General features: G+C 69.7%; 46 protein-coding genes and 1 tRNA gene (1 of these 47 only partly in view). 28 read left to right on the plus strand and 19 right to left on the minus strand.

Going from position 1 to position 57,671, the window contains the following annotated elements; all coding sequences use genetic code 11:
* Positions 1 to 393, minus strand: partial view of a serine hydrolase domain-containing protein gene (locus tag ACFYR0_RS10050; protein ID WP_389324175.1) — the start only. 993 nt of this gene lie to the left of the window's left edge; 393 of the gene's 1,386 nt are visible here — the first part of the coding sequence; it begins with the start codon at positions 391 to 393; its stop codon lies beyond the left edge, outside the window.
* Positions 394 to 735: 342 nt separating this feature from the next.
* Here ACFYR0_RS10050 and ACFYR0_RS10055 point away from each other — a divergent pair, with 342 nt between their 5' ends.
* Positions 736 to 1,302, plus strand: coding sequence for a dihydrofolate reductase family protein (locus ACFYR0_RS10055; protein ID WP_389324177.1), 567 nt, complete (start codon positions 736 to 738; stop codon positions 1,300 to 1,302).
* Between the two features lie 91 nt (positions 1,303 to 1,393).
* Here ACFYR0_RS10055 and dnaB read toward each other — a convergent pair whose 3' ends face one another.
* Positions 1,394 to 2,863: a replicative DNA helicase gene (gene dnaB / locus ACFYR0_RS10060; RefSeq protein WP_389324180.1), complete on the minus strand. Its 1,470-nt coding sequence runs from the start codon at positions 2,861 to 2,863 to the stop codon at positions 1,394 to 1,396.
* A 458-nt stretch (positions 2,864 to 3,321) separates the two neighbouring features.
* Here dnaB and ACFYR0_RS10065 point away from each other — a divergent pair, with 458 nt between their 5' ends.
* Positions 3,322 to 4,659, plus strand: a complete 1,338-nt coding sequence (locus ACFYR0_RS10065) for an MATE family efflux transporter (protein ID WP_389324183.1) — start codon at positions 3,322 to 3,324, stop codon at positions 4,657 to 4,659.
* A gap of 337 nt (positions 4,660 to 4,996) precedes the next feature.
* On the opposite strand, the gene rplI is transcribed toward ACFYR0_RS10065, so the two are convergent.
* The 4 genes from rplI to rpsF all read right to left on the minus strand — a co-directional run bounded on the left by rplI (position 4,997) and on the right by rpsF (position 6,717).
* On the minus strand, positions 4,997 to 5,443 hold the full coding sequence (gene rplI / locus ACFYR0_RS10070) for a 50S ribosomal protein L9 (RefSeq protein ID WP_386377860.1): 447 nt from the start codon (positions 5,441 to 5,443) through the stop codon (positions 4,997 to 4,999).
* A gap of 18 nt (positions 5,444 to 5,461) precedes the next feature.
* Positions 5,462 to 5,698 carry a 30S ribosomal protein S18 gene (gene rpsR / locus ACFYR0_RS10075; RefSeq protein ID WP_003949403.1) on the minus strand — a complete coding sequence of 79 codons (237 nt, stop codon included), beginning with the start codon at positions 5,696 to 5,698 and terminating at the stop codon, positions 5,462 to 5,464.
* Positions 5,699 to 5,755: 57 nt separating this feature from the next.
* Entirely contained in the window at positions 5,756 to 6,349 is a 594-nt protein-coding gene (locus tag ACFYR0_RS10080; RefSeq protein WP_389324187.1) for a single-stranded DNA-binding protein, read from the minus strand.
* Positions 6,350 to 6,426: 77 nt separating this feature from the next.
* Positions 6,427 to 6,717, minus strand: coding sequence for a 30S ribosomal protein S6 (gene rpsF, locus ACFYR0_RS10085; RefSeq protein WP_004985983.1), 291 nt, complete (start codon positions 6,715 to 6,717; stop codon positions 6,427 to 6,429).
* Between the two features lie 278 nt (positions 6,718 to 6,995).
* Between rpsF and ACFYR0_RS10090 the strand changes: the two genes are divergently transcribed.
* From ACFYR0_RS10090 to ACFYR0_RS10100, 3 genes are all read left to right on the plus strand, one after another.
* A complete protein-coding gene (locus ACFYR0_RS10090; RefSeq protein ID WP_389324190.1) occupies positions 6,996 to 7,307 on the plus strand; it encodes a hypothetical protein in 312 nt (103 codons plus the stop codon).
* 314 nt (positions 7,308 to 7,621) lie between these two features.
* Positions 7,622 to 8,743 carry a peptidoglycan bridge formation glycyltransferase FemX gene (gene femX, locus ACFYR0_RS10095; protein WP_386377864.1) on the plus strand — a complete coding sequence of 374 codons (1,122 nt, stop codon included), beginning with the start codon at positions 7,622 to 7,624 and terminating at the stop codon, positions 8,741 to 8,743.
* Between the two features lie 109 nt (positions 8,744 to 8,852).
* Positions 8,853 to 9,884, plus strand: coding sequence for an alanine racemase (locus tag ACFYR0_RS10100; RefSeq protein WP_389324193.1), 1,032 nt, complete (start codon positions 8,853 to 8,855; stop codon positions 9,882 to 9,884).
* Positions 9,885 to 10,129: 245 nt separating this feature from the next.
* Here ACFYR0_RS10100 and ACFYR0_RS10105 read toward each other — a convergent pair whose 3' ends face one another.
* Together ACFYR0_RS10105 and ACFYR0_RS10110 are read right to left on the minus strand one after the other, a co-directional pair.
* Complete coding sequence (locus ACFYR0_RS10105; RefSeq protein ID WP_389324196.1) at positions 10,130 to 11,665, minus strand: glycosyltransferase family 87 protein; 1,536 nt, start codon at positions 11,663 to 11,665, stop codon at positions 10,130 to 10,132.
* Positions 11,666 to 11,793: 128 nt separating this feature from the next.
* Positions 11,794 to 14,493, minus strand: coding sequence for a transglycosylase domain-containing protein (locus ACFYR0_RS10110; protein WP_389324199.1), 2,700 nt, complete (start codon positions 14,491 to 14,493; stop codon positions 11,794 to 11,796).
* Between the two features lie 384 nt (positions 14,494 to 14,877).
* Here ACFYR0_RS10110 and ACFYR0_RS10115 point away from each other — a divergent pair, with 384 nt between their 5' ends.
* From ACFYR0_RS10115 to ACFYR0_RS10130, 4 genes are all read left to right on the plus strand, one after another.
* Positions 14,878 to 15,561, plus strand: a complete 684-nt coding sequence (locus ACFYR0_RS10115; RefSeq protein WP_389324202.1) for a PadR family transcriptional regulator — start codon at positions 14,878 to 14,880, stop codon at positions 15,559 to 15,561.
* Between the two features lie 44 nt (positions 15,562 to 15,605).
* Positions 15,606 to 16,688: an inositol-3-phosphate synthase gene (locus tag ACFYR0_RS10120; protein WP_386377870.1), complete on the plus strand. Its 1,083-nt coding sequence runs from the start codon at positions 15,606 to 15,608 to the stop codon at positions 16,686 to 16,688.
* Positions 16,689 to 16,768: 80 nt separating this feature from the next.
* Positions 16,769 to 18,031: an MFS transporter gene (locus ACFYR0_RS10125; RefSeq protein ID WP_389324205.1), complete on the plus strand. Its 1,263-nt coding sequence runs from the start codon at positions 16,769 to 16,771 to the stop codon at positions 18,029 to 18,031.
* Between the two features lie 119 nt (positions 18,032 to 18,150).
* Positions 18,151 to 18,633: a hypothetical protein gene (locus ACFYR0_RS10130; protein WP_389324208.1), complete on the plus strand. Its 483-nt coding sequence runs from the start codon at positions 18,151 to 18,153 to the stop codon at positions 18,631 to 18,633.
* Between the two features lie 154 nt (positions 18,634 to 18,787).
* On the opposite strand, the gene ACFYR0_RS10135 is transcribed toward ACFYR0_RS10130, so the two are convergent.
* Entirely contained in the window at positions 18,788 to 20,230 is a 1,443-nt protein-coding gene (locus ACFYR0_RS10135; protein ID WP_389324211.1) for a CCA tRNA nucleotidyltransferase, read from the minus strand.
* Positions 20,231 to 20,527: 297 nt separating this feature from the next.
* Between ACFYR0_RS10135 and ACFYR0_RS10140 the strand changes: the two genes are divergently transcribed.
* The 7 genes from ACFYR0_RS10140 (at position 20,528) to trxA (ending at position 30,492) form a co-directional block, all read left to right on the plus strand.
* Complete coding sequence (locus ACFYR0_RS10140) at positions 20,528 to 22,930, plus strand: DUF6049 family protein (protein WP_389324214.1); 2,403 nt, start codon at positions 20,528 to 20,530, stop codon at positions 22,928 to 22,930.
* Positions 22,931 to 22,974: 44 nt separating this feature from the next.
* Entirely contained in the window at positions 22,975 to 25,254 is a 2,280-nt protein-coding gene (gene murJ, locus ACFYR0_RS10145; protein WP_389324217.1) for a murein biosynthesis integral membrane protein MurJ, read from the plus strand.
* 118 nt (positions 25,255 to 25,372) lie between these two features.
* Positions 25,373 to 27,079 (plus strand): protein kinase family protein, encoded by a 1,707-nt coding sequence (locus tag ACFYR0_RS10150; RefSeq protein ID WP_389324220.1) that lies wholly within the window; start codon positions 25,373 to 25,375, stop codon positions 27,077 to 27,079.
* 18 nt (positions 27,080 to 27,097) lie between these two features.
* Positions 27,098 to 27,826 carry an RNA polymerase sigma factor SigM gene (gene sigM, locus ACFYR0_RS10155; protein ID WP_389324223.1) on the plus strand — a complete coding sequence of 243 codons (729 nt, stop codon included), beginning with the start codon at positions 27,098 to 27,100 and terminating at the stop codon, positions 27,824 to 27,826.
* On the plus strand, positions 27,823 to 28,896 hold the full coding sequence (locus ACFYR0_RS10160) for a hypothetical protein (protein WP_389324226.1): 1,074 nt from the start codon (positions 27,823 to 27,825) through the stop codon (positions 28,894 to 28,896). Before sigM ends, ACFYR0_RS10160 begins: the two co-directional genes overlap by 4 nt.
* A gap of 262 nt (positions 28,897 to 29,158) precedes the next feature.
* Positions 29,159 to 30,121 carry a thioredoxin-disulfide reductase gene (gene trxB / locus ACFYR0_RS10165; protein ID WP_389324229.1) on the plus strand — a complete coding sequence of 321 codons (963 nt, stop codon included), beginning with the start codon at positions 29,159 to 29,161 and terminating at the stop codon, positions 30,119 to 30,121.
* Between the two features lie 38 nt (positions 30,122 to 30,159).
* Positions 30,160 to 30,492, plus strand: coding sequence for a thioredoxin (gene trxA, locus ACFYR0_RS10170; protein ID WP_356689252.1), 333 nt, complete (start codon positions 30,160 to 30,162; stop codon positions 30,490 to 30,492).
* Positions 30,493 to 30,582: 90 nt separating this feature from the next.
* On the opposite strand, the gene ACFYR0_RS10175 is transcribed toward trxA, so the two are convergent.
* The 9 genes from ACFYR0_RS10175 to rpmH form a co-directional block, all read right to left on the minus strand.
* A complete protein-coding gene (locus ACFYR0_RS10175; RefSeq protein WP_389324232.1) occupies positions 30,583 to 31,200 on the minus strand; it encodes a GNAT family N-acetyltransferase in 618 nt (205 codons plus the stop codon).
* 310 nt (positions 31,201 to 31,510) lie between these two features.
* Complete coding sequence (locus tag ACFYR0_RS10180; protein ID WP_389324235.1) at positions 31,511 to 32,611, minus strand: ParB/RepB/Spo0J family partition protein; 1,101 nt, start codon at positions 32,609 to 32,611, stop codon at positions 31,511 to 31,513.
* Positions 32,608 to 33,681: an AAA family ATPase gene (locus tag ACFYR0_RS10185; protein WP_389324238.1), complete on the minus strand. Its 1,074-nt coding sequence runs from the start codon at positions 33,679 to 33,681 to the stop codon at positions 32,608 to 32,610. Before ACFYR0_RS10185 ends, ACFYR0_RS10180 begins: the two co-directional genes overlap by 4 nt.
* Before the next feature lie 306 nt (positions 33,682 to 33,987).
* Positions 33,988 to 34,704 carry a 16S rRNA (guanine(527)-N(7))-methyltransferase RsmG gene (gene rsmG / locus ACFYR0_RS10190; protein WP_389324241.1) on the minus strand — a complete coding sequence of 239 codons (717 nt, stop codon included), beginning with the start codon at positions 34,702 to 34,704 and terminating at the stop codon, positions 33,988 to 33,990.
* Between the two features lie 125 nt (positions 34,705 to 34,829).
* Positions 34,830 to 35,342, minus strand: a complete 513-nt coding sequence (locus tag ACFYR0_RS10195) for a protein jag (RefSeq protein ID WP_389324244.1) — start codon at positions 35,340 to 35,342, stop codon at positions 34,830 to 34,832.
* Between the two features lie 15 nt (positions 35,343 to 35,357).
* Positions 35,358 to 36,629: a membrane protein insertase YidC gene (yidC, locus tag ACFYR0_RS10200; RefSeq protein WP_389324247.1), complete on the minus strand. Its 1,272-nt coding sequence runs from the start codon at positions 36,627 to 36,629 to the stop codon at positions 35,358 to 35,360.
* A 3-nt stretch (positions 36,630 to 36,632) separates the two neighbouring features.
* Positions 36,633 to 36,995, minus strand: coding sequence for a membrane protein insertion efficiency factor YidD (yidD, locus tag ACFYR0_RS10205; RefSeq protein ID WP_386377895.1), 363 nt, complete (start codon positions 36,993 to 36,995; stop codon positions 36,633 to 36,635).
* Entirely contained in the window at positions 36,992 to 37,363 is a 372-nt protein-coding gene (gene rnpA / locus ACFYR0_RS10210) for a ribonuclease P protein component (protein ID WP_389324250.1), read from the minus strand. The genes yidD and rnpA overlap by 4 nt, the downstream gene beginning before the upstream one ends.
* 21 nt (positions 37,364 to 37,384) lie before the next feature.
* Positions 37,385 to 37,522, minus strand: coding sequence for a 50S ribosomal protein L34 (gene rpmH / locus ACFYR0_RS10215; RefSeq protein WP_016644655.1), 138 nt, complete (start codon positions 37,520 to 37,522; stop codon positions 37,385 to 37,387).
* A gap of 394 nt (positions 37,523 to 37,916) precedes the next feature.
* Here rpmH and dnaA point away from each other — a divergent pair, with 394 nt between their 5' ends.
* The 12 genes from dnaA (at position 37,917) to ACFYR0_RS10275 (ending at position 56,569) form a co-directional block, all read left to right on the plus strand.
* Entirely contained in the window at positions 37,917 to 39,896 is a 1,980-nt protein-coding gene (gene dnaA, locus ACFYR0_RS10220) for a chromosomal replication initiator protein DnaA (RefSeq protein WP_389324254.1), read from the plus strand.
* Positions 39,897 to 41,138: 1,242 nt separating this feature from the next.
* A complete protein-coding gene (gene dnaN / locus ACFYR0_RS10225; RefSeq protein ID WP_386377898.1) occupies positions 41,139 to 42,269 on the plus strand; it encodes a DNA polymerase III subunit beta in 1,131 nt (376 codons plus the stop codon).
* Positions 42,270 to 42,466: 197 nt separating this feature from the next.
* The gene (gene gnd, locus ACFYR0_RS10230) at positions 42,467 to 43,342 is read left to right on the plus strand and encodes a phosphogluconate dehydrogenase (NAD(+)-dependent, decarboxylating) (RefSeq protein ID WP_389324258.1); all 876 of its coding nucleotides are present in this window, start codon (positions 42,467 to 42,469) and stop codon (positions 43,340 to 43,342) included.
* Positions 43,343 to 43,410: 68 nt separating this feature from the next.
* Positions 43,411 to 44,532 (plus strand): DNA replication/repair protein RecF, encoded by a 1,122-nt coding sequence (recF, locus tag ACFYR0_RS10235; RefSeq protein WP_389324261.1) that lies wholly within the window; start codon positions 43,411 to 43,413, stop codon positions 44,530 to 44,532.
* 34 nt (positions 44,533 to 44,566) lie between these two features.
* Positions 44,567 to 45,094 (plus strand): DUF721 domain-containing protein, encoded by a 528-nt coding sequence (locus ACFYR0_RS10240; RefSeq protein WP_389324264.1) that lies wholly within the window; start codon positions 44,567 to 44,569, stop codon positions 45,092 to 45,094.
* A 611-nt stretch (positions 45,095 to 45,705) separates the two neighbouring features.
* Positions 45,706 to 47,775, plus strand: a complete 2,070-nt coding sequence (gyrB, locus tag ACFYR0_RS10245; protein WP_389324267.1) for a DNA topoisomerase (ATP-hydrolyzing) subunit B — start codon at positions 45,706 to 45,708, stop codon at positions 47,773 to 47,775.
* Between the two features lie 42 nt (positions 47,776 to 47,817).
* On the plus strand, positions 47,818 to 50,409 hold the full coding sequence (gene gyrA / locus ACFYR0_RS10250) for a DNA gyrase subunit A (RefSeq protein WP_389324270.1): 2,592 nt from the start codon (positions 47,818 to 47,820) through the stop codon (positions 50,407 to 50,409).
* A gap of 18 nt (positions 50,410 to 50,427) precedes the next feature.
* On the plus strand, positions 50,428 to 51,162 hold the full coding sequence (locus ACFYR0_RS10255) for a DUF3566 domain-containing protein (protein WP_389324273.1): 735 nt from the start codon (positions 50,428 to 50,430) through the stop codon (positions 51,160 to 51,162).
* Between the two features lie 88 nt (positions 51,163 to 51,250).
* Positions 51,251 to 51,324 (plus strand) — tRNA-Ile (locus ACFYR0_RS10260).
* A gap of 403 nt (positions 51,325 to 51,727) precedes the next feature.
* Positions 51,728 to 55,657, plus strand: a complete 3,930-nt coding sequence (locus ACFYR0_RS10265; RefSeq protein WP_389324276.1) for an AAA family ATPase — start codon at positions 51,728 to 51,730, stop codon at positions 55,655 to 55,657.
* Between the two features lie 188 nt (positions 55,658 to 55,845).
* The gene (locus ACFYR0_RS10270) at positions 55,846 to 56,313 is read left to right on the plus strand and encodes a hypothetical protein (protein WP_389324279.1); all 468 of its coding nucleotides are present in this window, start codon (positions 55,846 to 55,848) and stop codon (positions 56,311 to 56,313) included.
* 67 nt (positions 56,314 to 56,380) lie between these two features.
* Positions 56,381 to 56,569 (plus strand): ferredoxin, encoded by a 189-nt coding sequence (locus ACFYR0_RS10275; protein WP_389324282.1) that lies wholly within the window; start codon positions 56,381 to 56,383, stop codon positions 56,567 to 56,569.
* A 42-nt stretch (positions 56,570 to 56,611) separates the two neighbouring features.
* Here ACFYR0_RS10275 and ACFYR0_RS10280 read toward each other — a convergent pair whose 3' ends face one another.
* Positions 56,612 to 57,373 carry a glycosyltransferase family 2 protein gene (locus tag ACFYR0_RS10280; RefSeq protein ID WP_389324285.1) on the minus strand — a complete coding sequence of 254 codons (762 nt, stop codon included), beginning with the start codon at positions 57,371 to 57,373 and terminating at the stop codon, positions 56,612 to 56,614.
* Positions 57,374 to 57,671 lie beyond the last annotated feature (298 nt).

Consider the following 57,671-nt stretch of genomic DNA (forward strand, 5'->3'; position numbering starts at 1 on the left):
CAGCGAGCCCGGCGTGCGCTCCCACCAAGGCGAGGACGTCTCCGCTGCCAGACCGCCGGTGTGGGCGAGCAGTTCACGGATGGTGGCCGCTCCGGCGCGGGTGCCCGGCAGGTGCTTCTCCAGCGGGTCGCCGAGGTCGAGCACGCCCTCGTCACGCAGCCGCAGGACCAGCACCGCTGTGAAGGTCTTGGTGATCGAGCCGATCCGGTACTGCACGTCCTCGTCCGGGCCGTGCCCGTCGACAGAGGTCCGTGCCCCGTGCCACACGGCCCGGCCGTCCCGTACGACGGCCGCCACGAGGGAGGGGGCACGCCCCTCGGCCTGGGCGACGGCGACGCGGTGCAGCAGTGCCCGGCGCGTGGTGGGAAGCAGATCGTCCTGGGGTGGTGTCATGAGCCCAGTCCACCCGGCCGGAGGCCTCCCGTCGAGGCGGTTTCGCCCGGAGCGTGGCGCGGCCCGCCCCGCATGCACGGTCTCGCCGCTCGTGACATGTCGATCTTGCGCAACCTGGGCGTTCCCGGCTGTCTCACGGCCTTGGTACCCGTGATCAGTCTCAAGCCCGTTGCCCCTCCTCACGAGGGCGAGGCCGAGATCAGGCGGCTTGCCCGAGTCGGCCGAGTACACCACGCTGAGCCCCGAGCACGAGGACTACCGGCGAGCCCGGGTCGCACACCGATGAGTTTCCCGCGCGGCGCTGGTCCGTACGCCGGACACCCACGGACGGAAGGCTGCGCCATGCGGAAACTGGTCTACGGCATGAACCTGACCCTGGACGGCTACATCGCCGCGTCCGGCGACGACATCGGCTGGGGTGGGAAGCCGAGCCCCGAGCTGTTCCAGTGGTGGCTCGACCAGGAGCAGGCGAGTGGCCTGTTCCTGTACGGGCGCAAGCTGTGGGAGACGATGAGCTCCTACTGGCCGACCGGAGACCAGCAGCCCGACGCCACCCCGGCGGAGATCGAGTTCGCGCGGAACTGGCGGGACACGCCGAAGGTCGTGTTCTCCTCGACGCTCGACAAGGTCGACTGGAACACCCGCCTGGTCACCGGGGACGCGATCGCCGAGATCACCCGGCTCAAGGCCGAGGAGGGGGCTCCGATGAACATCGGCGGCGCGACGCTCGCCGGGGCGGCCATGCGCGCCGGACTGATCGACGAATACGTGATCGCCACCCATCCGGTCCTGGTGGGCGGCGGCACGCCGTTCTTCACCGCGTTGGACAGCTGGGTGAACCTGAACCTGGTCGAGACGCGGACGCTTCCCGAAGGCGTGGTCCTGACCAGGTACGAGACGAAGCGCTGAGCAGTTTCACGCCGTCTCACGGTCTACATGCCAACGCCTGGCTGTCATTCGTGAGATTCGGCCGCGAAATCCGAGGCCCTGCGAACTCCGCTCAGGTCTGCGCCATGTCCACGAAGCGCGAGTAGTGGCCCTGGAAGGCGACCGTGATGGTGGCGGTGGGGCCGTTACGGTGCTTGCCGACGATGATGTCCGCCTCGCCCGCGCGCGGCGACTCCTTCTCGTAGGCGTCCTCGCGGTGCAGCAGGATGACCATGTCGGCGTCCTGCTCGATGGAGCCGGACTCACGCAGGTCGGACACCATCGGCTTCTTGTCCGTGCGCTGCTCGGGACCACGGTTCAGCTGCGAGAGGGCGATCACCGGGACCTCCAGCTCCTTGGCCAGCAGCTTGAGGTTACGGGACATGTCCGAGACCTCCTGCTGACGGCTCTCGGAACGCTTGGAGCCGCCGGCCTGCATCAGCTGGAGGTAGTCGATGATCACGAGCTTGATGTCGCTGCGCTGCTTCAGGCGACGGCACTTCGCGCGGATCTCCATCATCGACAGGTTCGGGGAGTCGTCGATGTAGAGCGGCGCCGAGGACACCTCGGGCATCCGGCGGGCCAGACGGGTCCAGTCCTCGTCGGTCATCGTGCCGGAGCGCATGTGGTGCAGGGCGACGCGGGCCTCGGCGGACAGCAGACGCATCGCGATCTCGTTGCGGCCCATTTCCAGGGAGAAGATGACGCTCGGCAGGTTGTGCTTGATCGACGCCGCGCGGGCGAAGTCCAGCGCGAGCGTGGACTTACCCATGGCGGGACGCGCGGCGATGACGATCATCTGGCCGGGGTGAAGGCCGTTGGTGAGCGAGTCGAGGTCGGTGAAGCCCGTCGGAACACCGGTCATCTCACCGCTGCGCGAGCCGATCGCCTCGATCTCGTCGAGCGCGCCCTCCATGATGTCGCCGAGCGGCAGGTAGTCCTCGCTGGTGCGCTGCTCGGTGACGGCGTAGATCTCCGCCTGGGCTCGGTTGACGATCTCGTCGACGTCGTCGTCGGCCGCGTATCCCATCTGCGTGATGCGGGTGCCGGCCTCGACCAGTCGGCGCAGGACCGCCCGCTCGTGCACGATCTCCGCGTAGTACTCGGCGTTGGCGGCGGTCGGGACGGTCTGGACGAGGGTGTGCAGATACGAGGCACCGCCGACCTTGTTGATCTCGCCGCGCTTGGTGAGCTCGGCGGCGATGGTGATCGGGTCGGCCGGCTCGCCCTTGGCGTAGACGTCGAGGATCGCCTGGTAGATCGTCTCGTGGGCGGGCTTGTAGAAGTCGTGGCCCTTGAGGATCTCGACGACGTCGGCGATGGCGTCCTTGGACAGGAGCATGCCGCCGAGGACGGACTGCTCGGCGTTCAGGTCCTGGGGCGGCACCCGCTCGAAGGCAGGACCTCCCGATCCCTCCCATTCACCGCGGTCGTGCTGCTCGTCGCGACCGCGCGGCGCGTCGCCGCGCCTGCGGGAGGCAGGCAGTCGGTCGCCCGGCCCGCTGTCGGCCCACGGGTCGTCCAAGGGCTCGGAAATGCTCACCGAGCCACCTCCTCCCGTCCGCCGAGCGGACCTCGCCATGCCCTCTTTCTACGGCACGGCACCGACAAAACGAGAAGCCCAACTCCGTTTCTGGCGCGTCGGTTTTGTGTCGTTTGCACGGCCGACGAACGGAGTGGGCGCCGGACCACGGTAGGCCCTCGGGCACCGTCAGCCAATCCGGTTATCCACAGGCCATGTGGACGACCGGCCAGATGCTGTGGAGAACTCCGCGAAACCTGTGCACGACTCGGTGGACAGGCCTGTGAACAAGCCCCCATCAACTCCGCCACCACGGCTCTGACCTGCCGATTTCCCGCCCACCGGCTGTGCAGAAGAAAAACTTTCCCGGTCAGCCCAAGATCAGGTCGAGCACTGTGGGAAAGCACACCCACAGTGACGACAGGTAAGGGTCACTACTCAATTGCATCTCTTACCTGTGGACGATTACATTGGCCTTCATGACCCAGGCTCCCGCGCCCCCCAGGGCCACCCGACGACAGCACGACCGCGAGATACTCGCGCTGGCCGTGCCGGCCTTCGGCGCGCTGGTCGCCGAGCCCCTGTTCCTGATGGCCGACAGCGCGATCGTCGGCCACCTGGGTACCGCCCAGCTCGCCGGCCTCGGAGTCGCCTCGGCCCTGCTCGCGACCGCCGTAAGCGTCTTCGTCTTCCTCGCCTACGCCACCACGGCAGCCGTTGCCCGCCGGGTCGGCGCGGGTGACCTCAAGGCCGCCATTCGTCAGGGCATGGACGGCATCTGGCTGGCACTGCTGCTGGGGGGCGCCGTCATCGCCGTCGTCCTCCCCACGGCGTCACCCCTCGTCGATCTCTTCGGCGCCTCCACGACCGCCGCGCCCCACGCGTCCACCTATCTGATGATCTCCGCCCTGGGCATCCCGGCCATGCTGATCGTGCTGGCCGCGACCGGCGTGCTGCGAGGCCTCCAGGACACCAGGACACCCCTCTACGTCGCCGTGGCCGGCTTCGTCGCCAACGCCGTCCTCAACGCGGCCCTGGTCTACGGCGCCGACCTCGGCATCGCGGGCTCCGCCTGGGGCACCGTCCTCGCCCAGTGGGGCATGGCGGCCGCCTACCTCGCCGTGGTGATCCGAGGAGCGAGGCGGCACGGCGCCTCGCTGCGCCCCGACGCGGCGGGCATCAGATCCTCCGCCCATGCCGGTGTGCCGCTGCTCGTGCGCACGCTCTCGCTGCGGGCGATCCTGATGATCGCAACCGCCGTCGCAGCCCGCCTCGGGGACTCCGACATCGCCGCCCACCAGATCATCGTGTCCCTGTGGGTCCTGCTCGCCTTCGCCCTCGACGCCATCGCCATCGCCGGACAGGCCATCATCGGCCGCTGTCTGGGCGCCGGGGACTCCCAGGGCGCCCGCGACGCCTGCCGCCGCATGGTGCAGTGGGGCATCGGGGTCGGCCTCGTGCTCGGCGTCCTGGTCGTCCTGGCCCGGCCCGTCTTCCTGCCGCTGTTCACCAGCGACCCCGCCGTGACGGACACCGCGCTGCCCGCGCTCGTCATCGTGGCGCTCTCCCAGCCGATCTGCGGTGTGGTCTTCACCCTCGACGGTGTGCTGATGGGCGCCGGAGACGGTCCGTATCTCGCCTGGGCGATGCTGCTGACCCTGGCGGTCTTCGCCCCGGTCGCGCTGCTCGTCCCCGTCCTGGGCGGCGGACTCACCGCGCTGTGGGTCGCGATGACGCTGATGATGACCGTGCGCATGCTGACCCTGTGGCTGCGCGCCCGGTCGGGCCGGTGGATCGTAACTGGCGCGACGCGCTGACCTTCCCGTCGCGGCGTGACGCGCGACCCTGCTGTCCCAGGACGACGCGCTGACCTTCCCGTCCCGGGAGGACGCGCTCACCGTCCCATCCCGGCGCGGCGGCCTGCCACTCCCGGTCGGCGTTTCGCCCGTCGGCCGACGTTTCATGTGAAACATCGGGCTCACCCGGAGATGCCCTGCCCGGCCAGGGATGCCACGGCCGGCCGACCAGACGTGCCATGACCAATGGGGCGCCGCCCATGGCCGACTGGACACCGCGAGGATCACCGCATGCGGAAGGGGCCGCACCCCATCGGGTGCGGCCCCTTCCTTCAGCTGTTCAAGCCGATCGCGGCATTCAGCCCGCGACAACCTCGATGTTGACCTTGGCGGCCACCTCGGGGTGCAGACGCACGGACGTCTCGTGGGCGCCCAGGGTCTTGATCGGCGCACCGAGCTCGATGCGACGCTTGTCGACCTCGGGACCACCGGCGGCCTTGATCGCCGAGGCGACGTCGGCCGGGGTGACGGAGCCGAAGAGACGGCCGGCGTCGCCGGAGCGAACGGCCAGACGGACCTTCACGCCCTCGAGCTGGGCCTTGACAGCGTTGGCCTGCTCGATGGTCTGGATCTCGTGGATCTTGCGAGCGCGACGGATCTGCTCGACGTCCTTCTCGCCGCCCTTGGTCCAGCGGATAGCGAACTTCCGCGGGATCAGGTAGTTGCGAGCGTAACCGTCCTTGACGTCGACGACGTCGCCCGCGGCACCGAGGCCGGAGACCTCGTGGGTGAGGATGATCTTCATGTTTCGGTCACCCTTCCCTTAGCGCGCGGTGGAGGTGTAGGGCAGCAGCGCCATCTCACGGCTGTTCTTCACGGCCGTGGCGACGTCACGCTGGTGCTGGGTGCAGTTGCCGGTCACGCGGCGGGCACGGATCTTGCCGCGGTCGGAAATGAACTTCCGCAGCATGTTCGTGTCCTTGTAGTCCACGTACGTGACCTTGTCCTTGCAGAAAGCGCAGACCTTCTTCTTAGGCTTGCGCACAGGCGGCTTCGCCATGGTGTTTCTCCTGTGTGATCAAGAAGTTTGGGTGCGGCCCGCCCTTGACCCGAGGGTCTAGAAGGGGGGCTCGTCCGAGTAGCCGCCGCCGTTGCCGGAGCCGGAGCCGCCGCCCCAGCCACCGCCGCCGCCCTGGTTGCCACCAGCGGGAGCGCTGGTCGCCCAGGGGTCGTCAGCGGGAGCGCCGCCGCCCTGCTGGCCGCCACCGGGGCCGCCGCCCCAGCCGCCGCCCTGCTGGCCGCCGCCACCGCCGCCGAAGCCGCCGCCACCGCCCTGGCCACCGCGGCCGGCGGTCTTGGTGACCTTGGCCGTGGCGTTGCGCAGGCTGGGCCCGACTTCCTCGACGTCCAGCTCGTAGACCGTGCGCTTGACGCCCTCACGGTCCTCGTAGGACCGCTGCTTCAGCCGGCCCTGCACGATCACGCGCATGCCTCGCTGGAGCGATTCGGCGACGTGCTCCGCCGCCTGGCGCCAGACGGAGCAGGTCAGGAACAGGCTCTCGCCGTCCTTCCACTCGTTCGTCTGGCGGTCGAAGGTGCGGGGAGTGGACGCGACACGGAACTTCGCGACCGCCGCACCGGAGGGGGTGAAGCGCAGCTCGGGGTCATCGACAAGGTTGCCGACGACCGTGATGACGGTCTCGCCTGCCATGGGGGAACCTCTCGGCGGGTTTACTGCTGGCTGCTTGCGGTACTACTCGAAACCCGAGATCAGCTGAGCGGGAGAGCTCAGTGGGTCTCGGGGCGGAGGACCTTGGTCCGGAGGACCGACTCGTTCAGGTTCATCTGGCGGTCGAGCTCCTTGACGACCGCAGGCTCGGCCTGCAGGTCGATGACCGAGTAGATGCCCTCGGGCTTCTTCTTGATCTCGTACGAGAGACGACGACGGCCCCAGGTGTCGACCTTCTCGACCTTTCCGCCGCCGTCACGGACGACAGAAAGGAAGTTCTCGATCAGCGGGGAGACAGCACGCTCCTCGAGATCGGGGTCGAGGATGACCATCACCTCGTAGTGACGCATGTGGAACCCACCTCCTCTGGACTCAGCGGCCACGGTCGTTCCGTGGCAGGAGGGTTGTGATGCGTTGAGCAACAGTGCTCCGCCAGTAAAACAGCCACCACTGACAATCGGGGTTCTCGCGGGGAGACCCCGGTCGGCGGGCTGGGCAGACACCGGTGCAGACGGTACAGAGTACCCGCACAGCGCTTCCGGTTGAAATCCGGCCTCCGGGACCGTCAATCTGTACACGTCGGGTGTGTATGGCGCTACGATGCGCCGCCTTCCGCAGGAGGTGCCCCATGGCACAGGTATTGCGACCCAACACCGGAGTCGGTTCCCTCTTCGCCACGGACGGCAAGTCCCATCCAGTCCAGGACGCCCTGCTCGCGGTGACCCTGGTGCTCGGACTGGTGTCGTTCATCACGGCGCAGTTCCACAGCCTCCATCTGCTGAGCTCCTGGACCGGCCTGGTGGGGATCGGCACCGGCGCCTACGGGCAGTGGATCTCCGAGACCACGCGTGAGCGCTTCGGTCTGATCCTGGGCCTCGGTGCCAGCGGCGTCGGCTTCTTCCTCGGCATGGCCCACGGCGGCCTGTTCGGCGGATTCTGACCGGCACCGCCCTCTCGCGGACCCGACGGGCATCCGCCCGTCGGCCGCCCGGAGGACCTGCCCTCGCGGCCCGACCGGCTCAAGGGGCGGGTCCCTCCGAGGCGGAACTTCGGCCTGCGCGGGCCACGGCATGATCGGTGCGGCGCCCGCTCTCAGGCGGCCCGTAGGGCATGAGCAGGGGACGGACAGGGCCTGCGGCCGGGGCAAAGGTGCCGCACGCCCAGTCGGCCTGCTCGCCGGGCGCAGTAGGCTTCGGCGCGAGAGCCGGAGCCCCTGTACCCATGGGGACACACCAGCCCGAGGAGCGCCCCGACATGAGCCTGACCCTGAGGACCATCAGCCGCGAGCAGCATCTGGCATACATCCAGAGCCTGCCTGCGGCGAGCCACATGCAGGTCCCCGCATGGGCAGACGTCAAGGCCGAGTGGCGCTCGGAGAACCTGGGCTGGTTCGACGACCGGACCGGTGAGCTGGTCGGTGCGGGCCTGGTGCTCTACCGGCAGCTGCCGAAGATCAAGCGCTACCTCGCCTATCTCCCCGAGGGCCCGGTCATCAACTGGTTCGCGCCGAACCTCGACGACTGGATCCAGCCGATGCTGGCCCATCTCAAGCAGCAGGGCGCCTTCTCCGTGAAGATGGGCCCGCCGGTGATCATCCGGCGTTGGGAGGCGGGCTCGATCAAGGCGGGCATCCAGAACCCGGACGTGAAGCGGCTGCGCGACATCGAGGCCGACTTCATCGAGCCGCGTGCCTTCGAGGTGGCCGACAAGCTGCGCCGAATGGGCTGGCAGCAGGGCGAGGACGGCGGCGCCGGCTTCGGCGACGTACAGCCGCGCTACGTCTACCAGGTGCCGCTCGCCAACCGCTCCCTGGAAGAGGTCCACAAGAACTTCAACCAGCTGTGGCGCCGCAACATCAAGAAGGCCGAGAAGGCAGGCGTCGAGGTCGTCCAGGGCGGTTACCACGACCTGGAGGAGTGGCAGCGGCTGTACGAGATCACGGCCGTACGCGACCACTTCCGGCCGCGCCCGCTGTCGTACTTCCAGCGCATGTGGACGGCCCTCAACAACGAGGACCCCAACCGCATGCGGCTGTACTTCGCCCGCCACAACGGTGTGAACCTGTCGGCGGCGACCATGCTGATCGTCGGCGGGCACGTCTGGTACTCCTACGGCGCCTCCGACAACATCGGCCGTGAGGTCCGGCCCTCGAACGCGATGCAGTGGCGGATGCTCCGCGACGCCTACGCGCTCGGCGCGAGCGTCTACGACCTGCGCGGTATCTCCGACTCGCTGGACGAGTCCGACCACCTCTTCGGTCTGATCCAGTTCAAGGTGGGCACGGGCGGCCAGGCCGCCGAGTACCTCGGCGAGTGGGACTTCCCCCTGAACAAGCTGCTCCACAAGGCGCTCGACATCTACATGTCGCGCCGCTGACCGAGCCTTTTCCTGTCGCGTCGCCGACCGCGCGTCACGCCGTTCGGTACCGTCGACAACTCCCTACCTCTGATACACCGCAGCCACGAGAAAGGTTCCGGGTCCCCCCATGGCGCTCACGCTCTACGTCGACACCGCGCGCTGGCGGGCGCACCACAAGCACGTGCAGGAGCAGTTCCCGGGACTCGTCCCGGTCTGCAAGGGCAACGGCTACGGATTCGGGCACGAACGGCTGGCGGAGGAGGCCACGCGGCTCGGCTCCGACGTGCTCGCCGTCGGCACGACGTACGAGGCCGCGCGCATCAAGGACTGGTTCGGGGGTGACCTGCTCGTGCTGACGCCCTACCGGCGCGGCGAGGAGCCGGTGCCGCTGCCGGACCGGGTGATCCGCTCGGTGTCGTCCGTGGACGGCGTGTACGGCCTGGTCGGCGCCCGTGTGGTCATCGAGGTCATGTCCTCGATGAAGCGGCACGGGATCAGCGAGCAGGACCTGCACCAGCTGCACTCCGCCATAGAGAACATCCGTCTCGAAGGCTTCGCCATCCATCTGCCGCTGGACCGCACCGACGGCTCGGACGCCGTCGAGGAGGTCATCGGCTGGATGGACCGGCTGCGCGCGGCCCGGCTGCCGCTGCACACCATGTTCGTCAGCCACCTCAAGGCCGAGGAACTGGTCCGGCTCCAGCAGCAGTTCCCGCAGACCCGGTTCCGTGCCCGCATCGGCACGCGGCTGTGGCTGGGGGACCACGAGGCCACCCAGTACCGGGGCGCGGTCCTGGACGTCACCCAGGTCGCCAAGGGCGACCGCTTCGGCTACCGCCAGCAGAAGGCGGCCTCGGACGGCTTCCTGGTGGTCGTTGCGGGCGGCACGTCGCACGGAGTGGGCCTGGAGGCCCCCAAGGCGCTGCACGGCGTCATGCCGCGCGCCAAGGGCGTCGCCCGCGCCGGCCTCGCCACGGTCAACCGGAACCTTTCTCCGTTCGTCTGGGGCGGCAAGCAGCGCTGGTTCGCCGAGCCGCCGCACATGCAGGTGTCGATCCTGTTCGTGCCCGCGGACGCGCCGGAGCCGAAGGTCGGCGACGAGCTGGTCGCCCATCTGCGGCACACCACCACGCAGTTCGACCGGCTCGTCGACAGCTGAGCCGTACGGGCGGGAGCCCGCCTGGCGGCACGGGACCACCGTCCCGTCGCCACGCGAGCCGCTCCCGCCCAGGCGGAGGGCCGGACACAGACCTTCCACGTCCCCCGCACAGGGCTGGACGCCCCATGTGGAAAGCCCAGCGCAGCGCTTCAGCCCCCACACAGAAGGCCGTACGCGGAACTCCCGCGTACGGCCTTTCCCGTGCGCCCGAGCGTCCGTCCACGGCCCGCTCAAGCCCTGTTCGCTCAGAGCGAACGTTCGTCCGGGAGCCTCTTCGCGGGGCCGTCGGTCCTGTCCGCGGCGGTCCCCTCCGCCGCGCCCCACGCCACCTGAGTCTCGGCGAAGTGTGCCGAGTACCGTGAGGAACGGGCCGCGGCGCCCAGGGCGATGACGTCCGGAGCGCCGTCGAGCACTCCGCCCGAGGGATCGTCGTCGCCGTCCCGGCGCACCACGTCGCGCTCCGGCAGGAAGATGTCGCGGATCACGACGGCGCACAGGTAGACCGTGCCCGCCAGATGCACCCCGATCGCCCAGTGATAGCCGTCGGTCGGCAGACCCTTGTGGGCGTCGCCGCTGGTCGTGTACGCGAGGTACATCCAGATGCCGAGGAAGTAGGCGACCTCGCACGCCTGCCAGATCAGGAAGTCCCGCCACTTGGGCCGGGCCAGCACGGCGAGCGGCACCAGCCACAGCACGTACTGCGGCGAGTAGACCTTGTTGGTGAGGATGAACGCGGCGACCATCAGGAAGGCCAGCTGGGCGAACCGGGGACGGCGCGGCGCCAGTAGCGTGAGGGTGCCGACACCGGCGGCGCACAGCAACACCAGCAGCATCGCCAGGGTGTTGACGGTCTCGGTCTCCAAGGGGTCGTTGGAGTTCTGGGCCAGGATCAGCCAGAAGGAACCGAAGTCGACACCCCGCTCCTGACTGAAACGGTAGAACTTCGACCAGCCGTCGAAGGCGAACAGCATCACCGGCAGGTTCACCACCAGCCAGGCGGCGGCGGTACCGCCGAGTGCCTTGGCGAGGTCGCGCCATCTGGCCGCCCGCACACACAGGACGAACAGTGGCCACAGAAGGAAGACCGGATACAGCTTGGCGGCCGTGGCGAGCCCCAGCAGGACACCGAAGGCCAGTGCACGCCCCCGGGACCACATCAGCATCGCCGCGGCCGTCAGAGCAACCGCCAGCAGGTCCCAGTTGATGGTGGCGGTGAGCGCGAAGGCAGGTGCCAGGGCGACCAGCAGTCCGTCCCAGGGCCGTCGTGCCTGGGTACGCGTGACGCAGACGGCGATGACCGCCGTGCACGCCATCAGCATCCCGGCGTTGACCATCCAGTACCACTGTTCCTGGTCCTGGATGCTGCCCGAGCCGGGCGTGAGCCAGGCGGCGACCTCCATGAACACACCGGTCAGCACCGGGTATTCGAGGTACTCCATGTCGCCGGGCAGCCGGTCGAAGTACGGCACGAGCCCGTCCGCGAAGCCACGCCCGTTGTACAGATGCGGAATGTCGGAGTAGCAGGCGTGCGTGTACTGGGTGCTGGCACCGAAGAACCAGCCGCCGTTGTAGCAGGGTGCCTTCTGCACCAGGCCGAGGGCGAACATACCGATCGCCACGAGCGCGATGATCCGCACGGGGGTCCACCACGACGTCCCCAACAGGGCGTGCCGCCCCAGGGGGCCGCCGATCAGCTCGCTGCCGTTCACCGCGACCGAGTCGGTCCGGGTCGGCGGCACCACGTCGGGCTGGCGAGCTTGCGTTCCTTCTGCACTGGGCATGGGCCACATCCTGCCGTACAAGTCTGGGAAAACGACGAGGGCCGCCGCACCCGGTGGGTACGGCGGCCCGATGTTTCACGTGAAACGCATGGTTTCACGTGAAACACCCATGCCGGGCGGAACGGCTCCTAGCCGGTCGAGCCTCCGAAGAGGCCGCCGCTCCCGTTTCCGTTCCCTCTGGTGTCGTCTGTGGGGGAGGCCGTCGGAGAGGAACTCACCCCGCCGTCCGTACCGCCGGTGTCCGTCCCTCCGACATCGGTGCCCCCAATGTCGGTGCCGCCGGTGGTGGTGTCGTCGCACTTCCACCACTGGGTGCAGGTCTCGGAGGCCGTCGGCGTGGGCGACTTCTCCGGCTTCCCCTTGGTCGGGGTCGGCGTCGGGCTCGGCTCCTCCGTCTCGGACGGCGAGGGAGTGGGCGACGGCGTCGGCTCGGCGTTGACGACCTCACCGATGTCCTCGGGGGTCGGGAACTTCTCCGCCGGCTGGTTCTTGAGCGCCTCGGCCATGTAGTCGTGCCAGATCTCCGACGGGAACGAGGCGCCGTGGATGGACTCCTGGTCACCGGTCCCGTACATCGGAAGGAAGGTACGGTTCTTGATCTTCTCGTCGTCCGGGTACCGGAACATGGTGATCGCGGTGGACAGCTGCGGGGTGTAGCCGACGAACCAGGCGGACTTGTTGTCGTCGGTCGTACCGGTCTTGCCGGCCACATCACGGCCGGGCAGCTGCGCGTTCGTACCCGTGCCCTTCTCGACCACGGTCTTCAGCACGTCCGTGACGTTGTCGGCGACCTTCGAGGTGAAGGCCTGCTTCGTCTGGACCTCGTGCTCGAAGACCGTGCCGTTCTTGCTGGTCACCTTGGTGACTGAGAACGGCTCGCGCTGCTTGCCGCTGGCCGCGAAGGTGGCGTACGAACCCGCCATACGGATCGCGCTGGGGTCGGAGATGCCGATCGAGAACGACGGGAAGCCGGTGCCGGCCAGGCTGCCTTCACGCAGACCCGCGGCCACCGCCGCCTCCTTGACCTTGTCCAGACCGACGTCCATGCCGAGCTGCACGAAGGCGGAGTTGGCCGACTTCTGCATCGCGTAGCGCAGATCGATCATGTACTTCGGGGCGTCACCGAGAGACTCCTTGCCATCGTTCTCCTGGAGCCACTCCTCACCCTTCTCGTTCTGCCAGACCGAGCCGTCGTAGTTCTTGATCTTGAGGTCGTTCTTGCCGCTGTACAGGCTCTTCGGGGAGACGACCGTGCGCTCGTCCTGTGCCTGCGTCTCACCGAGGTCGGGGTCCCGGACGCCCCAGGTCATGGCTGCCGCGAGCACGAACGGCTTGAACGTCGAACCGACCTGGGCACCGGTCTCGTCGGCGTTGTTGGTGAAGTGCTTGGTCGCGTCCACACCGCCGTAGGTGGCCTTGATGGCGCCGGTCGCCGGGTCCACCGAAGCGCCGCCGAACTGGACGTGGGTGTCCTTCGTCGGGCGCTTCTTGGGGTCGATGTTCTCCTTGCTGACCTTCTTGACCGCGGCTTCCAGGGCCTTGACCTTCTTCTTGTCGAAGGTCGTGTAGATCGAGTAACCGCCCTGCTGAAGCAGGTCCTGGTTGATGCCCGTCTCCTTGCTGTGGCTCACGATGTAGCCGTTGGCGAGATCGACGAGGTAACCGATCTGGCCGCTGAGCGCGGTGTTGAAGCGCGGGTTCTGGATCTTGGGCAGGTCGGGGAACTTGTCACGCTCGGCGGGGTCGAGGTGGCCGTACTCGACCATCTTGTCGAGCGTGTCCTGCTGCTGGCGCAGCGCGCGCTTCCTGTTCGCCTCGGGTGTGGCCGCCGAGTCGATGTTCACCGCGCCGGCCGGGTCGAAGTACGTGGCGCCCTTGAGCGTGGACGCCAGGAAGGCGCACTCGCCGGCGTCGAGATCGATGGCGTCCTTGTTGAAGTACGCGCGGGCCGCCGCCTGGATGCCGTAGGCGTTACGGCCGTAGTAGGCGGAGTTGAGGTAGCCCTCCATGATCTTGTCCTTGGAGACCGACGCGCCCACCTTGATGGAGACGAAGAGCTCCTTGAACTTGCGGGAGACAGTCTGCGACTGGTCGTCCAGCATGGCGTTCTTCACGTACTGCTGGGTGATCGTGGAACCGCCCTGGGTGTCGCCACCGCGCGCCATGTTGAACATGGCCCGGGCGATGCCCTTGGGGTCGATGCCACTGTCGGTGCGGAAGGTCTTGTTCTCCTGGGAGATGACCGCGTTCTGCATCTCCTGCGGGATCTGCGCCAGGCTGATGATCTGCCGGTTCGTCTCGCCGCCCGTGGCCACCATCTCGGAGCCGTCGGACCAGTAGTAGACGTTGTTCTGCGCCGTCGCCGTCAGCTGCACGTTCGGGACGCTCACCAGGGCGTAGCCGACGCCCGCGATGGCGACCAGGCTGGCGAGGAAGGCCAGCGACAGGCCGGAGACGAGCTTCCACGACGGCACCCAGCGATGCCAGCCGTACTTGCCGGCCCGCGGGTAGTCGATGATCCGCTTACGGCCGGTGTCCTCGACCCGCCCTCTGCCTCGCCCTGGTCCGCCGGGTCCAGGGGCGGCACGTCGGCCGCCCCGGCCGGGGTCGGGCGCGCGGCGGCGTCCGCCGCCCTGCGTCGCACGACGGGCCGCGGCGCGACCGCCGTACGTGCTCTCCTCGCCTCCCGACCCGTACGCGTCGGAAGGAGACCCGGTGGCGCCTCGCGGTGCCGCCCGGCGGCCGGAGGGCAGGCCGGACTGGCCGCGTCGGGCCGCGGCACGTCCGCCTTCCTGCGGCTGCGGCGGTTTGCGACGGTGCTCGCTCATCGAACGACTACTCCTAGGGCAGGCGCACCTCTGCGCGCCTGGAAACGGCGGCTGGTTTCCGGTCCCCCCGAAGTACGGACACGGTCGGTCCCGCATTCATCCGTACTGCACCGAGGACCACGACGCCCCCCGGCGTCACACGGTTCCCGGCGGTATGCATGCCGCACAGACTACGCACCGTCAAAACCCGCCTAGCCCAGAAGTTCACCCCAAATCAGGCAACTCGGCACCGACGAATCGGCGATGTGACGCCGTTCACCCTTCCCCCTCTTGTCGCATCAGCAAGGCCGTTCTATCGTGCTGATGTATCGAGTCGATACATCAGCACGACATAACGACCGTCACGGACCTCTTCACCGAGGTCGCAGCAGAGGGGAGGCGACGATGAGCCGGCGTTCCGGGATCCTTGAGTTCGCCGTACTCGGCCTGCTCCGCGAATCTCCGATGCACGGCTATGAACTGCGCAAACGACTCAATACGTCACTGGGTGTGTTCCGCGCGTTCAGCTACGGGACGCTCTACCCCTGCCTCAAGACGCTGGTCGCCAACGGCTGGTTGATCGAGGAGCCGGGGAGTGCGCCCGAGGACGCCCTCGCCGCCTCCCTCGCGGGCCGGCGCGCCAAGATCGTCTACCGGTTGACGGCGGAAGGTAAGGAGCACTTCGAGCAGCTGCTGTCGCAGACGGGGCCCGACGCGTACGAGGACGAGCACTTCGCCGCCCGCTTCGCGTTCTTCGGACAGACCTCCCGCGATGTACGCATGCGCGTGCTCGAAGGCCGCCGCAGCCGCCTCGAGGAGCGCCTGGAGAAGATGAGCGCCTCGCTCACACGCACCCGGGAACGCCTCGACGACTACACCCTTGAGCTCCAGCGCCACGGAATGGAGTCCGTGGAGCGCGAAGTGCGCTGGCTGAACGAGCTCATCGAGAGTGAGCGGGCCGGCCGGGACCTTCGTGGTTCCGCCACCGGGGAGCCCGCTCAGCAGGACACCACAACTGGAGCGACGGGCGGCCTGCCCCGGTCCGGGGAAACCCCCCGGCCGGATACGCCCGACGACACCGCCACGTGAAGCTCTTGCAAGGGCTTCACCGAAACACACAGGGAGCAACCGGAATGGGTTCGGTTCGCGTAGCCATCGTCGGCGTGGGCAACTGCGCCGCGTCGCTGGTGCAGGGCGTCGAGTACTACAAGGACGCCGACCCGGCGTCCAAGGTCCCGGGCCTGATGCACGTCCAGTTCGGCGAGTACCACGTCGGCGACGTGGAGTTCGTCGCGGCCTTCGACGTCGACGCGAAGAAGGTCGGCCTCGACCTCGCGGACGCCATCGGCGCCTCCGAGAACAACACCATCAAGATCTGCGACGTGCCGAACTCCGGCGTGACCGTGCAGCGCGGCCACACCCTCGACGGTCTCGGCAAGTACTACCGCCAGACCATCGAGGAGTCCGCCGAGGCTCCGGTCGACGTCGTCCAGATCCTCAAGGACAAGCAGGTCGACGTTCTCGTCTGCTACCTGCCCGTCGGCTCCGAGGACGCGGCGAAGTTCTACGCCCAGTGCGCCATCGACGCCAAGGTCGCCTTCGTCAACGCCCTCCCGGTCTTCATCGCCGGCACCAAGGAGTGGGCGGACAAGTTCACCGAGGCGGGCGTCCCGATCGTCGGTGACGACATCAAGTCGCAGGTCGGCGCCACCATCACGCACCGCGTCATGGCGAAGCTGTTCGAGGACCGTGGTGTGCGCCTGGAGCGCACGATGCAGCTGAACGTCGGCGGCAACATGGACTTCAAGAACATGCTCGAGCGTGACCGCCTCGAGTCCAAGAAGATCTCCAAGACGCAGGCCGTCACCTCTCAGATCCCCGACCGGGACCTCGGCGAGAAGAACGTCCACATCGGCCCGTCCGACTACGTCGCGTGGCTCGACGACCGCAAGTGGGCCTATGTCCGCCTCGAGGGCCGCGCGTTCGGTGACGTCCCGCTGAACCTGGAGTACAAGCTCGAGGTCTGGGACTCCCCGAACTCCGCGGGTGTCATCATCGACGCCCTGCGCGCCGCGAAGATCGCCAAGGACCGCGGCATCGGCGGCCCGATCCTGTCGGCGTCCTCGTACTTCATGAAGTCCCCGCCGGTGCAGTACTTCGACGACGAGGCCCTCGAGAACGTCGAGAAGTTCATCAAGGGCGAGGTCGAGCGCTAAAGACGCTCTTCTCTTCCTGGGCCAGAGGGTCCCCGAGGCATTGCGCCCGGGGACCCTCCCTGTATGTGAGGCTGTGCCTCATGGCCGTCGTACGTGATCTTCGGGTCCTGCTGCGCTTCGGGAACTTCCGGCGCCTGCTCGCCGTACGACTGCTCTCCCAGGGCGCCGACGGCGTCTACCAGGTCGGCCTCGCCACCTACGTCGTCTTCTCCCCGGAGAAGCAGACCTCCGCGGCCGCGATCGCCTCCGCGATGGCCGTGCTGCTGCTCCCCTACTCCCTGGTCGGCCCCTTCGCCGGAGTCCTGCTGGACCGCTGGCGCCGCCGCCAGGTGTTCGTGTACGGCAACGTGCTGCGCGCCGTGCTCGCCACGGGCACCGCGCTGCTGATGGTCAGCCAGGTCCCCGACTGGCTCTTCTACGTCTCCGCTCTGTGCGTCACCGCCGTCAACCGCTTCGTGCTGGCGGGCCTGTCGGCCTCGCTGCCACGGGTCGTGGACAGGGAGCGGCTGGTGATGGCCAACTCCCTGTCCCCGACGGCCGGCACGCTCGCCGCGACCGCGGGCGGGGGCCTCGCCTTCGTGGTGCGGCTGGGGGCCGCCGACTCCGACGCCGTCGTGGTGTTCCTGGGCGCCGCGCTGTATTTGTGCGGGGCGCTCGCCGCGCTGCGCATCCCCCGTGACCTGCTGGGCCCGGACGCCGGCCTGATCCGGCCCGGCCTCGGGGCGGCCCTGTCCGGTACGGCCCGCGACCTGGCCGCCGGCATCCGGCACCTGGCAGCGCCGCCGCGCCGGGAGGCCGCCTGGGCGCTCGGTGCGATGACGCTCATGCGGTTCTGCTACGGCGCCCTGTCGGTGATGGTGCTGATGCTCTGTCGCTACGCCCTGACGTCCAGCACCGACGGCGGGCTCGCCCTGCTCGGAGTGGCGCTCGGCCTGTCCGGGGCCGGCTTCTTCGCGGCGGCGGTGCTGACCCCCTGGGCGGCGGGCCGGCTCGGGGCGGGCCGGTGGATCGCCGTGTGCGCCGCGATCGCCGCCGTGCTGGAACCCGCGCTGGGCCTGCCCTTCGCCACCGGCCCACTGCTCGCGGCCGCCTTCGTCCTGGGGCTCATCACCCAGGGCGCGAAGATCTCCACCGACACCATCGTCCAGTCCTCGGTGGAGGACGGCTTCCGCGGCCGGGTCTTCTCCGTCTACGACGTCCTGTTCAACACCGCCTTCGTCGGGGCGGCGGGAGTGGCCTCCCTGATGCTCCCGCCCGACGGGCGGTCGGTACCCCTGGTGTTCACCGTGGCCGTCATCTACGGCGTCGTTGCGGTGGCTATGGCCCGTTTTGAACGCCGGTGAATGTCACGTACGTGCCACAGAGCCGCTCCCGCCTCCGCCAGTGTCAGAGGGGGCCGCTACCTTACGTGAGTCTTATCCGCTTCTTATGCGTGTCGCACCGCATCAAGGGGGACCCCCGCATGTCCACTCCGCCGTCTCAGGGCAACCCGTTCGCCCAGGGCCAGAACCCGTATGCCCAGAACCCGGCCGGCGCGCCGCAGCCGGGCCAGCCGGGTGTCCCGCCGCAGCCCTACGCCCCGATGCCCGGCCAGGGCGCCCCGGTTCCGCCGCCCGCCCCGGCCAAGCGCTTCAGCAAGAAGCTGCTGCGGATCGGTGGCTTCATCGTCGTCGCCATCATCATCGCCGTGGTCAAGTGGCAGTTCGGCAAGACCGACGCCGAGACCACGTCCGTGGGCTCCTGCCTCCACAACAAGGGCACGATGACGCAGGCGGACCTCGAGACGGTGGATTGCACCTCCGGTGACGCGGAGTACAAGGTGATCGAGAAGTTCGACGACACCAGCGACACCGACAAGTGCAACACGGTCAAGGAGACCGAGGTCGCGTACTACCAGACGGGTGAGGGCCACGACGTCGTCCTGTGCCTGAAGCAGGTCAAGTAAGGCAGAGGCCTCGCGAGGGGACGATGTTTCACGTGAAACGTCGTCCGTCGCATCGTTCGTCGCGAGACTGAAGCAAGAAGGGCGCCATGTTTCACGTGAAACATGGCGCCCTTCTCATGCCCCGGTTCTCATACCTGGGCTCTCATGCGCGGGTTCAGGCGTCCTGCTCCTTGGCCCACCATTCCTTGAGAGCCTCCGTCGCCGCCTCCGCTCCCAGCGGGCCGTGTTCCAGGCGGAGTTCCAGCAGCTGCTTGTAGGCGCGGCCGACCGCGGGACCGGGCGGGACGCCGAGGATCTCCATGATCTGGTTGCCGTCCAGGTCGGGACGGATCGCGTCGAGCTCCTCCTGCTCCTTGAGCTGCTCGATGCGTTCCTCCAGCCCGTCGTACGCACGCGACAGCGCGGTCGCCCTGCGCTTGTTGCGGGTGGTGCAGTCGGAGCGGGTCAGCTTGTGGAGCCGGTCGAGCAGCGGCCCGGCGTCACGGACGTAGCGGCGGACCGCGGAGTCGGTCCACTCGCCGGTGCCGTAGCCGTGGAAGCGCAGGTGCAGCTCGACCAGGTGCGAGACGTCCTTCACCAGCTCGTTGGAGTACTTCAGCGCGGTCATGCGCTTCTTGGTCATCTTGGCGCCGACCACCTCGTGGTGGTGGAACGAGACCCGGCCGTCCTTCTCGAAGCGACGCGTGCGCGGCTTGCCGATGTCGTGCAGCAGCGCGGCCAGTCGCAGCGTCAGGTCGGGGCCGTCGGTCTCCAGCGCCATCGCCTGCTCCAGGACGATCAGCGTGTGCTCGTAGACGTCCTTGTGCCGGTGGTGCTCGTCCCTCTCCAGCCGCAGCGCGGGCAACTCGGGCAGCACATGCTCGGCGAGCCCGGTGTCCACCAGGAGGGTCAGACCCTTGCGGGGGTGCGCGGACAGGACGAGCTTGTTCAGCTCGTCCCGCACCCGCTCGGCGGAGACGATCTCGATGCGACCCGCCATCTCGGTCATGGCGGTGACGACCTCGGGGGCCACCTCGAAGTCGAGCTGCGCGGCGAACCGGGCCGCACGCATCATGCGCAGCGGGTCGTCCGAGAACGAAGCCTCCGGCGTGCCCGGCGTACGCAGTACCCGCGCCGCGAGGTCGTCCCGGCCGCCGTGCGGGTCGATGAACGTCTTCTCCGGCAGCGCGAGGGCCATCGCGTTCACCGTGAAGTCGCGCCGGACGAGGTCCTCCTCGATGGAGTCGCCGTACGCCACCTCGGGCTTGCGCGAGGTCCGGTCGTAGGCCTCCGACCGGTAGGTCGTTACCTCGATCTGGAAGCCGTCCTTCTGGGCACCGACCGTGCCGAAGGCGATACCGACGTCCCATACGGCGTCCGCCCAGGGCCGCACGATCCTCAGCACGTCCTCGGGGCGCGCGTCCGTGGTGAAGTCCAGGTCGTTGCCGAGCCGGCCGAGGAGCGCGTCCCGTACCGATCCGCCGACCAGGGCGAGCGCGAAGCCGGCCTCCTGGAAACGGCGGGCCAGGTCGTCGGCGACGGGAGCGACCCACTGCGGCTCGGTGACCGCGCGGTCGGGCTCCGGGGCAATGAGGTGGTCTTCGTTGGCATTCGGCACAACAGAAGAGGGTACGTGGCCCGAGCGCCAGGCAGCGCCCCCATTAAGGCGGACCGACCCCGTCGGCGCGCCCGTCGGCGACGTCCCCGACGCTGGACCAAAGTGCCCGTTCACGGCATATGTGACGTATCTCAACGCAATCGGTATCCGCCCCGGCCAGGCGCCCGTAACGAACGGCGAACGGTCGGGTGCCGATCTTGTGGACCAGTCCGCGGCACTTCCCCTCAGCGCGCATCGTTACCATGCGTGGACGCACATTGCGGCGACCACTGACGAGGACGAGGGACGGACGAGCGCGTGGCCGAGGCGGCAGACTTCCCGGGGACCAGTCCCTCACCCGCCCGCCGTCTGCTGCGGCGCACCGGAGCCCTGCTCGCCGCCGCCCCGCTGCTGGCCGGCCTCGTCCAGCTGACCGCCGCCCCGTCCGCGCAGGCGGCGGGCCGGTCATCGGCGAAGGCGGTCTCCGGCTCCGGCACGGTCGCCGTGTCGCTGGACTCGCTCACCCCGTCCGTCCTGTCCGAGGACGACACCCTGACGGTCTCCGGGACCGTCACCAACAAAGGCAAGCAGACGATCACCAAGGCCCACCTGGACCTGGTGATCGGCCCGGAGATCGACACGCGCTCGGGGATCGACGACGCCTTCCGGCGCACCGGGTACACACCGGGCTCGGACGGCTCCGAGGCCGGCGACGAGCAGAAACTGCCCGCGCTCACCCCCGGTGTCGCGGAGGCGTTCAGCATCACCGTCCCCGTGGAGGACCTCGACCTCGGCGGCGCCGGCGTCTACCAGCTGGGCGTCAAGCTCTCCGGGGAGACGTCCGCGCAGCCCTGGGAGCAGGTACTGGGCTTCCAGCGGACCTTCCTGCCCTGGCAGCCCGACGAGCCGGACACCACGACGCGTACGACGTTCCTGTGGCCGCTGGTCTCCGACGTCCAGATGACCGCGCAGACCGGCTCCAACGAGCGCCAGACGCCGGTCTTCCTCGACGACGGCCTCACCGAGGACCTCTCGCCCGGCGGACGGCTGGAACAGCTCGTGGCGCTCGGCAAGGACCTCGACGTCACCTGGGTGATCGACCCGGACCTGCTGGCCTCCGTCGACGCCATGACGGAGACCTACGAGATCCAGAGCGGGAACGGTGCCACCACGCCGGGCCGCGGCCAGAGCGTCGCCAAGCGCTGGCTGGCCGACCTTCAGAACGCGGTCGCCGGCAAGGAGGTCGTCGCGCTGCCGTTCGGCGACACGGACCTGGCGTCCCTCGCGCACAACGGCACGAGCGTCTCCGGCTCGCTCAGCCACCTGAAGGAGGCGACGGAAGTCGCCGCCGGCACGGTAGAGACGATCATCCATGTGAAGCCGTCCACGGACTTCGCGTGGCCGGTGAACGGCGCGGTCGACCCGTCGATCGTCAAGGTCGCCACCTCCGCGGGCGCCGACACGGTCATCGCGCGCAGCGACAGCCTTCAGGAGACCGGCGGGCTGTCCTACACGCCCTCCGCCCCGCGCCCGATCGGCGGCGGCACCACCGCGGTCGTCGCGGACGCCCGGCTGTCGACGGCCTTCCAGGGCGATCTGACGACGGCTTCGGCCGGCACGCTCGTCGTGCAGCGCTTCCTCGCGCAGAGCCTCGCCCTGAACCTCCAGACGGACAAGCAGCGCAGCATCGTGGTGGCGCCGCAGCGCATGCCCAGCGCCAGCCAGGCCCGCACCATGGCCCAGGCGCTCACCGCGCTCCAGGGCGGCACGTGGAACGAGCCGCGGCCCCTCACGGACACCGCCGCGGCCAGGCCGGACCCGGGCGCGACCACCACCGTCCCCGGCGCCTCGGCCTACCCGAAGTCGCTGCGCCGGCAGGAGCTGCCGCGCAAGGCCTTCGAGCAGATCGCCACCACACAGGTGAAGCTCGACAACTTCGAGGTCATCCTCTCCGACGAGTCCCGTGTGGTGACGCCGTTCGGGCGGGCGATGAACCGCGCGATGTCCACGTCCTGGCGCGGCCACGCCGTGGCGGCGGCGAACTACCGCGACGGGGTGGAGCGGTATCTCGACGACCTCGCCGACCAGGTCAGCCTGATCGACAAGTCCGAGACCAAGCTCTCCGGGCGCAGCGCCACCATCCCCGTCACGGTCCAGAACAACCTGGTGCAGGGCGTCGACCGCCTCGTCCTGCGGCTCACCTCCACCGCCCCGAACCGTCTGGAGATCGGCGGCGAGGCCTACGACGAGCAGCCGGTCGCGGTCTCCGGCGGGCACAGCCAGTCGGTGAAGTTCACCACCTCCGCCAATGCCAACGGGCGCGTCACGGTGATCGCCCAGCTGTTCACCGAGGACGGCCAGGCCTACGGCGACCCGGTGACCTTCGACGTGAAGGTCACCGAGATCACGGCCACGGTCATGCTGGTCATCGGCGGCGGTGTGCTGCTGCTTGTGCTGGCGGGCTTCAGGATGTACACCCAGCGCAAGCGCACCGCCGCCCGCGACGCCGAGGGCAGCGGCCCCGACGGTACGGACGAGTCCGCCGACGGCCCGGAGAACCCGGAAGGGCCCGAGGAACGTCTCACCGGGCACACGGAGGAGACCGAGGAGTCGGACGCGCCTTCCGGGGCAGGGGAGCCGGAGCAGCCGAGTGACCCGACACCGGACACCGCAGCGGAAAACCCGGACCCGTCCGGCACGGGTGAGAGAGTGGACCGTTGAGGATGTCGTGGCCGGTGGGCCAGGGACGATGAGGTGGGGTAAGGATGAACGCGCCGTACGACGGTGACCGCGGTCAGGCCGTGGGCGGCTCGGGACACCCCGAGGGCCCACCGCCCGAGCACGGCCAGGTACCGCCGCAGCACCCCGCGGACATGTATCTCCAGGACGCCTACGACCAGGACCCCTACCGGGCCCAGGACCTCTCCGCCCAGGACCCGGTGTCCGAGGCCCTCTACGACCGCGCCGCTCACCCGCCGCCGCCCCCGGGCACGTACCCGCAGCAGCCGCTGTACGCACAGCCGCAGCAGCAGCCGTACGCCCCCGACCCGCGTGTGTGGGCGCAGACGCCGGCTCCCGAGCCGGACGGCGCGACCCAGTACCTGCCCTACGGCGACGACCCGCGCACCACCGAGTACGTGGGCGTCGACGACCTGGTGACCCAGGCCGGCGAACAGCAGCCGGACGCGTTCGCCCATCTCTTCCGCGACCAGCAGCAGGGCAGCGGCCGCCCGCACGAGCAGCCGGCCGTGCCCGGTCCCGCCCCCGTCCCGCACCCGGGCCAGTCCCCTACGGCGGCTTACGGCGTGCCTCAGAACCAGGCTCCGGCCCCGGAGCAGTACCAGGCTCCCGTCCCGCCGCCCGCCCCGCCCGCCGAGCCGGTCCAGGCGCCCAGCGCCGCGGGGGGCCGCAAGGCCGGTCGCGCCGCGGGTCTGCTGAAGTCCAGCGCGGTGATGGCCGCGGGCACGATGGTCTCCCGGCTCACCGGGTTCATCCGCTCCGCGATGATCGTCTCGGCGCTGGGCCTGGTGCTCCTCGGCGAGTCCTTCCAGGTGGCGTACCAGCTGCCGACGATGATCTACATCCTCACCGTCGGCGGCGGCCTCAACTCGGTCTTCGTGCCGCAGCTCGTGCGCGCGATGAAGGACGACGAGGACGGCGGCGAGGCCTACGCGAACCGGCTGCTGACGCTGGTCATGGTGATCCTCGGCGGTCTGACCGTCCTCGCCATGCTCGGCGCCCCGCTCCTGGTCCGCGCCCTGTCGAACCCGCTGGCCTCGGACCCCGCCGCGTTCGACGTCGCGGTCACCTTCACCCGGTACTTCCTGCCCTCGATCTTCTTCATGGGCGTCCATGTGGTGATGGGTCAGATCCTCAACGCCCGCGGCCGCTTCGGCGCGATGATGTGGACGCCGGTCCTCAACAACATCGTCATCATCGTGACGCTGGGCCTGTTCCTGTGGGTCTACGGCACCGCCGAGCACTCCGGCATCACCGTGGAGAACATCCCCGACGAGGGTGTGCGCCTGCTGGGCATCGGCATCCTGCTCGGCCTCGTCGTCCAGGCCCTGGCGATGATCCCCTACCTGCGCGAGACCGGCTTCAAGCTGCGCCTGCGCTTCGACTGGAAGGGCCACGGCCTGGGCAAGGCCGCGATGCTCGCCAAGTGGACGATCCTGTTCGTGCTCGCCAACCAGGCGGGCGCGCTGGTCGTCACGCAGCTGGCCACCGCCGCGGTCGTCGACACCAAGATCGAGGGCACCGGCTTCAGCGCCTACGCCAACGCCCAGCTCATCTGGGGCCTGCCGCAGGCCATCATCACCGTCTCCCTGATGGCCGCCCTGCTGCCGCGCATCTCCCGCTCGGCCGCCGAGGACGACGCGGGCGCCGTCCGCGACGACATCTCCCAGGGCCTGCGCACCACGGCCGTCGCCATCGTGCCGATCGCCTTCGGGTTCCTCGCCCTCGGCATCCCGATGTGCACCCTGATCTTCGGCTCCTCCGGTGCCCAGGCCGCCACGAACATGGGCTACATGCTGATGGCCTTCGGCCTCGGCCTGATCCCGTACTCCGTGCAGTACGTCGTCCTGCGCGCCTTCTACGCGTACGAGGACACCCGCACGCCGTTCTACAACACGGTCATCGTGGCCGCGGTGAACGCGAGCGCCTCCGCCCTGTGCTTCCTCCTGCTGCCGCCGCGCTGGGCCGTGGTCGGCATGGCCGCCTCCTACGGCGCGGCCTACGTCATCGGTGTCGGCGTCGCCTGGCGCAGGCTGCGCAAGCGGCTCGGCGGAGACCTCGACGGTGCGCGCGTGCTGCGGACGTACGCCCGCCTGTGCATCGCCTCGGTCCCGGCCGTGCTGCTCAGCGGCGCCGCCTGTTACGGCATCACCCAGACGCTCGGCCACGGCGCCGCGGGCTCGTTCGCCGCGCTGCTCGTCGGCGGTGCCGTCCTGCTCGGCGTCTTCTACGTCGCCGCCCGCCGGATGCGTATCGAGGAGCTCAACTCCTTGGTCGGAATGGTGCGCGGGCGACTGGGTCGCTGAAGCGGGGGAGGTACTCGCACAACCATCGTCCGTCCCCGTGTGTCGTGCACAGGGACGGACTGTGGGCACAATTGGATCGGCGTCGCACGACGCGCAACGGATGGGGAGGCAGACGACGGTGGCGGATCGGAGCAGGGCTGCCGTCGACGTGGCAGACAACAGCGGTGACAAGCCGCTGACCGCCGGGGCGGAGCAGGCGGACCAGTCCACGGCCGACGGGGTGGACCAGACCGGGGAGCGGGACACGGAGAGCACCGAGGCACAGGGGAGCGGCGGGAGCGAGAGTCCCGCGAAGGCCTCACCTCCCGAACTGCACAGCGGTCACAAACTCGCCAGACGCTACCGCCTGGAGGAGTGCGTCACCCGTCTGGACGGATTCAGCAGCTGGCGTGCGGTCGACGAGAAGCTCCGCCGTGCCGTCGGCGTGCACATCCTGCCCGCGGACCACACGCGTGCCCGTTCCGTGCTCGCCGCGGCCCGTTCCTCCGCCCTGCTCGGCGATCCCCGTTTCGTGCAGGTCCTCGACGCCGTCGACGAGAACGACCTGGTGTACGTCGTGCACGAGTGGCTGCCCGACGCCACCGAGCTGACCGCGCTGCTCGCCGCCGGGCCGCTGGAGTCGCACGACGCCTACCAGTTGGTCAGCCAGATCGCCTCCGCCATGGCCGCCGCGCACCGCGAGGGCCTGGCGCATCTGCGCCTCAACCCCAACGCCGTGCTGCGCACCTCGAGCGGACAGTGGCGCATCCGCGGCCTCGCGGTCAACGCGGCACTGCGCGGAGCCAGTTCCGACACTCCGCAGCGCACCGACACCGAGGCGATCGGCGCCCTGCTCTACGCCGCCCTCACCCAGCGCTGGCCCTACGAGAACGACGCCTACGGTCTGTCCGGGCTGCCCAAGGACGTCGGTCTGATCGCCCCCGACCAGGTGCGGGCCGGTGTGCACCGAGGACTGTCCGAGCTCGCCATGCGGGCCCTGGCCAACGACGGGGCGACCGCCTCCCGGCACGAGGCCGCGTGCACCACGCCGGAGGAGCTGGTGAAGGCGGTCGGCGAGATGCCGCGCATCCGCCCGCCGGAGCCGGTCTTCACCGCGCCGCCGGAGTACCAGCGCACGACCTACCAGCAGGGCACCTACGGCCGCCCGGCGCCGCACCCCGGTGCGACCCAGCCCGTGCCCGCCCCTCCGCCCCCGCTCCAGAGCGGCACCGGGCGGGTCCTGAAGTGGGCCGTGTCGGCCCTGCTCATCGCCGCCCTCGGCCTGGGCAGTTGGCAGCTCGCGGACGCGCTGATGGAGCGCGGCGGCGGCAAGTCCGACGACACGAACAAGACCCAGACGACGGACGGCGGCGACAAGAACAAGCCCAAGCCGCCCCGGCCCATCGCCATCCAGGACGCGAGCGACTTCGATCCCTTCGGAGGAGACCGGTCCGAGAAGCCGGGCGACATATACAAGGTCTACGACAGCGATCCGGGCACGTACTGGCAGACGGACCGCTACATGGGCGAGTGGGGCGCCAAGTTCGGCAACCTGAAGTCCGGCGTCGGCGTCATCCTCGATCTCGGCAAGGTCCAGCAGGTCGGCAACGTCACCGTCACCTTCGAGGGCAGTACGGCGGTTGACCTGCGCGCCGCGAGCGGAGACGCCGAGCCGCAGTCCTTCGACGGCTTCACCAAGGTCGCCGACGGCACGGGCCCCACGGTCCAGCTCAAGCCGGGCAAGGAACTCGAGGCCCGGTACCTGCTGGTCTGGCTCACCGAGATCCCGTTGCAGTCGAACGGCGAGTACCGCGGCCGCGTGGTCGACATCAAGGTGACCGGCTGAGGAAGCGAGGGAGGGGGCGTGCACAGCGACCGGCAGGAACCGCCGGATGAGACCGACGAGGCCCTTCTGGCGCGGCATGTCGCCGGGGACCCGGACGCCTTCGGCGAGCTCGTACGGCGGCACCGGGACCGGCTGTGGGCCGTGGCCCTGCGCACGCTGGGGGACCGTGAGGAAGCCGCCGACGCCGTGCAGGACGCCCTGGTGTCGGCGTACCGGGCCGCTCACACCTTCCAGGGGAAGTCCGCCGTCACGACCTGGCTGCACCGGATCACGGTGAACGCCTGCCTGGACCGGGCCCGCAAGGCCGCCTCGCGCAAGACCTCGCCGGTCGACGACACCGAGCGCCTGGAGCGGCTGCTGGAGCCGCACGAGTCCGCCTCGGCGCCCGCCGAGCGCAACGACCTGCACCGGCAGCTCATCGAGGCGCTCGGCACTCTCCCGCCCGATCAGCGCGCCGCCCTCGTTCTGGTGGACATGCAGGGCTACCCCGTCGCCGAGGCCGCCCGCATCCTCGACGTGCCGACCGGGACGATCAAGAGCCGCTGCGCCCGCGGCAGAGCGAGACTCCTGCCGCTGCTCACCCATCTGAAGCCGGAAAGCAACACCGCCGGCGGAAACTCGGAGGAGGGGCGGAACCGGACGCAGGGGACATCCGTCCCACCCGCAGCGGGACCGCGATCCGCCGGTCCGCGCCGTCCCGGGTCGAGTGACTCAGCCACAGTGAAGGGCGGAGGTGGGCGAGCGTGACTGCCACGACGGACACGGCCGGGCACCCGGACGTCGCCGAGATCTCCGACCTCACCGAGGGCCTGCTGTCCCCGTCCCGGAGCACGGAGCTGCGGCGGCACCTGGACGGCTGTGAGCTGTGTGCGGACGTCCGCGCCTCGCTGGAGGAGATCAGGGGCCTGCTCGGCACCCTGCCGGGCCCGGCGCGGATGCCCGACGACGTGGCGGGCCGTATCGACGCGGCACTCGCGGCAGAGGCCCTCCTGGCCTCCACCGCCACGACGGTCGGCTCCCCCGGCGAAGCAGCCGACGCCGACGAGCCCTCTGGGGCGGCCGAGCCCATCGCCGCGGACACTGCCGGCCTCGCTGACGCAGACAGCGAGCCGCCGACAGCCGAGCGACCCGCAGCCACCGAAGAGGGCGCCTCCGTCAGCCAGCCCTCCCCCCTCGCAGGCGCCGCATCTCCCTCGACTCCCCCCTCCGCGCGCGACAGCGGTCATGTTTCACGTGAAACAGCGGCCCCGGTGGGCCGACCCGCAGGCAGGCCCCGCGCCGCCACCGGTCCCGGTCGCAAGGACCGCCGCACCGGCAAGCGCAGGATCGCCGCTCTCGGGGCCGCCTTCACGGTGGCCGCTCTGGGGCTCGGCTCCGTCCTGCTGTCCTCGTGGGGCGGCGGCACTCCCACGAGCTCGCCCGGCCAGGAGGAGAAGGCCTCCATCGCCGACACCTTCGCCGCGGGAACGCTGGAGGGAAAGGTCGACGATCTCCTCGCCGCGCACGCGAGCGAGAGCAGCGGTGACAAGCGCACCCCGCAGAGCCTCGGTGTGGAGGGCGGCCCCTCCAGCGGGGGACCGCGTGTCCTCCAGCAGCCCGCGGTGCCCGACTGCGTCCGTCAGGGCATCGGCCGCACCGACCCGGCACTCGCCACCGAGCAGGGCGTGTACAAGGGACGCGACGCGCTGCTCGTCGTGCTCCCGGACGCCACCGACGCCAGCCGGGTCAGCGTCTATGTCGTCGACTCTGGCTGTGTGGCCGAGGACTCCGCTGCCAAGGCCGAGGTGCTCTTCAAGGACACCTACGCTCGTCCCTGAGGCGGACCCGCACCACAAGGGACTGTGGCCTCAGGAGAGGGCGTGTGCCGCACATCAGCGGCGTGAGCCGAGCCACCCCTCCACTCAGGGTGTCGCACGCGCCCCTGAGCCTTACCTCGCCTCTTCTGTCACGGCTGTCTCGCCCCTTGGTGTGCCCGGACACAGTGGGAATGCGCGCCCCTTAGGATCCGTTGGGTGGGGTGAGAGTCCGAGAGGGCTCCCACCGGTCGTACGACGCAGTCCAGAGACGAGGAATCAAGCCGTGAGCGACGTCCGTAACGTGATCATCATCGGCTCCGGGCCCGCCGGCTACACGGCGGCGCTCTACACCGCGCGCGCGTCGCTGAAGCCCCTGGTGTTCGAGGGTGCCGTCACCGCGGGCGGTGCGCTGATGAACACCACCGAGGTGGAGAACTTCCCGGGCTTCCAGGACGGCATCATGGGCCCCGAGCTCATGGACAACATGCGCGGCCAGGCCGAGCGTTTCGGCGCCGAGCTCATCCCCGACGACATCGTCTCCGTCGACCTCAGCGGTGAGATCAAGACCGTCACCGACACCGCTGGCGCCGTCCACCGGGCCAAGGCCGTCATCGTCGCCACCGGTTCCCAGCACCGCAAGCTCGGTCTGCCCAACGAGGACGCCCTCTCCGGCCGCGGCGTCTCCTGGTGCGCCACCTGTGACGGCTTCTTCTTCAAGGACCAGGACATCGCCGTGATCGGCGGCGGTGACACCGCGATGGAGGAGGCCACCTTCCTCTCGCGCTTCGCCAAGTCCGTGACGATCGTCCACCGCCGTGACAGCCTGCGTGCCTCCAAGGCCATGCAGGACCGCGCGTTCGCCGACCCGAAGATCAAGTTCGTCTGGGACAGCGAGGTCGCCGAGGTCCAGGGCGACCAGAAGCTCGCGGGCCTGAAGCTGCGCAACGTCAAGACCGGTGAGCTCTCCGACCTTCCGGTGACCGGCCTGTTCATCGCGATCGGCCACGACCCGCGCACCGAGCTCTTCAAGGGCCAGCTGGACCTGGACGAGGAGGGCTACCTCAAGGTGGCCGCCCCCTCCACCCGGACGAGCCTGACCGGTGTCTTCGCCGCCGGTGATGTCGTCGACCACACCTACCGCCAGGCGATCACCGCGGCCGGCACCGGCTGCTCCGCCGCCCTCGACGCCGAGCGCTTCCTCGCCGCCCTCGCGGACGAGGACAAGGCCGAGCCCGCGACCGTCTGACCTCCACCCACCCCACGCACACCACAAAGGAGCCCCCTGTGGCCGGCACCCTGAAGAACGTGACCGACGATTCCTTCGAGCAGGACGTCCTCAAGAGCGACAAGCCCGTCCTGGTGGACTTCTGGGCGGCCTGGTGCGGTCCGTGCCGCCAGATCGCTCCGTCTCTCGAGGCCATCGCGGCCGAGCATGGCGACAAGATCGAGATCGTCAAGCTCAACATCGACGAGAACCCGGCCACGGCCGCCAAGTACGGCGTCATGTCCATCCCGACGCTGAACGTCTACCAGTCCGGTGAGGTCGCCAAGACCATCGTCGGTGCCAAGCCGAAGGCCGCGATCCTGCGCGACCTCGAGGACTTCATCGCCGAGTGATCTCTCGGATGTGAGGCGCTCCGCCGTTTCACGTGAAACATGAAGGGGGCCGGCCCAAGAGGGTCGGCCCCCTTCATGCTGCGCCGGGTGTCAGAGGGGACGCAGCGCCGGCTCTTTCTGCACGGCTCCCAGCAGCCGGTCCAACGCCATCTCCACGTCTTCCTTCCAGGAGAGCGTGGTGCGCAGCTCCAGCCGCAGCCGGGGGTGGGTGGAATGCTGCCGGACCGTCTTGAAGCCGACAGCGAGGAGATGGTCGGCAGGCAGCAGACAGGCGGGTTCCTTCCACCGGGCATCCCCGAACGCCTCGATCGCCTTGAAGCCCCGGCGCAACAGGTCTTTGGCGACGGTCTGCACCATCACCCGGCCCAGCCCCTGTCCCTGGTAGCCGGGAAGGATGAAGCTCGTCATCAGCTGAACGGCATCGGGGGAGACGGGACTCGTCGGGAACGCCGTGGAGCGGGGCACATAGGCCGGTGGAGCGTAGAGGACGAAGCCCACGGGGACGTCGTCGACATAGACGACCCTGCCGCACGATCCCCAGTCCAGCAGGACGGCGGAGATCCACGACTCCTTCTCCATGGCCGACGTGCCGGCACTTACCGCGGCTTCTCCGCTGACCGGGTCGAGCTCCCAGAAGACACACGAGCGGCAGCGCTGGGGAAGGTCTTGAAGGTTGTCCAGCGTGAGCGGTACGAGCCGACGTCCCATGAAGGCTGTTCCTCGCTTCCTTCGCCCGCGGCATCGCGGGCGGCAGTCAGAGCACTGTGTTCTCTGAACAGTTCGACGACGAATCCTCCAACGGCGCCCAGACCCAGTCCCGCGCTCACCAGTCCGGTCCGGCTCATCGTTCGCACGGCCTCCGCCTCCCCATGAGGTATCGCCAGGTGGATGCGCCTTTCCGATCGCATCGTATCGACCACGAGATTCACTCGATACCGACAGAAAGCAAAGAGCGAGCCGTGTTCCGGTACACACCGGACACGGCTCGCTCACCTGACGTGCCCCGCACTGGGGCGGCTCAGTCCTCCGCGTCGTCGGAGTCGCCGTCCAGCAGGCTCTTCTGCAGAACCGGCCCCTCACCGGGAGCCAGTGTGCCGAGGATGCGCTCAAGGTCCTCCACCGAAGCGAACTCGACCGTGATCTTGCCCTTCTTCTGGCCCAGGTCGACCTTCACCCGGGTCTCGAAGCGATCCGACAGACGACCTGCGAGATCGGTCAGGGCCGGGGAGAGCCTCGCGCCGGCACGAGGGCCCTTGGCACGCGGAGCCTTCTGGGGCCGCGATCCCATCAGGGTCACGATCTCCTCGACCGCACGCACCGAGAGTCCCTCGGCGACGATCCGGTGGGCCAGCCGGTCCTGCTCCTCCGCGTCCTCCACGGACAGCAGCGCCCGGGCGTGACCGGCGGACAGCACCCCGGCCGCGACCCGCCGCTGAACCGTGGGCGAGAGCTTCAGCAGCCGCAGGGTGTTGGAGACCTGCGGACGGGAGCGGCCGATGCGGTCCGCCAGCTGGTCGTGCGTGCAGTTGAAGTCCTTCAGGAGCTGGTCGTAGGCGGCCGCCTCTTCCAGCGGGTTCAGCTGAGCGCGGTGGAGGTTCTCCAGGAGGGCGTCCAAGAGCAGCTTCTCGTCGTCCGTGTGCCGCACGATCGCCGGGATGGCCTCGAGGCCGGCCTCACGGCAGGCCCTCCAGCGCCGCTCGCCCATGATGAGCTCGTAGCGGCCGGCGCCGACCTGACGGACGACGACGGGCTGGAGCAGACCGACCTCCTGGATGGAGGTGATCAGTTCGTGCAGGGCGTCCTCGTCGAAGACCTCACGCGGCTGGCGCGGGTTCGGCGTGATGGCTTCCAGCGGGATCTCGGCGAAGTGGGCTCCGATGGGTGCCGCGGGTGCTTCCACCGGGACGGGGGCCGGGAAGTCCTCTGTTTCACGTGAAACAGGCGGCAGCGTGGCCACCTTCGCCGCGGCCACTCCACGCTCGGCCGTCAGTACCGGCATTGCCGCAGAAGCAGTGGAGCCGACGCTCCCCACCTCGTCGACGGCCGGCGTCTTCTCCGTGGAGGCCGCGGGGATGAGTGCGGCGAGCCCTCGGCCCAGTCCCCTCCGTCGCTCACTCACTGGATCCCCTCCACCATGCTCGGGTTGTTCTGGGCGCCGATGTGGGCGCGGGTCGGGTCATAGCTGACGCCGACGCCCTTCAGCGCGATCTCTCGTGCGGCCTCAAGGTAGGACAGCGCACCGCTCGATCCAGGATCGTAGGTCAGCACCGTCTGTCCGTAGCTCGGCGCCTCGGAGATGCGGACCGAGCGAGGAATGCTCGTCCGCAGCACCTCGTCGCCGAAGTGAGTGCGCACCTCGTCCGCGACCTGTGACGCCAGACGCGTCCGGCCGTCGTACATGGTGAGCAGGATCGTCGACACATGCAGGGCGGGGTTGAGATGCCCCCGAACCAGATCGACGTTGCGCAGCAGCTGTCCCAGGCCCTCCAGCGCGTAGTACTCGCACTGGATCGGGATGAGGACCTCCTGGCCCGCGACGAGCGCGTTGACCGTCAGCAGCCCGAGAGAGGGCGGGCAGTCGATGAGGACGTAGTCCAGCGGCTGCTCGTAGGCCTGAACGGCGCGCTCGAGTCGGCTCTCCCGTGCGACCAGGGACACCAGCTCGATCTCCGCGCCGGCCAGGTCGATCGTCGCGGGGGCACAGAAGAGGCCCTCGACGTCGGGAACAGGCTGGACGACCTCGGCGAGCGGTCTGCTGTCGACCAGAACGTCATAGATCGACGGGACGTCGGCGTGGTGGTCGATACCGAGGGCCGTGGAGGCGTTGCCCTGAGGGTCGAGGTCGATCACCAGCACCCGGGCGCCGTGCAGTGCCAGGGACGCGGCAAGATTGACGGTCGTCGTCGTCTTGCCGACCCCGCCCTTCTGGTTGGCGACGACGATGTTCCGGGTCTGCTCGGGCCGTGGAAGACCCTCCCCGGCGCGTCCCAGAGCCTCGACCGCCAGTTGGGCAGCACGACCGATGGGGGTGTCGTCCATCGGGGGCGGTGTTTCACGTGAAACATCGTCCCCCAGCGACTCGGTACGGGGACCAGGGACCGGATCGGTCATCGGTCCCGCGATGTTGGCGTCGGACCGCAAGGATTCACTCTCCTCGACTTCAGGCTCGCAATGAACAGAGCCTCCCATGCCTTCGGGGTCGTGAACCAGTGAGGCCGGGGCTTGTGTGGAGAAATCCACCTCTGTGGACAACTCCGATCCCGCTTTGAGTGACCCGACAGGCCCGTCGAGCGAACCGAGAGGCTTTCGTTCGCGAGGTTTGGCCGCGGCGCGGCCTCGACTGATGATGCCGTGCAGCAGTGAGCGACGTTTCACGTGAAACACGATGCACAGCACCCGAGGCCGAACTGTCGCGACACTCCGTCATGTACAGGTTTGGCAGCTTGTGTGGAGTACGCAGCCGTATCCCTCAGGGGGCGACTGCTCTCCGAGAACTCAGCGGCGTCGACGCGTCCGCCCCGTGCGGGCCGCCTTTGCCCGCTTGGCGGCGAAGCGCACACCGCCCGGACTCTCTCCGACCTCCACACGCACGACCGTGGACAGTGGGTCCACAACGCCCTCGCCGACGTGAAGGACGGACGTCCCCACGGCACCGAGCTTGCTCAGGGCAGTGGCCGAGCTCTTGAGTTCCTCCTCCGCGGTGTCTCCCTTGAGCGCCAGCATCTCGCCGTAGGGCCGCAGCAGCGGGATACCCCACGTGGCGAGACGGTCCAGCGGCGCAACCGCACGGGCGGTGACGACATGGACCTGCGGCATCTTGCCCATGACCTCCTCGGCACGGCCGCGGACAACGGTGACATGGTCCAGGCCCAGCAGCTCCACGACCTCGGTCAGGAAGGTCGTACGCCGCAGGAGGGGCTCCAGCAGGGTGATCTTCAGGTCCTCGCGGACGAGGGCGAGCGGGATGCCGGGCAGGCCGGCGCCCGAGCCGACGTCGCAGACCGTAACCCCCTCGGGAACGACCTCGGAGAGCACCGCGCAGTTCAGCAGATGCCGTTCCCACAGACGGGGCACTTCGCGTGGGCCGATCAGACCACGCTGCACGCCCGCCTCGGCGAGCAGCTCCGCGTACCGGACCGCGTCCGGGAAGCGGGCGCCGAACACCTCACGTGCCTGTTCGGGCGCAGGGGGAAGCTCCACTGCCTCCGTCACGGGGACCGTCCTTCCGTACCGCATCGGCGCGGCAGGCGCCGACACCAGAACCACCAGAACTATCAGGCTGACAAAATTCGGCCCCGTCTGCGCTACAGACGGGGCCGGTGGATCGTGCGGGCCGATCAGACGGGCAACACGACGACGAAACGCTGGGGCTCCTCGCCCTCGGACTCGCTGCGCAGCCCCGCGGCCTTGACCGCGTCGTGCACGACCTTGCGCTCGAACGGGGTCATCGGGTTCAGCTTCACCGGGGAGCCACTGCTCTTGGCCTCGGCAGCGGCCTTGGCACCCAGCTCGGCGAGCTCGGTGCGCTTCTTGGCCCGGTAGCCCGCGACGTCCAGCATCAGACGGCTGCGGTCCCCGGTCTCCCGGTGCACGGCCAGGCGCGTGAGCTCCTGAAGCGCCTCCAGCACCTCGCCGTCCCGGCCGACCAGCTTCTGCAGATCGCGGCCGCCCGCGTCACTGACGATCGAGACAGAGGCGCGGTCGCCCTCGACGTCCATGTCGATGTCGCCGTCGAGATCGGCGATGTCCAGCAGACCCTCGAGGTAGTCCGCCGCGATCTCGCCCTCCTGCTCCAGGCGGGTCAGGGTGTCTGCACCCTCGGCAGCGGCGGAGGTGGTGCCTTCCGTCACGGGATGGACTCCTTCTTACTTCTTGGACGGGGACTTGGGACGCTGCGGACCCTTGCGCTGCCCGGACTGAGCCTTGCTGCGGGTACCGGAGGCGGGCTTCGGCTCGGCCTTCTTCTGCGCGGCCGGGGCGGAGTCCTCGGGTGTGTCGGACGTCTCGGGCGAGCTGTCCTCGCCGGCCGCCTTGGCTGCACCCGACTGACGCTGCGACTTGGTCTGCCGCTTGGGCTGCTGGCGCTTGGCCGGAGCGGTGGACGTGGTCGTGGGCGTGCCGTCCTCGGTCAGGGTGGCGACGGCGCCCTCGCTCTTGATCACGGAGCCGTCGGCCTGGGCCGCCAGGCCCGCCTTGCCGAGGCCGTTGATGAACTTGCGCTCGTGGTCGTTGCGGTCCCGGCCCTTGGTGACGATCGCCTTGACGATGGCCTTCTCACGACGGTTGCGCGTCTTGCCGTGGTGCGAGATGTGCTTGTAGAGGCGCTCCAGGTAGGCGGCCTGGGCCTTGGAACCCGGGGTCGGGTTGTTGTGGATCACGTACATCTGCTGGCCCATGGTCCACACGTTGGTGGTCAGCCAGTAGACGAGGACACCGACCGGGAAGTTGATACCGAAGACGGCGAAGATGACCGGGAAGACGTACATCAGCATCTTCTGCTGCTGCATGAACGGCGTCTTCACGCTGGTGTCGACGTTCTTCGTCATCAGCTGGCGCTGCGTGTAGAACTGCGACAGCGACATCAGGACGATCATGACCGCCGTCACGATGCGGACGCTGGTCAGCGAGGCGTCCAGCGCGGCGACGTCGGAGGCGCTGTCGGTGAACTTCGCGGCCAGCGGGGCCCCGAAGATGTGCGCCTTCTGCGCGCTCTCCAGCAGGCTCTGGTTGATGACACCGACGGTGTCGCCGTTCGCGATGCTGTTGAGCACGTGGTACAGGGCGAAGAAGAACGGCGACTGGGCCAGGATGGGAAGGCACGAGGAGAGCGGGTTGGTACCCGTCTCCTTGTACAGCTTCATCATCTCTTCGGACTGGCGCTGCCGGTCGTTCTTGTAGCGCTCCTGGATCTTCTTCATCTCCGGCTGGAGCGTCTGCATCGCCCGGGTCGCCTTGATCTGCTTCACGAAGAGCGGGATCAGGCAGATCCGGATGACGATCACCAGGGACACGATGGACAGGCCCCAGGCCCAGCCCGTATCAGGTCCGAAGATCGCACCGTACAGGCTGTGGAACTGCACGATGACCCAGGAGACGGGTGTGGTGATAAAGCTGAAGAGGCTGGCAATCGTGTCCACTAATCATGCTCCTTGGGCATGGGACGAGGTCTCTGCGGCCGGGCTCGGCGGGCCGGAGGAATCAGGTCCGTCGATGGCCGGTTCGGCGGCGGAGGGCCCGCCCTTGCGTGCGCGCCAGGCGTTGCGCAGCATTTCGTGCCACCGCGGGCGCTTGCGCGGCGGGACATGGTCCACGCCGCCCAGCGACCACGGGTTGCAACGAAGGATGCGCCAGGCGGTCAGGGCAGTGCCCTTGATCGCACCGTGCCGGTCGATGGCCGTGAACCCGTAGTGGGAGCACGACGGGTAGTACTTGCACACCGGCCCGAGCAGTGGACTGATCGTCCACTGGTACAGCTTGATCAGTGCCAGCAGCGGGTACTTCATCGCGCGCCCCCTCCCAGGACCCGCTCCAGGGCGGCGTCCAGGTCTCGGGCCAGGTGTTCGTGGTCCGCGCCACCCGCATCGGGCAGCGCTCGTACCACTACCAGGCTACCGGGGGGCAGGAGTGCCACCCGGTCACGCATGAGGTGACGAAGTCTGCGCTTGACCTTGTTGCGCACAACCGCGCCACCCACGGCCTTGCTCACGACGAAACCCGCACGCGGCGGAGGAGCGCTCTCCCCAGGCGCGTGCGGGTCCGTGGCACCGCTTCGAAGATGGACGACGAGAAGAGGGCGACCAGCCCTGCGTCCTCGTCGTACCGCGGTCGCGAAGTCCTCGCGCCGCCTCAGCCGGTTCTCGGTGGGCAGCACGACGGCATGACCTGACCGGAATCAGGCGGACAGACGGGCGCGACCCTTGCTACGGCGGGACGCCAGGACGGCGCGGCCGGCACGGGTACGCATACGCAGCCGGAAGCCGTGGGTCTTCGCGCGACGACGGTTGTTCGGCTGGAAGGTGCGCTTGCTCACTCGGGGGCTCCAGAAAGAATCAGTAGTGGCGGGGTGCCGTCCTGGCTGTCACCGTGCGCCCACGAGTAGCTCGCGTTACGCCCGAGTGCACCGCTTTCCGATCACCTAGACGCGATCTGTGCCCATCGGAGGCAGGCGGCAGCAGCCATCGACAACTCGACCTGGTTACGGTACGCGCGGCTACGCCATCCGGTCAAACCAGGAGCCTGCGGGAGACACTGTCCACAGGCTGGGGACAACAACTTGAACCCTACCCGTCGCGCTGACTACCGTGGCTGGACTCCGATTCGTTCCCTTGTCACCCGCCCAGCGGGTTTGTACCTCCCGCCCCGATCTACATCCCGATCCGTCCCGTGAACCACACATTCGTGGGACCTGTGAGAAAGCGTGCCCTGTGGCTGACGTACCTGCCGATCTTGCCGCAGTGTGGCCACGAGTACTCGAGCAACTTCTCGGTGAGGGCCGCGGGCAGGGTGTCGAGGCCAAGGACGAGCACTGGATCCGGCGCTGCCAACCGCTCGCGCTGGTCGCCGACACCGCGCTGCTGGCCGTACCGAACGAGTTTGCGAAGAACGTGCTCGAGGGCCGCCTCGCGCCGATCGTGAGCGAGAAGCTGAGCCGTGAGTGCGGCCGCCCCATCCGCATCGCGATCACCGTGGACGACTCCATGGGCGAGGCCCCGGCGCCCCCACCGCCCGCCGCCCAGCCGCAGTCGCCCGCGCGGTACGACGAGCCCGACTCCGCGCCGTACGAGGGCTACGGCCGCCACCGCGCCGAGCCGCTGCCCGGCACCGGCGAGCAGCACCCGACCGCCCGCCCCGCCTACCCGGCGGAGTACCAGCGCCCCGAGCCGGGCGCCTGGCCGCGCCCCGCGCAGGACGAGTACAGCTGGCAGCAGCCGCGCCTGGGCTTCCCGGAGCGCGACCCGTACGCCGACCGCGACCGCGACGGCTACACGGACCCGTACGCGGACCGGGACCGGGACCCTTACGCCGACCGCGAACGCGACGCCTACGCGGACCGGGACCGCGACCGCGATCCGTACGCCTCGCCCTCCCCCCAGGGCGGCTACGGCTCGCAGGCCCGTGACAGCTACGGCTCCTCCGCCCAGGACTACCGCGGGCAGGCGCCGGAGCGGCCGTCCTACGACCAGACGCGCGCCGAGTACGACAAGGGGCGCGGGGAGTACGACCAGCGCGACGGCCGCCGCGAGCTGCCCGAGCCGCAGTCCGGCCACGGACCCGCCCACCGCGGCGGTTCCGGAGCCCCGGGATCCGTCGGCCCGTCCGGGGGCGGACCGCTGGGCTCCTCGCCCAAGCCGGTCGGCGGTCCGGGCGAGCCGACCGCGCGGCTGAACCCCAAGTACCTCTTCGACACCTTCGTCATCGGCGCGTCCAACCGCTTCGCGCACGCGGCCGCGGTGGCCGTCGCCGAGGCGCCCGCCAAGGCGTACAACCCCCTCTTCATCTATGGGGAGTCGGGGCTCGGCAAGACGCACCTGCTGCACGCGATCGGGCACTACGCGCGCAGCCTCTACCCGGGCACCCGCGTGCGGTACGTGAGCTCGGAGGAGTTCACCAACGAGTTCATCAACTCCATCCGCGACGGCAAGGGCGACAGTTTCCGCAAGCGCTACCGCGAGATGGACATCCTGCTCGTCGACGACATCCAGTTCCTCGCGGACAAGGAGTCGACGCAGGAGGAGTTCTTCCACACCTTCAACACCCTCCACAACGCCAACAAGCAGATCGTGCTCTCCAGCGACCGGCCGCCCCGGCAGCTGGTGACGCTCGAGGACCGGCTGCGGAACCGTTTCGAGTGGGGTCTGACCACCGACGTCCAGCCGCCGGAGCTGGAGACGCGTATCGCGATCCTGCGCAAGAAGGCCGTCCAGGAGCAGCTCAACGCCCCGCCGGAGGTACTGGAGTTCATCGCCTCCCGGATCTCGCGGAACATCCGTGAGCTGGAGGGCGCGCTGATCCGGGTGACGGCGTTCGCGTCGCTGAACCGGCAGCCGGTCGACCTGGGCCTGACGGAGATCGTCCTGAAGGACCTGATCCCTGGCGGCGAGGACTCGGCCCCGGAGATCACCTCCACGGCCATCATGAGCGCCACGGCGGACTACTTCGGGCTGACCGTCGAGGACCTGTGCGGCACCTCGCGCGGCCGCGCGCTGGTCACCGCCCGGCAGATCGCCATGTATCTGTGCCGGGAGCTGACGGACCTGTCCCTGCCGAAGATCGGCGCGCTGTTCGGCGGCCGGGACCACACCACGGTCATGCACGCGGACCGGAAGATCCGGAACCTGATGGCCGAGCGGCGCTCGATCTACAACCAGGTCACCGAGCTCACCAACCGCATCAAGGCCGGCTGAGCCGGCGCGGACCGTCTCCCGGTCCGCAGGGCCGCACCCGGGAGCTCCGGCCCAGACACGCCTTTCCCCGTCCGGGGCGCCCCGGCCCTGGGCGCCCCGGCCCAGACACGCTTCCAGGTCCGCTGGGCCGCACCCGGAGCTCCGGCCCAGACACGGCCCTCCCCGCCCGCGGAGCTCCGGCGCCGCGGGCGGGACGACCCAGACACGCCTGCAGGTCCGCACAGCCCCGCACCGGGCGCTCCGGCCCACACCCGCCTCCAGCGCCCGGCACCGGCACCACCTCCCGGGGCCGGGCGCTCAGCCGCGCATCCGGACCCTCGCACCCCGCTCCAGGACCGCCACACGCAGAGCCGTCGGGACGCTCGACGATGCCTCGGAAACGGTCCTCACCACCCACCAGAAGCGCTCCAAGGGCGCCTCGGGAGCGATTCCCGGGCGCCCTTCGTGTTTCCGCCGAGTCATCCGCTGTTCGAATTCGAGCCGGGTTACGGCCACCCTCCACAGATTCGGCGACTTTCTTCCGTCCACACGCTGGGGACTGTGGAGTTGTCCCGAGCGGCATCCACAGCGGACCCTGGTGAAGGAACATCAGACCAGGTCACCTGCCTGTGGATTGGTGGATGAAAGTTCTCCACAGACTGTGGAGAACTTCTCCGTCCACAGCCTGCGCACAAGGTTTTCCACCGGCAACCCACAGGCTGAGGCCGGTTGTCCCCAATGATTCCCGGCTTCTCCACATGTCTGTCCACTGTTCGGCAACCCGGAGGCCCGGTACACCGGGTCGAGTGAAAGCCGTCACACGAAGTTGCCAGGTTGGCCTGTGGGAAAGACGGGTAAAGCTGGGGACGAGGTTGGGGAGAACTCGCCTCATCCTGTGCATGGGGTGTGCAGAACTTTCCGTTCTCCACAGATGACCCCAGTTGTCCACCGCCTCCGCCCACAGGGCCTGGGGACAAAATTTGGGCTCTGACCTGTGAAAACGGGGTTATCCACGGTATCCACAGGCCCTACTACTACTCCCGACTAGAGAGAGTCCGGGAATCGCTTTGAAGCGGGGCCTGTGCACAACTCGCTCTCCGGCGTCCGACCGTCCCTCGTCACGACTTGACCCCGAGGGGCGCCGACTGTCAGTGGCGTACGTCAGACTGGTCCCCGGTGTCCTGCCCGTCCCAGTGGCCGGCGACACCGGGACAGCGACGAAGCAGGGCGGGAAGCGCCGGCAACAGCAGGAGGCGGCTTACGGTGAAGATCCGGGTGGAACGCGACGTACTCGCGGAGGCAGTGGCCTGGGCGGCGCGCAGCCTCCCGGCCCGTCCACCGGCGCCTGTACTCGCCGGCCTCCTGCTGAAGGCCGAGGAGGGCCAGCTGAGCCTGTCGAGCTTCGACTACGAGGTCTCGGCACGGGTCAGCGTCGAGGCGGAGGTCGACGAGGAGGGCACCGTCCTCGTCTCGGGCCGGCTGCTGGCGGACATCTCCCGGGCCCTCCCCAACCGGCCGGTGGAGATTTCCACAGACGGTGTACGGGCGACCGTGGTCTGCGGCTCCTCGCGGTTCACGCTCCACACCCTGCCCGTGGAGGAGTACCCGGCGCTGCCGCAGATGCCGAACGCGACCGGCACGGTCCCCGGCGAGGTCTTCGCCTCCGCCGTCTCCCAGGTCGCCATCGCGGCCGGCCGTGACGACACGCTGCCCGTCCTGACCGGTGTGCGCATCGAGATCGAGGGCGACACCGTGACGCTGGCCTCCACCGACCGCTACCGCTTCGCGGTCCGCGAGTTCCTGTGGAAGCCGGAGAACCCGGACGCCTCCGCGGTCGCCCTGGTGCCCGCCAAGACGCTCCTGGACACCGCCAAGGCGCTCACCAGCGGCGACAGCGTGATCCTGGCGCTGTCCGGCTCGGGCTCCGGCGAGGGCCTGATCGGTTTCGAGGGCGCCGGCCGTCGTACGACGACCCGCCTGCTGGAAGGCGATCTGCCGAAGTACCGCACGCTGTTCCCGACGGAGTTCAACTCCGTCGCGGTGATCGAGACCGCCCCCTTCGTGGAGGCCGTCAAGCGTGTGGCCCTGGTCGCCGAGCGGAACACCCCGGTGCGCCTCAGCTTCGAGCAGGGCGTGCTGATCCTGGAGGCCGGTTCCAGTGACGACGCACAGGCTGTGGAAAGGGTCGACGCCCAGCTGGACGGCGACGACATCTCGATCGCCTTCAACCCGACCTTCCTGCTGGACGGCCTGAGCGCGATCGACTCCCCGGTGGCGCAGCTGTCCTTCACGACCTCCACGAAGCCCGCGCTGCTCAGCGGCAAGCCGGCGCTCGACGCGGAGGCGGACGACGCGTACAAGTACCTGATCATGCCGGTGCGCCTCAGCGGCTGAGCCTCAGTCGCCCGCGAGGGGTTGTCCACAGGCCGTGGGAAAAGTCCCCGGCCTGTGGGGAGAACTCGCAGGTGAGGCGGAGCCTGTGGGTGTTCTTATGAGCGGGTATGCCCACAGGTGTGCGTGACCGTCCGGGTTTAGGCTCGGACACAGGTACGAAGGTGCCTGCCACGCCACAGCAACCTAAGGAACAACTGATGGAGCTCGGTCTCGTCGGCCTCGGCAAGATGGGCGGCAACATGCGCGAGCGGATCCGCCGCGCGGACCACACCGTCGTCGGATACGACCGCAACCCGGACCTCGCGGATGTCCACAGCCTGGAAGAGCTTGTGGGCAAGCTCAGCGCTCCGCGCGTCGTCTGGGTGATGGTCCCGGCCGGCGGGGCCACGCAGTCCACCATCGACGAGCTCGGCGAGCTGCTGGAGCCCGGGGACGTCGTCGTCGACGGCGGCAACTCCCGCTGGACGGACGACGAGAGGCACGCCGAGGAGCTGGCAGCCAAGGGCATCGGCTTCGTCGACTGCGGTGTCTCGGGCGGCGTCTGGGGCCTGGAGAACGGCTACGCGCTGATGTACGGCGGCGACGCGGAGAACGTCGCCAAGGTGCAGCCGGTGTTCGACGCCCTCAAGCCCGAGGGCGACTTCGGCGCGGTGCACGCCGGCAAGGTCGGCGCGGGCCACTTCGCGAAGATGGTCCACAACGGCATCGAGTACGCGATGATGCAGGCCTACGCCGAGGGCTGGGAGCTGCTGGAGAAGGTCGACTCCGTGGAGAACGTCCGCGAGGTCTTCCGCTCCTGGCAGGAGGGCACCGTCATCCGTTCCTGGCTGCTGGACCTGGCCGTCAACGCCCTGGACGACGACGAGCACCTGGCCGGGCTGCGCGGCTACGCGCAGGACTCCGGCGAGGGCCGCTGGACCGTGGAGGCGGCGATCGACAACGCCGTGCCGCTGCCCGCGATCACGGCCTCGCTGTTCGCGCGGTTCGCCTCCCGCCAGGACGACTCCCCGCAGATGAAGATGATCGCGGCGCTGCGCAACCAGTTCGGCGGCCACGCGGTCGAGAAGAAGTAACACCCTCCCGGAGCACGTCTTCGGGAGCGGACAGGCACCAGGAAGCTGAGGGAGGTCGGCGAACGACCATGCACGTCACGCATCTGTCGCTGGCCGACTTCCGCTCGTACGCCCGGGTCGAGGTTCCGCTCGACCCGGGCGTCACCGCCTTCGTCGGGCCGAACGGCCAGGGGAAGACGAACCTCGTCGAGGCCGTGGGCTATCTCGCCACCCTCGGCAGCCACCGTGTGGCCTCCGACACGCCCCTGGTGCGCATGGGCGCCGACCGGGCGGTGATCCGGGCACAGGTGCGGCAGGGCGAGCGGCAGCAACTGGTCGAGCTGGAGCTGAACCCGGGCAAGGCCAACCGCGCCCGCATCAACCGGTCCTCGCAGGTCAGACCGCGTGACGTGCTGGGCATCGTACGGACGGTGCTGTTCGCGCCGGAGGACCTGGCGCTGGTCAAGGGGGACCCCGGTGAGCGGCGGCGGTTCCTGGACGAGCTGATCACCGCGCGCTCTCCGCGGATGGCCGGGGTGCGCTCGGACTACGAGCGGGTGCTCAAGCAGCGCAACACCCTGCTGAAGACGACCGCGCTGGCCCGCCGGCACGGCGGACGGTCGATGGACCTGTCCACACTCGACGTGTGGGACCAGCATCTCGCGCGCGTGGGCGCCGAGTTGCTCGCGCAGCGCCTTGACCTGATCGCGGCGATCCAGCCGCTGGCCGACAAGGCGTACGAGCAGCTGGCGCCCGGAGGCGGTCCGCTCGCGCTGGAGTACAAGCCGTCGGCGCCCGGCGAGGCGCACACGCGCGAGGATCTCTACGCCCAGCTGATGGCGGCGCTCGCGGAGGCGCGCAAGCAGGAGGTCGAGCGGGGCGTGACCCTTGTGGGGCCGCACCGGGACGATCTCCAGCTCAAGCTCGGCCAGCTGCCCGCCAAGGGGTACGCCTCGCACGGCGAGTCCTGGTCCTACGCGCTGGCGCTGCGGCTGGCCTCCTACGACCTGTTGCGGGCCGAGGGCAACGAGCCGGTGCTGATCCTCGACGACGTGTTCGCCGAGCTCGACACCCGGCGGCGGGAGCGGCTGGCGGAACTGGTGGCGCCGGGCGAGCAGGTGCTGGTGACGGCGGCCGTGGACGACGACGTGCCGCATGTGCTGACCGGCGCGCGGTACACGGTGTTGGCCGGGACGGTGGAGCGCGTATGAGCGTCCTGGCCCCCGCCCCGCGGGAGGTGCGCGGATGAGCGGGTCCGACCGGCCCAAGACGCCCGAGCCCTCCGGCGTCGACCTCGCGCGCGTGGCGCTGCGCGCCGCGAAGGAGGCGGCACGCGCGCGTGGGGACGCGGCGCAGCAGAAGAAGCAGGCGCGGCGCGGGGGGCTGCGGTCCGGCGCCCGCGCCGACGGCCGGGACCCGATGGCGCTGGGCTCCGCGATCAACCGGCTGATCAGCGAGCGGGGCTGGGAGACGCCGGCGGCGGTGGGCGGTGTCATGGGGCGCTGGCCGCAGATCGTCGGTGAGGACGTGGCCAAGCACTGTGTCCCCGAGCGTTACGACGAGGACGAGCGGGTTCTGGTCGTGCGCTGCGACTCGACGGCCTGGGCGACGAATCTGCGGCTGCTGGCGCCGACGTTGGTCGCCCGGCTGAACCAGGATCTCGGGCATGGCGCGGTGCGGCTCCTGAAGGTCATGGGGCCCGGCGGCGGGCCCCGCCGGTACGGGCCGCTGCGGGCGCCGGGGAGCACGGGGCCGGGCGACACGTACGGGTGAGCCGCGGGTGCGCGGGTCCGCGTGCCGCTGTGGCCGGGCGGGTGCGGCCGCGTCGTGGTGGTTCGCGCAGTTCTGCGCGCCCCTTCCTGGTGTCTGCGGCGTTGTATGGGGGTTCTGCGTAGTTCCCGCGCCCCTGTCGAGGGCCGTGGTCGGGCGGGGTGTGGTGGCGTTGTGGCTGTTCGCGCTGTTTCCCGGGCTCGTTCCGGGGTGCCTGCCCACCCCTGTGAAGGGTGAGTGACGGACTTCACATCGCCGACTTGGCGCGGACCGTTTTCGGCCGCCCGCTCCGCCGTGCCGCGCAACCGCACGCGGGTGCGAATCCCGACCTGACCCGCGAGTAGCGAAGGGTTGACGGGTCGAAGCGCTGAATGGCTCCGTGAGCCTCTTGGAGCCCCCATCCGCATATCGGGAGTCCTCCGAGCCGGGTTCAGGGCGGCACATGCGGACTCAGGTACCGGCAAACCCCCATCAGTGTCAGTGCTACCGGTAGACTGGAAGACAATCCCGCCCCGCACAGTGGGGGACGCTCGGGAGAAGCTGAGCAACGCTGATCAAGGCTTACCAACGCAACATGCCGCAGCCGCTCCGGCAACCGCCGACGAGCTCGGCTCGTGCTGTGCCAGAAAGGGCGCTTCGTGGCCGATTCCGGCAACCCCAACGAGAACATCCCGTCCACCGAGGCCCCGGCCGGAGTTGCTGAGGCCTCGGGCGCGGCGTACGACGCCAGCGCGATCACCGTCCTCGAAGGTCTGGACGCGGTCCGCAAGCGGCCGGGCATGTACATCGGCTCGACCGGTGAGCGAGGCCTGCACCACCTGGTGCAGGAGGTCGTCGACAACTCCGTCGACGAGGCGCTGGCCGGGCACGCGGACACGATCGACGTCACGGTCCTCGCCGACGGCGGCGTGCGCGTGATCGACAACGGCCGTGGCATCCCGGTGGACATCCACCCCGTCGAGAAGAAGCCCGCCGTCGAGGTCGTGCTCACCGTGCTGCACGCGGGCGGCAAGTTCGGCGGCGGCGGCTACGCGGTCTCCGGTGGTCTGCACGGCGTCGGCGTCTCGGTCGTCAACGCCCTGTCCACCAAGGTGAGCGTCGAGATCAAGCGCGACGGCTTCCGCTGGACGCAGGACTACAAGATGGGCGTCCCGACCGCCCCCCTCGTCAAGCACGAGGCGGTCGAGGACTCCGGCACGTCGGTGACCTTCTGGGCCGACCCGGACATCTTCGAGACCACGGAGTACTCCTTCGAGACGCTGTCCCGGCGTTTCCAGGAGATGGCCTTCCTCAACAAGGGCCTGACCATCAAGCTCACCGACGAGCGCGAGTCGGCCAAGGCCACCTCCGGCGCCGACGAGGCGGGCGGTGACGAGAAGGCCGAGGTCAAGACCGTCACGTACCACTACGAAGGCGGCATCGTCGACTTCGTGAAGTACCTCAACTCCCGCAAGGGAGAGCTGGTCCACCCCTCCGTCATCGACCTCGAGGCCGAGGACAAGGAGAGGCACCTCTCCATCGAGGTCGCGATGCAGTGGAACAGCAGCTACACCGAGGGCGTCTACTCGTTCGCGAACATCATCCACACGCACGAGGGCGGCACCCACGAAGAGGGCTTCCGCGCCGCGCTGACCAACCTGATCAACAAGTACGCGCGCGACAAGAAGCTGCTGCGCGAGAAGGACGACAACCTCACGGGTGACGACATCCGCGAGGGTCTGACGGCGATCATCTCGGTCAAGCTGAGCGAGCCGCAGTTCGAGGGCCAGACCAAGACCAAGCTGGGCAACACCGAGGCGAAGACCTTCGTGCAGAAGGCCGTCTACGAGCACCTCAACGACTGGCTGGACCGCAACCCGAACGAGGCGGCGGACATCGTCCGCAAGGGCATCCAGGCGGCCACCGCGCGCGTGGCGGCCCGCAAGGCGCGCGACCTGACCCGTCGCAAGGGCCTGCTGGAGACCGCGTCCCTGCCGGGCAAGCTCTCCGACTGCCAGTCGAACGACCCCACCAAGTGCGAGATCTTCATCGTCGAGGGTGACTCCGCCGGCGGTTCGGCCAAGTCCGGCCGCAACCCCGAGGTCCAGGCGATCCTCCCGATCCGCGGCAAGATCCTGAACGTCGAGAAGGCCCGGATCGACAAGATCCTGCAGAACCAGGAGATCCAGGCGCTGATCTCCGCCTTCGGCACCGGCGTGCACGAGGACTTCGACATCGAGAAGCTCCGCTATCACAAGATCATCCTGATGGCGGACGCCGACGTCGACGGCCAGCACATCAACACCCTGCTGCTGACCTTCCTGTTCCGCTTCATGCGGCCGCTGGTCGAGGCCGGTCACGTCTACCTGTCGCGTCCCCCGCTGTACAAGATCAAGTGGGGCCGCGAGGACCTGGAGTACGCCTACTCCGACCGCGAGCGCGACGCCCTGATCGAGATGGGCCGCCAGCGCGGCAAGCGCATCCGCGAGGACTCCATCCAGCGCTTCAAGGGCCTCGGCGAGATGAACGCCGAGGAGCTGCGCGTGACGACCATGGACCAGGAGCACCGCGTCCTGGGCCAGGTCACCCTCGACGACGCCGCCCAGGCCGACGACCTGTTCTCGGTCCTGATGGGCGAGGACGTCGAGGCGCGCCGCCAGTTCATCCAGCGCAACGCCAAGGACGTCCGCTTCCTCGACATCTGAGTCGGTCTCAGCTGACCGCACCAGGAAGGATCCTCACCAGCAATGACCGACGAGAACACTCCCGTGACGCCGGGCGAAGAGGCACTCTCGCTGCGCGTCGAGCCCGTCGGGCTCGAGACCGAGATGCAGCGTTCGTATCTCGACTACGCGATGTCCGTCATCGTCTCCCGCGCGCTGCCCGACGTCCGTGACGGCCTCAAGCCCGTCCACCGGCGTGTGCTGTACGCGATGTACGACGGCGGCTACCGCCCCGAGCGCGGCTTCTACAAGTGCGCGCGCGTCGTCGGCGACGTCATGGGCAACTACCACCCGCACGGCGACAGTTCCATCTACGACGCCCTGGTCCGCCTCGCGCAGCCCTGGGCGATGCGGATGCCGCTCGTCGACTCCAACGGCAACTTCGGCTCCCCGGGCAACGACCCGGCGGCCGCCATGCGCTACACCGAGTGCAAGATGGCGCCGCTGTCGATGGAGATGGTCCGCGACATCGACGAGGAGACCGTCGACTTCACGGACAACTACGACGGCCGCTCCCAGGAGCCGACCGTCCTGCCCGCCCGCTTCCCGAACCTGCTGATCAACGGCTCCGCGGGTATCGCGGTCGGCATGGCGACCAACATCCCGCCGCACAACCTGCGCGAGGTCGCGGCCGGCGCCCAGTGGTACCTGGAGAACCCCGAGGCGTCCCACGAGGACCTGCTGGACGCCCTCGTCGAGCGCATCAAGGGCCCGGACTTCCCGACCGGCGCGCTGGTCGTGGGCCGCAAGGGCATCGAGGAGGCCTACCGCACCGGCCGCGGCTCGATCACCATGCGCGCGGTCGTCGAGGTCGAGGAGATCCAGAACCGCCAGTGCCTGGTGGTCACGGAGCTGCCCTACCAGGTCAACCCCGACAACCTCGCGCAGAAGATCGCCGACCTGGTCAAGGACGGCAAGATCGGCGGCATCGCCGACGTCCGCGACGAGACGTCCAGCCGCACCGGCCAGCGCCTGGTGATCGTCCTGAAGCGGGACGCGGTCGCGAAGGTCGTGCTGAACAACCTCTACAAGCACACCGACCTGCAGACGAACTTCGGCGCCAACATGCTGGCGCTGGTCGACGGCGTGCCGCGCACGCTGTCCCTCGACGCCTTCATCCGCCACTGGGTGCAGCACCAGATCGAGGTCATCGTCCGCCGTACGCGTTTCCGGCTGCGCAAGGCGGAGGAGCGCGCGCACATCCTGCGCGGTCTGCTGAAGGCCCTGGACGCCATCGACGAGGTCATCGCGCTGATCCGGCGCAGCGACACCGTGGACATCGCCCGGCACGGCCTGATGGACCTGCTGGAGATCGACGAGATCCAGGCCAACGCGATCCTGGAGATGCAGCTCCGCCGGCTCGCGGCCCTGGAGCGGCAGAAGATCGTCCAGGAGCACGACGAGCTCCAGGCGAAGATCAACGAGTACAACCGGATCCTGGCCTCCCCGGTCCGCCAGCGCGGCATCGTCAGCGAGGAGCTCGCCGCGATCGTCGAGAAGTACGGCGACGACCGCAAGACCCAGCTGATCCCCTACGACGGTGACATGTCCATCGAGGACCTCATCGCCGAGGAGGACATCGTCGTCACCGTCACGCGCGGCGGCTATGTCAAGCGCACCAAGGCGGACGACTACCGCGCCCAGAAGCGCGGCGGCAAGGGCGTGCGCGGGGCGAAGCTGAAGGAGGACGACATCGTCGACCACTTCTTCGTCTCCACCACGCACCACTGGCTGCTGTTCTTCACCAACAAGGGCCGGGTGTACCGGGCCAAGGCCTACGAGCTGCCGGACGCCGGCCGGGACGCGCGCGGCCAGCACGTCGCCAACCTGCTGGCCTTCCAGCCGGACGAGGCGATCGCCGAGATCCTCGCGATCCGCGACTACGAGGCGGTGCCCTACCTGGTCCTGGCGACCAAGGCGGGCCTGGTGAAGAAGACCTCGCTGAAGGACTACGACTCCCCGCGTTCCGGCGGTGTCATCGCCATCAACCTGCGCGAGCGCGAGGACGGCAGCGACGACGAGCTGATCGGTGCCGAGCTGGTCTCCGCCGAGGACGATCTGCTGCTGATCAGCAGGAAGGCGCAGTCGATCCGGTTCACCGCGACCGACGACGCGCTGCGTCCGATGGGCCGTGCCACCTCGGGTGTGAAGGGCATGAGTTTCCGCGAGGGGGACGAGCTGCTCTCGATGAATGTTGTTCGACCCGGTACGTTCGTGTTCACTGCCACCGACGGCGGGTACGCGAAGCGGACCCCTGTCGACGAGTACCGCGTCCAGGGCCGTGGCGGCCTCGGTATCAAGGCCGCCAAGATCGTGGAGGACCGCGGTTCTCTCGTCGGTGCGCTGGTGGTCGAGGAGACCGATGAGATCCTCGCCATCACGCTCGGCGGCGGTGTGATTCGTACGCGAGTCAACGAGGTCAGGGAGACGGGCCGTGACACCATGGGCGTCCAACTGATCAATCTTGGCAAGCGCGATGCCGTGGTCGGTATCGCACGCAACGCCGAGGCGGGGCGCGAGGCGGAGGAGGTCGACGGCGAGGATGCCGTGGACGAGACCGCCGAGGGCGCCACGCCCACCGGCACGGACGAGGGCGATGCGCCCTCGGCCGAGTAGCACGAGGAGAGAGTCATCGTGAGCGGAGCCACGGGCGCCGGGTCGTCCGGTACGTCGGCCGGCACCCCGACCGGCACGGACGGCGCGGGCCGTGGCTCCGCCGCGCATGGCGTCGGCGGCGCGCCCCACGCGCCCTCGTACGGCACTCATGGATCCCAGGGGGGAACTGTGACGGACACCCGAGGCCCGCACACCCAGCACTACGCGGCTGGAGCGGGCCCGGCCGCACCCGGAGCCGATCCGCACGCGGGTTCCCCGCTGCCGGGCGAACGGCAGCCGCAGCAGCAGGCGGGGCCCTACCACCCGCCGCAGGCCTATCAGACCCAGGGCGGGGACACCGGCGGCGTGCGCCGGCCGCGTACCGGAGCGCGCACCACACCGCGGGTGCGCAAGGCACGGCTGCGGGTGGCCAAGGCCGACCCGTGGTCGGTGATGAAGGTCAGCTTCCTGCTCTCCATCGCGCTCGGCATCTGCACCATCGTCGCCTCGGCGGTGCTGTGGATGGTCATGGACGCCATGGGCGTCTTCTCGACGGTCGGCGGCACCATCTCCGAGGCGACCGGGTCGAACGAGTCCAACGGCTTCGACCTGCAGTCGTTCCTGTCGCTGCCGAACGTCCTGATGTTCACGACGATCATCGCGGTCATCGACGTCGTCCTCGCGACGGCGCTGGCCACGCTCGGTGCGTTCATCTACAACCTGTCCGCGGGCTTCGTGGGTGGGGTGGAGCTGACGCTCGCCGAGGACGAGTGAGTCGCCGCAGGTAACCGATTTTGGGACTGCGCGGGTCGTGCGCTAATCTTCAGGAGTCAGCGCGCGGGACACACACCGCAAGCGCGGCGGGGCTATAGCTCAGTTGGTTAGAGCGCATCCCTGATAAGGATGAGGCCACAGGTTCAAATCCTGTTAGCCCCACATATGCGGATCGGGCGTCTTCCCTACGGGAGGCGCCCGATCTTCGTTTACGGCTTGGAGACCGACGGTTCCTTTTCCCGCGAGCTCCACGTCACCCTCGCGGCGAATGCGGTGCGCCGGCGTCGGTCCGCTCTCCTGACCCGGTCCCCTCGTCCGGCACCGGTCCCTCCCCTCGTGGGGACCGCTGCCGGACGCGGGGATTCGAGTTCGACCCGGCCGGCGTGGATCGAGCGACCGCCCGCTCGTAGGGTGGCTCCCGGGCGCGTTCGCGGGTGCAGCGTGATCCTGCCTGCTGAGACCTGCCAGGAGGAGCGTCCGGTCTCCGGAACGGGGTTTTGTCGCAGGTCAGCCGTATAGAGTGAGTTTTCCGGTCCGGACGTCCAGACGCGGAGGGAAGCCAGGGGTGGACACCTTGAGTGGCGACTCAGGGGCGCGCACAGCCCTCGCCGAGCGTCTCGCCCTGCTCTACCGGGAGGCCGGCAATCCGCCGCTCAAGCGGGTGTCCGAGGCCGTGGCGCGCCTGCAGCGGGTCGACGAACGGGGGCGCCCGGTACGGGTCTCCGCCCAGCGGATCAGCGACTGGCGGCGCGCCCGGAACGTGCCCGCCCAGTTCGCCGCCCTCGCCGCCGTGCTGCACGTCCTGATACCCCAGGCGCGGCGCCTCAGGCCCGCCCCCGTCTCGCCCGGCCTGTACGAGCTGACGCAGTGGCAGCGGCTGTGGGAGCGTGCGCTGGCCGGTCCGGCCGCGCCCGCCGAGGAACCGGAGCCCCGGCAGGAGCAGCCCGTCTCCGGGGTGTGTCCCTACCGGGGGCTCGCGTCCTACCGGCGGCAGGACGCCCGCTGGTTCTTCGGCCGGGAGCGCAGCACCGCCGCTCTGGTCGCCCAGTTGCGCGAGGTGACGGACGGCGGCGGGCTGGTGATGCTCGTCGGCGCCTCCGGGGCGGGCAAGTCCTCGCTGCTGAGCGCCGGACTCGTGCCCTTGTTGCGGGAGGACGCCGGGAACGCGCGCGAGGTCCTCCAGTTCGTGCCGGGCGCCGATCCACTGGCCGAACTGACCCGCCGGGTACCCGGGCTGGCCGACGCGCCGGAGCCGGACGCCGAGGGCTTCACCGAGGCCGTGCACCGGGCGGTGGCCGCGTGGGCCGGACCCGGTGAGCGGCCCGTCGTCATCGTGGACCAGTTCGAGGAGGCTTTCACCCTATGCTCCGACGACCGTGTCCGGCGCGCCTTCGTGCAGACCCTGCACGCGGCGGCCTCCCCCGGCTCCTCCGGCGGGACGGCGCCCGTCCTGGTAGTGCTGGGCATACGCGCCGACTTCTACGAGCAGTGCCTGCGGTATCCGGAGCTGGCCGACGCTCTTCAGCACCGGCACATGGTGCTCGGCCCGCTCACCACCGCCGAGCTGCGGGAGGCGGTCACGGGACCGGCGAAGGCGGTCGGGCTTGAACTCGAACCCGGCCTCGCGGAGCTGATCGTCCGTGAGGTGAGCGCCGACGGGCCGCGCGGAGCGCACGACGCGGGCGTCCTGCCGCTGCTGTCGCACGCCCTGCTCGCCACCTGGCAGCGCCGCAAGGGCGGCAGGCTCACCCTGGCCGGCTACCGGGCGGCGGGCGGTATCCAGGGCGCGGTCGCCGCGACCGCCGAGCGCGCCTGGTCGGGGCTCGACCCGGCGGCCCGTACGGCGGCCCGGCTGCTGCTGCTCCGGCTCGTCCGGCTGGGCGAGGACACCCAGGCCACCCGCCGCCGCGGCACCCGGCGCCAGCTCGCCCAGGAGTCGACCGACCCGGGCAAGACCGAGGAGTCCCTCGAGGCGCTGGTCCGCGCCCGGCTGGTGACGCTGGACGCCGAGACCGTGGAGATCACCCACGAGGCGCTGCTGCACGCCTGGCCCCGGCTGCGCGACTGGATCGACGAGGACCGCACCGGCAACCTGCTGCGTCAGCGCCTGGAGGAGGACGGCCGGGCCTGGGAGGACTCCCGGCGTGACACCGCCCTGCTCTACCGCGGCTCACGGCTCGAACAGGCCCACGGCTGGGCCGGGTCGGCCGGGGACACGCTGCTGACCCGCAGCGCGGTGGAGTTCCTGGCCGCCTCGTTACGGCTGCGCCGGCGCACGGTGTGGATCAGCCGGACCGCGGTGGCGGCCCTGCTGGTCCTCGCCGTCGTCGCGGTGGGCTCGGCGATCGTCGCCTGGCAGCAGCGCGACGACGCCGTGTTCGAGCATGTGCTGGCCGAGGCCGACCGGGTGCAGTACACCGACCCGTCGCTGTCCGCCCAGCTGGACCTGGTCGCCCACCGGCTGCGGCCAGGCGACGAGGGCACCGTCAACCGGCTGGTCTCCATCGTCAACGCCCCCCTCGCCACCCCGCTGGAGGGCCACAAGGGCGCCGTCTACCTGACCAGCTGGCGCTCCGACGGCCGGGTGCTCGCCACCGCCAGCTACGACCGGACCGTCCGCCTGTGGGACACCGCCGACCCGACCCGCCCGAAGCCCCTGGGCAAGCCGCTCACCGGGCACACCAGCTGGGTGAGCACGGCCGTGTTCGGCTCCGGTGGAGACGTCCTCGCCAGCGCGGCGGACGACGGCACCATCCGGATGTGGGACGTACGCGACCCCGCCCGCCCCGAGCCGCTGGGCCCGCCCGTGACCGGCCACGACGGCACGATCTACCTGCTCGCCTTCAGCCCCGACGGGCGCACCCTGGCCGCCGCCACCGAGGACCATGTCGTCCGTCTGTGGGATCTCGCCGACCCGGCCCGGCCGAAGCCGCTCGGCACGGTCGCCGGGCACACCGAGGCGGTCCGCGCCCTCGCCTTCAGCCCGGACGGCCGTACGCTCGCCACCGGCGGCGACGACGACACCGTACGGCTGTGGGACATGGCCGACCGGCGGCGGCCCGAGGCGCTCGGCGGGCCGCTGACCGGGCACCGGGGGACCGTGCACTCGGTGGCGTTCAGCCCGGACGGGCGCACGCTCGCCTCCGGCAGCGGGGACGACACCGTCCAACTGTGGGACGTTCCGGGGGCCAAGGCCCTCGGCGCACCCCTGACCGGGCACACCGGGCCCGTGTGGTCGGTGGCGTTCAGCCCGGACGGGACGATGCTCGCGGCGGGCAGCGCGGACTCCACGGCGAGCCTGTGGAACGTGCGCAACCCTGCCTTCCCCTCGCAGGTCGGCGAGCCGCTCGCGGGCAGCAGCGGCGAGATGTACGCGGTGGGGTTCCGCCCCGACGGACGGACCCTGGCGACCGGCAGCGGCGACAGCAGGGTGCGGCTGTGGTCGATCCCCACCTCGGACATGATCGGCAGGATCGGCGCCTTCCGGCCGGACGGGCGGGTGCTGGCCACGTCCTCGCGCGACGAACGGGTACGGCTGTGGGACGTGCGCCGGGCCGGGCGGCCCGTTCTGCTCGGTGAGCCGTTCCTGCCCGCCCGGGGCGACGCGCAGTCCCTCGCCTTCTCGCCCGACGGCCGGGTGCTGGCGGTGATCACCGGCAGCAGTGCCGTACAGCTCTGGGACGTCTCCGACCCCTCCCACCCGGTGCCGCACGGCCGCCCGCTCGCGCTGCACACCCGGTTCGCCGGGCCCGGCACGCTGGCCTTCAGCCCGGACGGCCGGACCCTCGCGACCGCCTACGAGGACCGCTCCCTGCGCCTGTGGGACGTCTCCGACCCGGCCCGTCCGCGCCCCTTCGGCGCACCCCTGACCGGCCACACCGGCTATGTCAACGCGCTCGTCTTCAGCCCCGACGGACGGGTGCTCGCCAGTGGTGGCGCCGACGGCGCGATCCGGCTGTGGCGCGTCGCGGAGCCGCGCCGGGCCGCCCAGCTGGGGGAGCCGCTGACCGGGCACTCCGGGCCGGTCAACGCCCTCGCCTACAGCCCCGACGGGCACACGCTGGCCGCGGGCAGCGACGACAACACCGTGCGGCTGTGGGACATCGCCGACCCGCTGCGGGCGGGCGCGCTGTCCGCGCTCAAGGGGCACAGCGAGGCCATCGTGTCGCTCACCTTCAGCCCGGACGGCCTGACCCTCGCCTCCGGCGGCAACGACGACACGGTCCGGCTCTGGGACGTGGCCGACCCGTCCGACGCCTCGGCGATCGGCCAGTCGATGAGCCCCAACGCCCGGACCGGCACCTTCCTGGCCTTCAGCCCCGGCAGCCACATGCTGGGGGTCTCCAGCGGCACGGACACCGTGCGCCTGTGGGACCTCGACGTCGACACGGCCGTGCAGCGGATCTGTGCGGTCACGCGCGGGGTGCTGACGCCGGACCGATGGCGGGAGTACCTGCCGCGGCTGTCCTACGAGTCGCCCTGCGGGGAGCGGTGAGGCGCGTCATTGACAGCCTTGTTAGGGTTGTTGTCAGCCCGGTCGCTGGTGCATCCCCCGTCGCCAGCGACCGGGCCTTTCGCGTCCCGCGGCGAACGGAGCCGTTCATGGGACTGTGCATCTGAGGACTCGTCAGTTACCTTCCGGGCAGTGCGGCCGGTGCCGTGCTTCTCGCGAAGGGGTGTGCCATGCCGATGCGTCCCCGCAGTCCGCAGCCCCCGGGTGCGCCCCGGTGGGTCGCGATGTTCCACCGGCCCTCCGACGGCTCCTGGGCCGTGGGCGCCGAGTCGCCGTACCGGGCGCCCGTGCTCTATGCCGCCGGCCAGATGACCCAGACGCTCCGGGCCCGCGGTGACGAGGCCGCCGTGGAGCTGTGGGGCCCGGAGGGCGGCGAGTGGCGGAGGTTCACCGCGGAGGTGAAGACCCCGCCCGCCCCGGAGGCTCCCGAGGGCGACGCCGAGCCGTTGTTTCACGTGAAACATGTGGAGCGGATGGGCGACCGCCGTCAGCAGGTCCTGATGGCCGGGCTGGGCAGCGCGGGCCTGTACGACCTCACGGCCGAGGACCAGTCGGCCGTCGAGGCGCTTGTGGACCGGCTGGACGAGGCCACACTGCGGAGGGTCGCGCAGTGGCTGGCACTCGCTGGTGGCCGCTGAGCGCCGGTTCGCCGACCCGGAGCCTGGGCAGTCACCCCTCGTGACCACCCCAGGATCAGGAGCTCGCATGAAGGTGTCCATCGACCCGGAGCTCTGCTACGGCTCCAACGACTGCGCGTACCGGGTGCCTGCCGTGTTCACGGTCTCCGACGGCCTCGGTGCCGTGCTGCCGGGCCAGGAGGGCGCGGGGGAGGATCCGTCGGTGCGGGATGCCGCCGAGAAGTGCCCTTCGCAGGCGATACGCATCGAGGGGTGAACTCCCTGCCGGGGTGTGAGCTGCCCCCGTGGAGAGGCGGGCCTACCCCGGTCGGCGCCAGCCCAGGTCCGTCAGGGCCAGCGCCCTCGCCTCGGCGACAGCAGCGCGGGCGGCCCGCTCGGCCGGGTCCACATGGGCCTCCTGGCCGGTCGCCTGGCCGTCCCACTTGCGGTAGAGCAGTCCCACCTCGGCGGAGAACCACCCACGGCTCACCGCGTCCAGAGCGAGCAGCAGGCCGGTGTCCTCCGAGGCGGGCAACGCCATCCAGCCGCCGAGCGCGAGCAGCAGATCCCGTCGTACGCAGAGCGTGGCCGGGTGGACCGGGGCGCGGAAGGCGTGGGACTTCCAGTGGGCGAGGACCGTGCCGGGCGTGATCGGGCCGGGCTCGGGGTCGCCGGGGAAGCCCACGGTGGAGCCGTCGGGAAGGACGTCCAGGGCGCGCGAGGTGGCCCAGCCGATCGTGCGGTCGGCTTCCAGAGCGGCGAGATCGCGGGCGAGCGCACCCGGTGCGAGCCGGTCGTCGGCGTCCAGGACCTTCACATAGCCGCCGTCCGCGTGCGCCAGCGCGAGCGTGCGGGCCACACCGGGCCCTCCGGGGCGTCCCGGGCGTCCCTGGCGGAAGGTCACCCGGGGGTCGTCGGGCACATGCAGGGCGACGGTGTCCGTCCGGCCGTCCTCCTGGACCAGCCAGTGCCACTCCCAGCCCTGTGGCAGCTCCTGGGCGCACAGCGAGTCGTAGGCGTCCGGGAGGAAGCGGGCGGAGGGTGCGTGGACAGCGGTGAGGACGGTGACACGCCGGTTCACGGCGGCCTTCACCACCTTTCCGGATAGGTGGTGAACGCCGTCTCCGTACGGTCGCGGGCAGGGTGACGCGGGAGAGGTCCACCGGGCGGTCATGAGCGGCTCGTCATGATCAGCCTACGGTTCCGGGGCGGACGTGCCGAGGGCGCCTCCCCGTCGAGAGGCGTTCTTCGCGTGGGCAGTTGGGCCCGACAGACAGAGAACCAGTGCTCTGCGACGGCCTGTTGATCGACATTTGGCTCGCTCTCCGGTCTCTTCGCCTGAGAGCGGGGGAAGTTACGTCGAACGGGCGTGGGTGCGC

The organism is Streptomyces sp. NPDC005017, from assembly GCF_042873115.1.
Taxonomy (GTDB): domain Bacteria; phylum Actinomycetota; class Actinomycetes; order Streptomycetales; family Streptomycetaceae; genus Streptomyces.

Bases quoted from the DNA above. Each gene is read 5' to 3' on its own strand.
- ACFYR0_RS10055 (WP_389324177.1), top strand. From the start codon at position 736: ATGCGGAAACTGGTCTACGGCATGAACCTGACCCTGGACGGCTACATC.
- ACFYR0_RS10130 (WP_389324208.1), top strand. From the start codon at position 18,151: ATGTCCACTCCGCCGTCTCAGGGCAACCCGTTCGCCCAGGGCCAGAAC.
- murJ (WP_389324217.1), top strand. From the start codon at position 22,975: ATGAACGCGCCGTACGACGGTGACCGCGGTCAGGCCGTGGGCGGCTCG.
- femX (WP_386377864.1), top strand. From the start codon at position 7,622: ATGAGCCTGACCCTGAGGACCATCAGCCGCGAGCAGCATCTGGCATAC.
- ACFYR0_RS10275 (WP_389324282.1), top strand. From the start codon at position 56,381: ATGAAGGTGTCCATCGACCCGGAGCTCTGCTACGGCTCCAACGACTGC.
- ACFYR0_RS10090 (WP_389324190.1), top strand. From the start codon at position 6,996: ATGGCACAGGTATTGCGACCCAACACCGGAGTCGGTTCCCTCTTCGCC.
- rpsR (WP_003949403.1), bottom strand. From the start codon at position 5,698: ATGGCGAAGCCGCCTGTGCGCAAGCCTAAGAAGAAGGTCTGCGCTTTC.
- recF (WP_389324261.1), top strand. From the start codon at position 43,411: ATGCACGTCACGCATCTGTCGCTGGCCGACTTCCGCTCGTACGCCCGG.
- ACFYR0_RS10185 (WP_389324238.1), bottom strand. From the start codon at position 33,681: ATGGGAGGCTCTGTTCATTGCGAGCCTGAAGTCGAGGAGAGTGAATCC.
- ACFYR0_RS10270 (WP_389324279.1), top strand. From the start codon at position 55,846: ATGCCGATGCGTCCCCGCAGTCCGCAGCCCCCGGGTGCGCCCCGGTGG.
- gyrA (WP_389324270.1), top strand. From the start codon at position 47,818: ATGACCGACGAGAACACTCCCGTGACGCCGGGCGAAGAGGCACTCTCG.
- yidD (WP_386377895.1), bottom strand. From the start codon at position 36,995: ATGAAGTACCCGCTGCTGGCACTGATCAAGCTGTACCAGTGGACGATC.
- ACFYR0_RS10115 (WP_389324202.1), top strand. From the start codon at position 14,878: ATGAGCCGGCGTTCCGGGATCCTTGAGTTCGCCGTACTCGGCCTGCTC.
- ACFYR0_RS10120 (WP_386377870.1), top strand. From the start codon at position 15,606: ATGGGTTCGGTTCGCGTAGCCATCGTCGGCGTGGGCAACTGCGCCGCG.
- ACFYR0_RS10105 (WP_389324196.1), bottom strand. From the start codon at position 11,665: ATGCCCAGTGCAGAAGGAACGCAAGCTCGCCAGCCCGACGTGGTGCCG.
- rpsF (WP_004985983.1), bottom strand. From the start codon at position 6,717: ATGCGTCACTACGAGGTGATGGTCATCCTCGACCCCGATCTCGAGGAG.
- ACFYR0_RS10100 (WP_389324193.1), top strand. From the start codon at position 8,853: ATGGCGCTCACGCTCTACGTCGACACCGCGCGCTGGCGGGCGCACCAC.
- ACFYR0_RS10175 (WP_389324232.1), bottom strand. From the start codon at position 31,200: ATGGGACGTCGGCTCGTACCGCTCACGCTGGACAACCTTCAAGACCTT.
- ACFYR0_RS10125 (WP_389324205.1), top strand. From the start codon at position 16,769: ATGGCCGTCGTACGTGATCTTCGGGTCCTGCTGCGCTTCGGGAACTTC.
- ACFYR0_RS10080 (WP_389324187.1), bottom strand. From the start codon at position 6,349: ATGGCAGGCGAGACCGTCATCACGGTCGTCGGCAACCTTGTCGATGAC.
- ACFYR0_RS10110 (WP_389324199.1), bottom strand. From the start codon at position 14,493: ATGAGCGAGCACCGTCGCAAACCGCCGCAGCCGCAGGAAGGCGGACGT.
- rplI (WP_386377860.1), bottom strand. From the start codon at position 5,443: ATGAAGATCATCCTCACCCACGAGGTCTCCGGCCTCGGTGCCGCGGGC.
- ACFYR0_RS10240 (WP_389324264.1), top strand. From the start codon at position 44,567: ATGAGCGGGTCCGACCGGCCCAAGACGCCCGAGCCCTCCGGCGTCGAC.
- gnd (WP_389324258.1), top strand. From the start codon at position 42,467: ATGGAGCTCGGTCTCGTCGGCCTCGGCAAGATGGGCGGCAACATGCGC.
- ACFYR0_RS10065 (WP_389324183.1), top strand. From the start codon at position 3,322: ATGACCCAGGCTCCCGCGCCCCCCAGGGCCACCCGACGACAGCACGAC.